Here is a 57,671-nt window from a genome sequence, read left to right on the forward strand (position 1 = left end):
TAGAAAAAGAAATAATTATTTAACTAAATGGGATTAGACTGGACTAGGTACTATCTTAAGTGAACTGCGAGAATATCCTAGATCCTGCCCGGAGAGCACAATAAAATAGCAGGCTTCGTCATAATTATTCCGTAAAAAGCGAAACAAAAGTCTGCACGCGTCTCCTGCAAGACTTCTTTAATAAGTCAAAAACCGAACGAATATACGGCGATGCTAATAGGATAGTCGTATATTCGTTCGGTTTTATATTTGGTTAGAATACTTTTGCTCAGCCTCTTTTTATTTCACGCAAATTATCTCATCGACAATGCCATATTCTTTTGCTTCTTCAGCACTCATAAAATAATCCCTTTCTGTATCATTTGCTATTTTCTCAAAAGATTGACCCGTTTTCTCGGCCATAATACGATTAATATGTTCTTTAAGTTTTAATATTCGTTTCGCAGATATTTCAATTTCAGTTGCCTGCCCTCTCGTTCCACCTAATGGTTGATGAATCATAATTTCGCTATTCGGTAAGGCATATCTTTTGCCTTTCGTACCGGCAAGAAGTAATAACGCACCAAAGGATCCAGCCATTCCTGTACAAATAGTCCGAACATCCGGCTTAATATAGTGCATCGTATCATAAATAGCAAAACCAGCAGAGGTGGAACCGCCAGGACTATTGATATATATAGAAATATCTTTCTCTGGATCTTCTGCTGCAAGAAATAGCAGCTGAGCCACGATATTGTTAGCAACTTGGTCATTGATTTCATCTCCAAGCATAATAATTCTATCCTTCAAAAGTCTTGAATATATGTCGTAGGACCTTTCTCCATTTGCTGATTGTTCAATAACATAAGGAATAGTACTCATTGTTATAAACCTCCTGTATTCGATTATTATGCGGCCATAAGCATTGGCTGTTGAGACAAATATTTTTTTTCTTCTTTAGCTAAAAGGATGTTTTTATAGATTGAATTAATTAAAATAGCGGGATCTTCTCTCTTTAGTACCTCATAGTACAGCCTTTGCATGTTTTCCTTATCTTCATCATGCTGATTTTTAACGATTATCGTTTCTTTTTTCACTTGATTCCTGGCTCGGAACAATACTGATTTCACAGCAGTTTCAGTTATATTTAATAATTCTCCAACTTCTTTTAAGCGAAATTGAAACCCCTCTACGAGCAGATAAACTATCCCTTGTTTAAAGGTCAATTTTTCAGCTAGGAATTCTGCCAGCATCAGAGAGGTTAAATTTTTTTCTTCTGCTTTTGGTTCCTTTACTTGGATACCAATAATATCTTGTTTTTTTCTTATTTTATCAATCAATTGATTATCAGCAATTTTTTTGAGTAAAGCAGGCGTAATATCTTTATCTTTATAATTTTCCATCGCTTTTAAAAGGGCTTCTTGAATTAAATCTTCTCGTTCCCATTTATCTAAAGAAAGATACCGACAATAGGAATCGAGTTTTTGATACAGAATTTTTATATTTTGCATTTCCATCCTCATTGATAAATCCCTCCTTTGACTGTTTATATATAGAACGTTTCAGATAGCGAAAAAGATACGGGGTCAAAAAAATTATTCTTCTAATCGATATTTTTTCTCCTTTTGATTTTCAGGCACTTTCTTAGCCAACTCCATTGTATTAAGCAACTTTCTTGCACGGTCTTCCACGATATTATAGCTCTGCCATTTTTGATCTGTATGCTGAAGGCGTTCCTTTTTTGCAAGCAATAATTCTTTTACCCTCTTCATATCAGGATTTTTTTCGTAATAATCTACAAGAACCGGAATAGCTGAATAAGATAGAGAATCTATATAGGTAAAATCAATTAAATTTGTTTCCTCAATCCGCTGCAAATTTTTGCTAACGATTATACGATCGATGTCCATAACATTCAGGCCACAGTAATATAACAAGGAGAGCAATAAGAAAAAACGCATAAGTTGAATTTTCTCCATCCAAATTTTTATCAATGTGAATGAGAAAAACACCGCCAATAGTAAAATAAAAGAATGAGAAAATAATCGTAAATACGTATAACCATACGCCTGTTCATATAAAGACAATCGTAAATGAGCAGACAAAAGAATGATAAAGCTAAAAGCAATTAAAAAGGATAAAATTATTTTTAAGAAAAGAGTGCGTTGTTTAGCAAAGCTATTTACTAACAAAATAATTGATATGTTAATCACTGTCACGATAATAAGTTCAAAGAATCCTCTTCTCGCATAGGTAGCATATGTAAAACCTTTCACTAATACATCATTGAAAAAATATTGAAATTGTACGATGGTATAAAATATATATAGCCCATTAATGAAAAGTAAAATAGTTAATAAAGTTGCTTGCTCCCATCTTCCTTGTTTTCCTTTTCTTTCGCTTGGAATAATAATCGACCTTTTACTAATTGTCTTCATGAATAGTAATAGAAAAATAAATATTAAACCTATTCGTAGCAATGTACTTATTCCATCTATATGAAATGAAAAAAGCCGGGTGATTATGGTTACCATCATATTATTAAAATGCTGATCTGAGGAACTAAGCAGGAAAATTAATAACATTAAAATCGGTGTTACAATAACCATTCCTAATACTATTCTTTTTATAGCGACATAATTCCTTTCATCAGCACGTCTCTTTACCGATTTCCGCACAAGAAAGGTTAAATATTTTCCTAATTTAAAAAAGGAAGATACTTTCTTTTTTAAATAAAAGAAAACATCTTTATTGCTCCAACTAAGAAAAGAAGGACTCGTTAGTAACGTTGTATGAAAGCCGATTAAACTAAAAACAACAATAAAATTTAAGGCATAAAAATACGGATTAGCAATGAAAACAAAAGACAATGTTAATAGCCATATGCACACAAATAAATATATACCAATTAAACGATGTGTATGCGTTTGTTTCCTCGTTAAATAAAAATAATAAACATAAAAAACGACAACAAAAATACTAAGCGAAATTCCAATTGTCTCTGTAAATAACGTTATTTCTGCAATAATTGCTAGTAAAAAACAGCCTATAAAATAAATAATATTTTTCTTGTTCATGCTATTTCCTCCTTTACATAGATAATCTATATAGTTGAACAAAAAAATAAATAGAACTTCGTTACACAGTAATACTAGGTAGTGTACAATAGAACAACTTATACCGATCTTGTTGTTCCATAGCGAAAGGCGAGATAACATATTGGATATAACATTATCGTAAAAGAAATACAGATAAGTACAAATTCCGGTGTTAATAATGGATCAAAGAGTGTTAACGGAATAATCTTAAAGACAATGGAACTCATAAGTAATAGATTAGGAACTAAAGAAATACAAAATGTCTTCAGTAAAAGTTTTTTTCCGCCAAGACCAAATTCCTTGCCCACTTCATATCCAAGTAAAAGCCAAAAGAATAAGTAAAGAACAATAAGAAAAAAAGGAATACTGGTTAAGAGTGACCATAATTTACTGATTGTTGGATTGGATAAGCGATGATAAATGACCGTCAAACTAATTCCGCCGACAAAGAAAAACAAATTAGCAAAAAAGAAATTCCATTGCGTTTTTTTCGCAGTCATGTTTAACTCTTCTTGATACATGGCGGCAATCTCTAGTGGTGTTCCTAATCTTTGGATTGCCAAAATTAACGCTTCTTCTTCTGAACATTGTTTTTCGAAAGCAATATCTTCCAACATGTCTACTAGATGTAGCTCATACTCCATGCATATTTCTTCTGATTGCTCATGATCTTGGAGTAAATCCCGCAGCTGTTTCATGTAGGATTCTTTTGAAGAAATCATATTCCTTTTCTCCCAATCACTTTATCAATCGTTTGCACAAAGTTTTTCCATTCTGTTGTTTTTTGCTCCAATATTTGCTGACCAGAATCGGTAATTCGGTAATATTTCCTTGCTGGTCCTTTTTCTGATTCTTTCCAGAAAGATTCTACATATTCCTGTTTTTCTAATTTATGCAGAGCAGGATATAAAGTCCCTTCTTTTACTTGCAAAGAATAATCACTTCTTTTTTCCATTTCTTTGACAAGTTCATATCCATACATTTCTTTTTCTGCTAACAGCTGTAGAAGTATTAAAGATGTACTTCCTTTTACTAGCTCTCTATTGAACATATTTTCACCTACCTAGAATTAAAATGTACTTTGTAAGTATTGTATCGTTCCTATCGCTATAATGCAATATAAAATAGGACTCTCCAATCTAATTTTTTCCTCCGTCTATGCCTTTAAAGACTAGGAATCTTAATTTAGCCACTGATTATTGTTTAGCGAAAGAATTGGTTCGCTTCCTTCGATTTCTTTTTTCAAAACGCTATTCCCTAAATACTGAATAAAAAAACCCGAATAATTATGCGAGTATCCATTATTTAGGATACTCGCATAATTTTCGGGTCTAATTTAGAATGGAGTACTTATAACCCACCTCTGATCTTTAACAGGAAAATATCCCCTGCCAATTTTACAAGAATGATTATATTAGAGATAAAATAACAGGCAATGTTATTAAACTAGCTAATGTGCTAAAAAAGGTTGCACTTGATACAAAATCAGGTTCTGTTCCATATTGGACAGCATAAAGGGTTGTGTTTGCTGCTGCTGGCATTCCGGCAAGCAGAATCATTATTTGCTTTAATATTTCATCTACTGGCAAAATAAGCGTCAGCAGCCATGCAATAACTGGCGAAACTATAAGTTTAAGTAACAATGAAATAGATAGAGGGCGATATGAAATATTTTTTATTCGGACATTAGCAAGTTGTATTCCTAAAACAAGCATGACGGTTGGAATGGCCGCATTACCAACTAGCTTAATTGCCTCAAGCATCGTTGCTCCAATCGGTAGATGAAGAGAATGCAAGACTGCTCCTAGAATTGCCCCATACATAACTGGTACTTTTAATACTTTTTTTAAAGTATCTTTCCCATTTCCATCATCAACAGAGCCTTTTGCTGCATAATAAACACCAATCGTAACCATAATTAATTGCTGAATAACCATTAAGATAACTGCATAGTGCAAGCCTGGCTCTCCGAAAACAAATAAAACGAGCGGAGTGCCATAATTACCGTTGTTCATAAATGCCGAGGATAGTATCATTCCGCATGTCTTTCTTACCGAATAACCTCTAATAAATCCAATAATGTAAACAATCGCGATAATACTTAATACTAACGTTAATGCGTACAGTGTCATATACAAATAGTCCATTGTAAAAGTTGTTTCATAAAAAACACTAAAAGACAACAATGGCGTCATCAAATAGACAGATACAGCCGAAACAGATTTTATATCAATATGAAGCATCTTTTGTCCAATGAAACCAACGGAAAAAATAAAAAAAATAGGTAATAAAATACTTAAATATTCCAATAACATCATCCAATCTTCGTGAACTATGACATACCCTGGTGTAACTGCCAGCAATTAATTTCTAACTTGACCTTCTCCATAAATAAAATATTTAAAGGATGTTAAGGCATTTAATCCCATTGGACCTCTAGCATGCAGTTTTTGCGTACTGATTCCAATCTCCGCCCCATACCCAAATTCAAATCCATCTGTAAATCTTGTACTCGCATTATGATAGACTGCTGCAGCATCTACTCCAGATAAAAAAGTTTCTGCATTTTCAATATTTTCAGTAATAATCGCTTCTGAATGCTTAGTACCATAAGTATTAATATGGTTAATTGCTTCTGTAACTCCATCTACTATTTTTATACTTACTTTCAAAGCAGAGTATTCCGTATACCAATCTTCTTCTGTCGCTTTTTTTGCAAAAGAAAAAGTAGTGCAGACAGTGTCATCTCCATAAATCTCCACACCATTTTGATGTAGTGCTTCTAAAAGAGCTAATCCATATTGAGCAAACCATTTGGTTTCGATTAAAATAGTCTCTAAGGCATTGCATACAGATGGACGCTGTATTTTACCGTTCAAACTAATCGTAAGTGCCATTTTCAACTCTGCGGTTTCATCAATAAATAAATGGCAATTGCCTGCACCTGTTTCAATAACTGGAACGGTTGCTTCTTTTACTACCGTATCAATTAACCCTTTGCCGCCACGAGGGATTAGTACATCTAAAAATTCTTTTAAATGAAATAGTTCTTTCGCTGTTTCTCTGCTTGTATCTTCAATTAGCTGGACGGCTTCTTTTGGAATTGCGGATTTCTCCAGTGCACGATGGATTGTATCAACAAGAGCCAGATTTGATTGCTTAGCAGATGAACTTCCTCTTAAGACAATACTATTCCCTGTTTTCAGAGCAAGACTTGCTGCATCAATCGTTACATTTGGTCTCGCCTCATAAATCATTCCCATTACGCCAATTGGCACAGTTTTCTTAATAATTTTTAAGCCATTTTCTTTTTCAATTTTTTCTACCACAACACCGACTGGATCATTTAGTTTAATTAACTCTTTTAGTGCTAAGGCCATATTATTAATCCGTTTTTCATCCAGCATAATTCGATCTAAAACAGAAAGAGATAGATCATTTTCTTTCCCGTTTTCAAGATCTATTTTATTAGCTTTTATAATTAAATCTTGGTCCTCTATTAATTGCTTGCTAATAAGGGATAAAGCTGCATTTTTCTGTTCTGTTGTCTTATTTAATAATTGATAACTTGCATTCTTTGCTAATTTACCTTTTTGATATACTTCGCCCATTTTCCATCTCTCCTTTTTATAATTTCACCCATTTATCACGATGAATAACTTCGATTTTTGGATGTTTTATCATTGTTTTTTCTTCTGCTCTTTGTGTAATAATAGCTTTTAGCTCTTCTGAAGAATAGAGTACTTCCCCTTTTCCGATAACTCCTTTTTCACCATAGACTTCGACAACATTTCCTTTTTCAAAGAGCCCTTCGACTTTATAAATACCAGCTGGCAGCAAGCTCCCACCTTTATTTAGCAAGGCCATTTCTGCCCCTTCATCCACATAGAGACTGCCTTCAACGGTAGAATGGAGGGATATCCATTGTCGATTATTGTTAATAGATGATAAAGCATCTGAACCAATATAGGTTCCGTCTCCTTTCCCCTCTATAATATCGATGAGCTTCTTCTCTCCCTCGTCTTTTCCAATAAAAACCTTTACTCCTAAGGAATTAGCTGTTTCTGCAGCAATCAACTTTGATTTCATGCCACCAGTTCCAATCTTTGAACCAGATCCTTTAGCAGCATTCTTCCATTCCACCGTTATTTCAGGCAAATAATCAATCCGTTTTGCTGAAGGATCTTCTTTTGGATTTTTGTCATATAAGCCATTAATATCTGTGAGAATCATTAACTGATCGGCATGGACAAGTCCACTAACAAGGGCAGACAACATATCATTGTCTCCAAACGTTAATTCTTCTACAGATACGGTGTCATTCTCATTTATAATTGGTAAGATATTTCTTTCTAATAATTCCGTTAATGTAGAATAAGCATTTCGGTAGCGATCACGTTTGGAAAAATCATTTCTTGTTAGTAATACTTGAGCGGGAACAATCCCAAACTTACTTAATTGTTCATTATAGCTTTGAATTAGCAAGCTTTGACCAACTGCTGCTGCTGCCTGTTTCCCTTTCAATGTAACCGGTCTTGAAGGATAGCCGAGTTTTCCAAAGCCCGCAGCCACTGCTCCTGAAGATACTAAAAGTACTTCATGACCATATTCTCTTAATTTTGCAATGCTTGCGATATGGTCACTTAGCTTTGATTGATCGATTGCACCTTTTGTATCTGTAAGAGAGCTGCTCCCGATTTTTACAACAATTCTTTTCTTCTCCATTTGATTTCCTCCGTACTAAGTTAATCCGAATTCACCCAATTAAAAAAGCTCATTTTCATCCTCATAAAAGGACGAAAATGAGCTTTCCGTGGTACCACCTTAATTGAACCAATATACAAATTGATTCCACTTTGTCTGATAACGCAAGAAATGCGCCTACTGCAGCAGGACTTGAAAGGCAGGTTCTGTGTTCTTTCATTATGAAGTCTTTCAGCTTATAAACTTCACTCTCTTTTATGAAAGGTTCTCACATACTAATCCTTTCGCTTCGTTCGATTTTCTTTTTTCTAATTATAAGCAGTTTTCACTATTGTTTCAATCGTTTTTTGAAATTTATAAGAATAGCCAAAAATTTTTTGTTCTATTTATCAGTAAGAGATTATTTTTTTATCCCAGCCATTTCTTTTTTTAAGGCCCATTTTCTGATAGCATAAGCGACACCATTATCATTATTCGTCAAGGTAACAACATCTGCTGTCTGTTTCACTATATCTTGTGCATTTCCCATGGCAACGCCTATTCCTGCTTCTTTAATCATGCTAATATCATTTAAACTGTCTCCAGCCGCTAATACTTGATCCATTGTAATATCTAGAAGCTCACACACTTTTTTAAGTCCTTTTGCTTTATTTATACCAAGCGCATTGACCTCAATATTTACTGGAGAAGAATTGCTGATTTCAAAGCATTTTTTCTCGTTTAAGCTAGTTAATACTTGTTCACGAACTTTATCATCTTCTATATGATAGCCAAATTTGAGCCATTCTGATTTATTGATGTCTTCCGGCATTTCATCTACCCAGACTTTCTCACAACTAGCAGCCCACATTTTCGCTTTATGCTGTTGTGCTAGTTCCCACATCCATTGGATATTGCTTGCATCAACAAGATTTCTTTCGATTAAATTACCATTCATATCCCATATTTCACTACCATTTACTGTTATTAGATAAGAGTTTAATAACAAACTTTTTGCATGATCTCTACATGTTGCAATAGTTCGACCAGTACTTAATACAACATGCAGTCCTTGTTCATGAGCCTCTTTAATCGCTTTTTTATTTTCTTCTGGAATTTCTCCTTTTTCGTCTAATAAAGTACCGTCCATATCTAGTGCGATTAATTTAATCTCTTTGTCTTCTAACCTCTTTGTCATTTTGCTGTTCCTCCTAATGATTATTTTTAGAAGTGATAGCCAAAAAACACGACTGTCAGAATTTCCGCATTCTTAAGCTGTATATTTATCTTTTTTTACCATAACTTAGATTTTTGAAACAGAACTTGTTCATTCTATGCGAAATAAACTGTTTGCAATAATCCTTAAAATTTTTTGCCAATCAACGTAATAACAAAATTCAAATCATTTCTTCTGACTAACATAATCAACTTCTAAATTTACCTTTCCTACTCATTAACATAGTATAACGAATGGGGATAAAAAAGTAAAAAATTCCGATAAGTCTAACAAAACTTCATAAAATCATTAGGATTTTAACAAAATTTTTACCTTTCCTTCAACATACGATCATAACATTTATGAAGATGCTTCCATGCTTCTATTTATGTGTATTTTTTTACTTGAATATACACTATGTAAAACCATTCCGAACATAACTAAACAGATACCAAAAAAACTTAAATGACTAGGTAAGGGGGCAGAAAGAAATAGAACTTCTCCTATTAAGGCAAATAAAACTTCTAATGATTGTGTTGCCTCTACCGCTCCTAATTTAATCAAATTGTCTTTTACTAAATCTGTTGCGGCAAAAAATAAGATGGTAGCAATTATCCCGGAAAATATGGCGACTATGGCCGACTGAAACACTTGCTGCTTACTCGGTAATCCTACTGTGTACGCGCCAACACCTGATAATAGAACCCAAAAAGGAATACTAGCTGCAGTCATACCTAATACCCTTTGAAATACATCTAATCTCCCATCACACACCTCCATCATCTTCCGGTTACCTAGTGGGTAGGCAAAGGATGCAATAAGAATTGGAATAAGGCAAAATAATGCATTCTTCAAGGAAATGGATACGGCAAATTCAAGCTGCATAATGATAATACCTAAGACAATTAACATAGAAAAGGTTAAGCTCTTAAAAGGAATTTTCCTTCTCATATTTTGAATACTGCCGTTTTTATCCATTTTTTGCTCATAAAAAAAGGGAGCAAGCAATGTTCCAGATATAATAGTCAGCTGCCATGTTCCTGCTACCAGCCAACCAGGTCCATATGCCCCTGCCAAACAAATACCTCCATAAAACAAGCCAAATCCTACTGTACTCCAAAGGATCCAAGTAACTGGATTCCTTCTTAATTCTTTCCATACTGCTGTTAAATTCCTTCTCCATCCAACTATTAGGAGCAATAACGGGACCATAAAAAAATAACGCAGAGAAGCACTCCAAATCCAGCTTCCTCCTCCTATTTCCATAGACTGATTTATTACAAAAGTAAACGCAAAAAATAAAGCTGCAAATATCCCTAAAATGATTGGCCTCAATTGTTACCCTCCCTTATTTTTGTTAATCAAAAAACTTATATCCAATATATCGCATATTGGATATTAATAACAATAATTTTTTCATTTCCTTCTAAACTATGTTTTTTGTGTTATTTAATTGTGGATGCTTCTTGTTGTGACTAAATCATAAAAAAAGGTCTGTACCTTTAAATGTACAGACCATACGATTATCGTTGATATTGAACGCGATGAAGGTTAGCAAAAATACCATTACGCTCTAATAATTCATCATGCTTTCCTTCTTCTTCTATCCCATTTTCAGTAACTACTACAATGCGATCAGCATTACGAATAGTTGCAAGCCGATGAGCAATAATTAATGTAGTTCGATTTTTAGCTAGTTCATTTAAAGAATTTTGAATAATTAATTCTGTTTCTGTATCAAGGGCAGAAGTTGCTTCATCCAATATTAAAATTGGCGGGTTCTTTAAGAACATCCGAGCGATGGCAATCCTTTGTTTTTGACCACCAGAAAGCTTTAATCCTCTTTCCCCAATTTGGGTTTCATAGCCATCTGGTAATTTAAGCACTAACTCTTCCAAATGCGCTCTTCTTACTGCCTCGTAAATTTCTTCATCTGTAGCATGTAAATTTCCATACGCTATATTTTCTTTCAGCGTACCTGTAAATAAAAAGACATCTTGCTGTACGATTCCAATTTGTGATCTTAATGAACTCATTGTCATATCACGAATATCGATACCATCAATTTTAATACTACCACTATTTACATCATAAAAACGTGGTATTAATGAACAAATAGTTGTCTTTCCGGCTCCGGATGGACCCACAAAAGCAATTGTTTCACCAGCAGCAATGGAAAGATTGATATTTTTCAAGACAGGATTTTTATCATAACTAAAGGATACATCATTTAAATGGATATTTCCTTTTAATGATTCTACTTCAATTGCATCTTCCCGATCTTGGATTTTTGGTTCAGTATCTAACAACTCCAAGAACCGTTTAAATCCTGCCATTCCTTTCGGATAGAGTTCCAAAATCGCACTAATCTTATCAATCGGTTTTTGCAGTATATTTACAAAAAGGATAAAAGATACTAATTCGCCAATTTTCATCTGATTATTAAAAGTTAACCATGCACCAAATACTAGCACGACTAATGTGAAAAATCGCATTAACATATAAACCGAAGAAGAAGTAATCGACATTACTTTATATGCACCGATTTTGGCTTTACGGAATCTTCGGTTATTCACTGTAAATCGTGAAATCTCAAATTCTTCATTTGTAAATGATTGTACAACACGCACACCAGATACACTATCTTCCACTCTTGCATTGACATCTGCAATATCTCCATACATTTGTCCCCAAGCTTTGTTCATGCTTCGGTTACAGTATGTAATTAACCAAACAAGAATTGGTACAATAAAAATAACGATAAGTGCTAGTTTAATATTAATCGTAAGCATAATCCAAAATGCTCCGACAAATGTCATAATGGCAATAAATAAATCCTCTGGTCCATGATGGGCCAGTTCTCCAATATCAAATAAATCATTGGTAATCCGACTCATAATATGTCCCGTTTTCGTATTATCAAAAAAAGAAAAGGATTGTCTTTGCACATGAGTAAATAATTGACCTCTCATATCTGTTTCAATATTAATCCCTAATTTATGTCCCCAAAAGTTAACAATGTATTGAAGAAAGGTACTTATACCATATAATAGCAGCAAACCCACACCTACAGATAAAATACTACTCCAATTTCCTTCTGGAAGAAGTTCATCAATATACCAAGAAACGGCAAGTGGAAATGCCAGCTCTAATAAAGCAACCACTATTGCACTGGAGAAGTCGAGCGTAAATAATTTTTTATGTGGCTTATAATATGTAAAAAAGCGTGTTATCATAATCTTTCTCCTTCACTCCTATCGTTTTAATTACCGTTTTACCAAATAACTAGTTTTTCTCCCCTTTTTTTATTGTTGCAAGATACTATTCTTCCTTTACTTCGATTTTTCCATAGTAAACAATGTAATCTTTTACCAGATTCGAGCGTAATGAGAATCATTATTGATTATATTAGCAATTTACTTTTTCTACAAGAAAAATATTTATCATTTCGAAATAATTAAAGAAGAATAGGAAAATAGGAGTAACGACTGATTGCATATTTTTATTTTAAAAAAAGGAAAAAATTAATTTAGTTAATATTCTTTATTTTTAGATTATTCCATTAATTACTCTTTTTTCTTTAGTAGTTTTTAGTATAATAGATAGAAAGAAGAACTGCCTTTAAATATTAGCTAATCTTGAAAAATGGTATCTTAATGTATCATGTATTCTATGTTCTATAAAGGAGCGTGTTTTTTTGGATTATCATCTCTTAACCTTTGTAACCGTTGCTGAAAAACTGAATTTTACGAGAGCCGCAGAAAGCCTACATATTACGCAATCAGCAGTAACACTTTCTATTAAAGCCTTGGAAAAAAAATATAATGTTACCTTCCTAGACAGAACGAATAAGTATGTAAAACTCACTAAAGCAGGCGAACTCTTTTATTTTCATGCTAAGAAAATTTTATCGGAGTACAAAGAAGTAAATGATTTAATAGAACACCTTTCCGAAAAAAAGAGCCGTCCTCTCACCATCGGTTCAAGCTTTACATTTGGAGAGTATTTACTGCCAAAAATAATGGCTAAAAATGTAAGAATCAACAAAAATCAAGAGAAACCAATGATAAGTATTAGAAATTCCAACCGTATTGTTGATCAACTATTACGTGGAGAAATTGATTTAGGCATCATTGATAGTCCTTTAAAAACACACCCTCACCTCTCCATTACACCTTTTAAAGAAGATGAATTAGTAATCATCGTCAGTAAAAATCATCGATTTGCAAATGAAACATTTGTGGAATTAAGCGATTTATATGAGGAAACTTGGATTTTAAGAGAAGAGGATTCCGGAACGAGGCAGATTATTAATCAGTTTTTTCATGATCAGGCATTCTCCCCGCCGGTGATTCGGTCATTTGGGAGCATACAGATTATTAAAGAATCAATCGAAGCTGATTTAGGCATTTCTATTCTCTCTAAATATGCTATTCAAAAAGAAATTTTCATGGGGAGTCTAAAAATATTACGGATAAAAAATAGACCAATCACCAGATATTTTTCCTATATTATTCCGGAATTTTCTTTTAAACAACATGCAGTTTCCCCGCTGATCAAGGCACTGACCAAAGAAAATAAACGATTATATCAAAATATAAATTTGGGGAATAATATGTAGTTGAATTCCAGATTTTATATTCGCAAACAAGATTGTCGAAATTGATAGATGCAAAAAGTAAAGAGCACTTTTAAAAATACGGAAATGAACCTTATATATTTTTAGCAACTATTCAAAAAGAATTGTAACAAGGCGAAATAGCCATTCTATTAAAATATATAATCCCTTTGTTAAGCTAAAAGCTAATTATGAGTTTTATATAGAATACTTTCTTCTAATTTTTCTCAAAAGAGTATTAAAAATCCCAAAAAATATTTATTTAATGGAAAAAAATAGAGCAGCCTGAATACACCAAGACTCCCTGTTGGATACGGTAACAGCTAGCCCAACGGAAAACGAAGTGTATTCAAGCTGCTGGTAAATAAACAGCAGCCCTCACTAAAACCTTCTTTTATATCCTAAACAAATAAAGAATTTTGCAATTTTTTTTCATATTGTTCACTATTATCACTAAATAAAACACATATGTCCCAACCTTAAAAAGCAGGTAATGTATTCCCTTTTTTACTAGCAGCTATTAACGCTTTTATTTCTTCTAATTTATTTTCTGAAAATAGTTGTACAATTTTACTTCCTACAATGACACCATCACAATATTCTATCATGCTCATAACATGTTCAGGAGAAGAAATTCCAAATCCAGCCAGAACCGGGATAGGACTAACTTCCTTAACCTTTAATAAATGGGCTCCTAAATGATCATGGAAGCTTGAGCGAGATCCCGTTATTCCGGTAACAGTTACAGCATATAAAAAGCCATTTCCTTTTTTGGCAATTTTTTCGATACGATCTAAGGGACTTGTTAAGGTTACTAATCGAATTATTTCCACACGATATTTTGCTGCTGCTTCTTCTAATAATACTTCTTCTTCAACAGGCAGATCAGGAACGATTAATCCATTAATCGCTGCTTCTTCACAATCCTGAAAAAATTTCTCTACTCCATAGGCTAAAATAGGGTTTAAATAAGTCATGATAACAAGCGGAATATTCGTTAACCCTCTAAATGACTGTATAGTTTCTAAAACACCTTTAAGCGTAGTGCCCGCTTGAAGAGAACGAATCCCTGCTGCTTGAATAATAGGTCCATCCGCAACTGGATCAGAAAATGGAATACCAAGTTCAATAGCTGTTGCACCTGCTTCTTCTAGGAAAAGTACTTTCTCCTTTAATGTTTCCAGTCCTCCATCTCCAGCCATGATATATGGAACAAACGCTTTATCCCCTTTATCAAGTACCGCTTTAAAGGCTGCTTCAATTGTTATCATCCTCTTACTCCCCCATTCTTTCCATAACTGTATTTACATCCTTATCTCCTCTACCAGATAAACAAACAATAATTCCTTCCTCTTTATTCATCTTCGCTGCCAGTTTTACTGCATAGCTGATGGCATGTGCACTTTCTAAAGCAGGGATAATCCCTTCAACCTTACAAAGTAATTGAAGTGCTTCGAAGGCTTCGTCATCTGTAACAGATTCATAGATAGCACGACCGATATCATGTAGGAAGCTATGTTCAGGACCAATCCCAGGATAATCTAAGCCAGCTGAAATAGAGTGTGCTTCTTGGATTTGACCGTCTTCGTTTTGCAATAAGTACATATAAGAACCATGCAAAACACCTGGTTTTCCTTTCGACAATGACGCAGCATGTTTATCTGTATCAAGACCATGTCCTGAAGCCTCTACTCCATATAAAGCAACATTTTCCTCCTCAATAAATGGGTAAAAGATTCCCATTGCATTACTACCGCCGCCGATACATGCCACAATCGCCTCAGGTAGCCTGCCGATTTTTTCGATGTATTGTTTTTTCGCTTCTTTACCAATAACACTTTGAAAGTCACGTACCATCATCGGAAATGGATGTGGTCCCATAACAGATCCAAGAATATAATGAGTATCTATCACATTTGTTACCCAATAACGTAAAGCTTCATTACATGCGTCCTTTAAGGTAGCACTTCCAGATGTAACACCAACAACCTTTGCGCCTAACAACTCCATTCGAAAGACATTTAATTTCTGTCTTCGAATGTCCTCTTCTCCCATGAAAATCGTACATTCTAAGTTTAATAGAGCACATGCTGTCGCTGTTGCTACTCCATGCTGGCCAGCTCCTGTTTCTGCGACAACCTTCTTTTTGCCCATTCTTTTTGCAAGGAGCGCCTGCCCAAGAGAGTTGTTGATTTTATGAGCACCAGTATGATTTAGATCCTCTCTTTTCAAATAGATTTTTGCACCGCCAGCATATTTTGTAAGATTTTCTGCATAATATAGCGGTGTTTCTCTGCCTACATAGTCCTTTAAGAGATTATTTAATTCTTCATGAAAAGCGGGATCTTCTTGTGCCTTTTTATATTCCGCTTCAAGTTCTGTTACTGCCAGCATCAGTGTTTCCGGAACATATCTTCCTCCATACATTCCAAAATGGCCGCTTTGATCTGGATAAACATAAGTTTCTGTCATAATAAGCTCCCTCTTTTCTTAAATTTGAACAGTTTTTGCTAATTCTAAAAATACTCTTATTTTTTCTAAATCTTTCTCGCCATCTGTCTCCACGCCGCTGCTTACATCGACCATGAATGGATGGGTGGTTTCTATTGCTTCCGTAAGATTATTTTCGTTTAGCCCGCCGGCAAGAATAACTTTCTTATTGCCAAAGTCATAACCCTTTATCAAATTCCAATCAAACGCTATTCCATTTCCGCCGTGATACTTTCCTCTCGGGCTATCAAGTAGTGCATAGTCACAAGGATAAGCTGCCACTTGTTTTAAATCCTCTGGCGTGGAAATACTAAATGCTTTAATGATTGGCAAGGAAAAACTTGCTGCGAATTCTGCCGTTTCATCACCATGAAGTTGAATTATATTGATTCCTGTAACATTCACAATTTTCATTATATTCTCTTTGGACTCATTGACAAAAACGCCTACCTTCATTAAGTCTTTAGGAAGAGTAGCGATAATATCCTTAGCCTGTTTTTCACTTATTTTTCTTTTACTATTTGCAAATACAAAACCAATTGCACTTGCACCATAGCTAACAGCACATGCTGCTGCTTCTATTGTCGTAATTCCGCAAATTTTTACATTCATTCTATCTCCGCCCTTATAGACACTTTCATTTCTTTCATTTTCGTTTCAAGATCCGCTGCTTTCATAAAACTTTCCCCAACTAAAATAGCATTTGCTCCGCTTGCACTAACTTTTTGGATATCTGCATATGTGGAGATGCCGCTTTCACTAATCATATACCTGCCACTTTCTTTGATTTTTCCTGCCAGCTTCTCGGTAGTATCTAATGTTACTTCAAATGTTTTTAAATTCCGATTGTTGACCCCAATTAATTCGGCCTTCGTCTTTAAAGCTCTTTCTAACTCTTCTTCATTATGAACCTCTAATAACACTTCAAGTCCAATATCTGTTGCATACGTATATAACTCATGAAGTTCTTTATCTTTTAAAGCTGCAGCAATTAATAGGATAATGTCCGCTCCATAATATTTCGCAAAATCAATTTGGATTTTATCGACGATAAAATCCTTGCAGAGAATCGGCAGATTTACTGTTTCTCTTACTTCCGCCAAATCCTCATATGTTCCTTTGAAAAATGGTGTATCCGTTAAAACAGAAATGGCATCTGCACCATATATTTCATACATTTTCGTCTGTTCCTTAGGATCTTTATCGATATTTATATCCCCTTTTGATGGGGACGCCCGTTTAAACTCAGCTATAATTGCTAAGTTTTCCGCATCCTTCAATTTCTCTATAAAGGATCTTTTTTTAAAAGAATGCTTCTTCGTATGCAGTACTTCCTTTCTCTCATAAAGATCAGCAATTGTTTCTCTTTTTTTGGTAATAATTTTATCTAATATGGTTGTCACTTAAATCCCTGCCCCTTCCAATTCTTTACTAACCTCTACTAATTGGTTTAATTTATAAAGTGCTGCTCCAGAATCAATGCTTTCCTTTGCTAAATGCACTCCCTCTCCAATACTTTCCGCTCTTCCTGCTGTATAAATGCCAATGCCTGCGTTTAACAGGATCGTATCTCGATAAGCACCTTTTTCTCCTTTTAACACTTTTAATAAAAGTGCTGCATTTTCCTTTGCATCGCCTCCACGTATTTGATCATTTGTATAATAGGGAAGATTAACATCATCTGGAGTAAGAATGGTTTTCTCTATTCTTCCATCTTGTAAAATGACAAGTTGATTACTACCTTGTAGGGAAGCTTCATCCATTCCACCTGCTCCATTTAATACTACCGCTCGTTTTCTACCAAGTTTCCGTAAGCTTTCCGCAAAAGTAAGTAATAAATCGCTTCTGTATATTCCTAACACCTGGCTTTCTAAAGAAATTGGATTAGTTAATGGACCAATCAGATTAAATATAGTTGGAAGTTTTAATTCTCGTCGAACCTTCATTATTCTGCCCATTTTCGGCTGCACATGTTGTGCGAATAAGAAAGTGATTCCTACTTCTTCTAATTGCTGCATATTTTGTTCTGGAGTAACATTTAACTTAATGCCAAGCTCTTCTAATACATCCGCACTTCCTGTCTTACTAGATATACTGCGATTTCCGTGTTTAGCGACAGGAATTCCAGCTCCAGCTAACACAAATGCCGAAGTGCTGCTAATATTAAAGCTTTGTGATTTGTCTCCACCTGTACCACAATTATCGATACACCCACTGACTGGTTCAGCAAAAGACAAGGTTTGTTTACGAACGGCTTTTACAATACCCACGATTTCTTCCACTGTTTCTCCCTTCATTTTTAAACTGGTCATAAAAGCAGCAATTTCTGTATCGGTAATGTCATCAGAAAAAAGAAGATCCGCAGCTCCTTCCATTTCTGTTTCAGTTAATGACTTATTCGCCATGATTTTCTCCACATAGTGTTTCATCTCTGCACTTCCTTTCGAGTTTCATTGATAAAATTTTGCAATAATTGCTTCCCGCTCTCAGTCCCGACCGATTCTGGATGAAATTGATAGCCATACAGGGGATAATCTTTATGTTTGATCGCCATAATTTCATGGTCATCAGTTGAACTAGCCAAAACCTCAAAGTCATTCGTTAATGTATCCTTTTTTATAACAAGAGAGTGATAACGCATCACCTCAATCGGTTCCTCCAAAGCATGGAAAAAGGGGTGACCAGTAACTTGTAATGTCGATGTTTTTCCATGCATGACATTTACTGCCTTCACTATCTCTGAACCGAAGGCATAACCAATTGCCTGATGCCCTAAGCAAATCCCTAATATGGGAAATTCCCGATAAAGGGATTGGATAAGTTCAATTAATATGCCTGCATTTTCTGGCCTGCCTGGTCCAGGAGACAAAACAATGCCATGAGGATTTAATGTCCGAATTTCCTCTATAGTTATTTCATCATTTCGAACAACCTTTATCTCTTCTCCCAACTCCCCTAAATATTGAAATAAGTTATACGTAAAAGAATCATAATTATCGACTAATAAAATCATGTTGTCCCTCCAAAAATAATTTTAATTTATGGATTGTTTCTTCATATTCCTTTTCTGGGATGGAGTCGTGAACAATTCCAGCACCAGCTTGAATGTATGCCTTTTTGTCTTTAATAACCATCGTACGGATAGCTAAAGCAAAGTCCATATTCCCATTTTGGGAAAAATAGCCAACAGCACCGGAATAAATACCTCGCTTTGTTCCTTCTAATTCATTTATAATTTGCATTGCTCTAATTTTAGGTGCACCTGACACTGTCCCTGCAGGCAAGCAAGCAATTAGGGCATCTACACATGAGTAATCCTTCTTTAAATCTCCACTAACTTCTGATACAAGGTGCATAACATGCTTAAACTTTTCTACTTTTATATACTTATCAACAGAAACACTGCCAAAATTACTCACTTTGCCAACATCATTCCTTGCTAAATCAACAAGCATTTTATGTTCCGCTAATTCTTTTTCATCTAGCAGTAAATCTTGTTCTAACTGAGCATCCTCTTCCTTCGTCTTACCTCTAGGTCTTGTACCTGCAATAGGATTGGTAATGACGTTGCCATTTATGGTTTTAATCAAGCTCTCAGGCGAACTTCCAAGCACTGCATAATCTGCAAAATCAAAGAAATACATATATGGGGACTGATTTTTGATACGCAGTTTACGATAATAAGAAAAGGGCGATCCTTCTATCTTAGCTGTCATTCTCTGCGAAGGAACTACTTGAAAGATGTCTCCTTCTAAAATATAATGCTTTGCTTTCTTCACTTTCTCCATAAATTGTTCTTTCGATATACTCGCTTGAAAGGGAGTTAACTTTACCTCAGGTGATTCTTCTTTAAATGGTGCTGTAATCTCTAACTTTCTTATCTGCAGGCGGAACTTTAACTCTTTTTCCGTTGTAGTGTCTTTTAATGGGCTAGCAATTAAATAAACTTTAAGTTCTAAATGATCAAAAATTACTAAATCTTCAAAAAACATAAGATGCACATCTGGGATTCCGATTTCATCCTTTGCTTCTGGGCCAATGTTTTCATAAAGTCTGATATTGTCATACCCAACATATCCAAAAGCACCTGCATTAACTGGCAGTTGAAAGGGAAGTGGCGCTTTTTTTTCAGGCAAAAATTCGCTGATTAAGTCAAGTGCTCTTCCTTTTCTTATTTCTCGCTTTTCCCCTTCCAGAATAGTTGTTTCCAATCCTTTCCCAATAACTTCAAAGGTTGGATCGCAGCCAATGATAGAAAACCTTCCCGAATCTTCGTGTTTTAATGAGCTTTCGAGCAAGAATTTCTTTTTTCCAGATAACCTTTGATAAATACTAATGGGTGTCAGTGTATCTCCTTGGATTTCATCGATTAACAAAATGCTTTTTTCCATCATAAATCCTCCTAGTCAGATGCTTTTGAAAAATGCTCAGCTTTAAAATTCTATAAAAAAAGTCCCCTATCTGCATGATCATTTGCAAATAGAGGACGATTCATAAACCGCGGTACCACCTCAGGTTAGAGTGAAGCTTCACTCTCTCTTATCGAGTACAATATTATACTCTATCCCGGTAACGGAGGATACCGTCAGGCCATACTTCTTGTTCAAGCCTACACTCAGAAGTCCATTCGGTATAATCAATGTATCGGTTCACACCAGCCACCGACTCTCTTTAACATCTTTCTTATACTTACTACTCTTCATCATTGTTTTTTCCATATTTTTTTGAAAATAAAAAAGGGTCTCTCTCCTATAAAAAGGACGAGAAACCCGTGGTGCCACCTTCATTAGCTTAATTAAATCAAGCTCACTTTAAGAAATCAGTCTTATAAGACAAATTTCTGTCTCTTGTAACGATGAGACATTCGCTAAAGCCTACTACAAAAGTTGGTTCGGTTTAGAAGCTCAGAAGTCCATTCTCTTTATCGTCCACACTGGTTCACACCAACCACCAGCTCTCTGATGTTTTCAATAAAGATACTACTCTTCATCATTGCCGTTCGATATGTTAATTACATAATAGTGAACTCTCACATAAAAGTCAACCATTTTCTTCAAAAATTCATGTAGTTTTTTGAAGTGCCTTTTTATAGCGATTCTTCCAATCTTCTGCTAACTCGTCAATTTGCAGGATTGATTGGATTGCTTCTTTATTTTTACGATCAAGAACCATTACTTTTGTTGCGTCCCAAACTGATATCTTGTTCTGCGGACGTTCTATAAGCTCCATCGTAGAATCTTCGCTGACTACTCCTTCTTCTAGCACCTTTAAAAAATAGCCAGTATAACAAGTTTCCACAATTCTACTTAAAAATGGATCAATCTGATTATATTTTGAAATGGTTGAACATGGTACTCTTCCTTGTGTTACCTGAACAACTGCAGATCCTAACGAAAAGATGTCCCCGATATATGTACTTTTTTCTGTAAATTCCGTTCCGCATATATTTTCCCCAAACGCAGGAGGATTTATTTTTGTTTTAAATTCTTCTTCCCATTTTTTATAATGTTCAAAAGGATAATAACAGACAGCCCTTTCCTTGCCACCATGAAATGCTGGATTAGCAACACCATCGCCTACAAAACCATCAAACGTTAGAATGACTTCACTCACTTTTTCTTTGCCAATCGCGGAAGAAACGCTTTTATTTTTCCATATAAATGTTTTTTCCTTCCCAATACTAAGTGTGATAATTTTTCCCACTTATAAACACCACCACTATTTTTATTACATCATACCATATAACTATACGATAAGTGCTAATAAACAAAATGATTAAATCCAGTTTTTGGATGATAGAAAATGCTTTATTTTTTGCCGTGGCTGTACATATTAACTATAGTTAACTATTTGAAAGCAGGGAGAATGAAAATGGATCATGTAAATGATGATAAAAACATAGTAAACCTTACAAACAAAGCACAAAAGACAGCGAAGAAGCAAAATGTCAAGGTTTCGAAAATGGCGATATTCTCACTTTCTTCCATCCCATTAGTAATGACCCTTGGAAACAGTATGCTGATTCCAGTATTGCCAGCTATTGAAAAAAAGCTAGATATATCTTCTTTTCAGGTAAGTATGATTATTACAGTCTATTCTGTTTTAGCGATCATACTAATTCCCGTGGCAGGCTATCTTTCCGATCGTATCGGCCGTAAAAGGGTGATTATTCCCAGCCTAATTATTGCTGGTATTGGCGGAGTAATTTCTGGTTTTGCCGCATGGCTGATGGATAACAGTTACTGGATTATCCTTATCGGACGCGCCCTCCAAGGCGTTGGAGCAGCTGGTGCCTTCCCAATTGTATTGCCTCTAGTAGGTGATTTGTTTAAAGATGAAGAACAAGTTAGTAGTACTTTAGGCGTTATTGAAACAGCAAACACTTTTGGGAAAGTACTTAGTCCCATCCTTGGAGCTTTTTTGGCAGGATTTATTTGGTTCATCCCATTTATGTCTATTCCTGTCTTCTGTTTGGTTTCCATCATTCTAATTTTAATCTTTGTGAAATCTCCAAAAAGTAATGAAAAACCTGTACCATTTAAGGAATTTATACAGCATACAAAAGAAACTATGCATAAAGATAAAAAATGGCTCTATGCCATTTTCTTTATTGGTGTAATCGTTATGTTTGTATTATTTGCCGAAATGTTTTACCTATCAGATATATTAGAAAAGAAATATCATATAAAAAATGTTAAAAAAGGGCTCTATCTTGCTATACCGCTAGGAGCTTTATGTCTTACTTCCTACATTACCGGGAAAAAAATTAAAAAGGACAAAAACTTAATGCGCTGGATTACTTTTATTGGATTGCTTGCAATCATTATTGGTACGATTGCACTTAACTTCTCTGACAATATGTGGTTTATCATTCTCTTTCTAACATTGGCTGGCATAGGCATTGGTGCTAGTTTACCACCTCTAGATGCCCTTATTACAGAGGGAATTGAAAAAAAAGAAAGAGGAACCATTACAAGTATATATAGTAGTATGCGGTTTATTGGAGTCGCAGCAGGACCGCCTATTATGGCGATTTTAATGAAGCATATCGACCATTTACAATTTTATTTACTAAGTGCAGTTACATTAATCGCTGCGATTGCTGCCTTCTTTCGTTTAAAATATGTCGATGGTCAAGAAGAAAATAAAATAAACCAATAGAAAATTTCTCCATCGGTTCTTTGACCATACTAAAAAAAGCTGTAAATTAACGATTATAAGTCAATTTACAGCTTTTTCAATATTTATTTTTGTTGAACAGGCTTCTTTAATAGTCCTAATAATAAGGCTGATATGATCGCACCTATTACGATAGACAATAGGTATAGCCATGGATTTCCATCAACCAATCCAACTACGAACACACCGCCGTGTGGTGCTCTTAAACCGATATGGAAGAACATTGATAGTCCACCCGTAACTGCGGCACCAATTGCAACAGATGGAATAACACGTAATGGATCACCTGCTGCAAAAGGAATAGCACCTTCTGTAATAAAGGAAAGACCCATAATAAAGTTTGTTAAACCTGCATCCTTTTCTTGCTTTGTAAATTTCTTTTTAAATAAAACAGTTGCTAAAGCAATTGCTAATGGCGGAACCATTCCACCGGCCATAATAGCAGCCATTGGCTCAAATACACCATTGGCAATAAGCCCTGTTCCAAAAACATATGCTGATTTATTGATTGGTCCACCCATATCAAATGCCATCATCGCCCCTAAGATAATTCCTAAGAAGACCGCATTACCAGTACCAATATTTGACAGCCAATTGGTCATTCCAGTGTTAATAGCTGTAACAGGTTCCATAATCACATAATTCATAATAATGCCAGTAAAGAAAATTCCTAATAATGGATAAAGCAGAATCGTTTTAATACCTTCTAATGATCTAGGAAGTACTTCTAACACTTTCTTTAGACCGACAACTAAATAACCAGCTAAGAAACCGCCGATTAAACCACCAAGAAAACCAGCACCACCTTGAGCAGCCATAAATCCTGCAACCATACCAGGAGCAAAACCAGGACGATCAGCAATACTCATTGCGATAAATCCAGCAAGAACAGGCACTAATAATGCAAAGGCATTATCGCCGCCAATATATTTAATAACCGCAGCAAAAGCATTATAACTCGGATCATTCGGATCAGCTGAGTTATAACCAAACATAAAGGAAATAGCAATTAATATTCCGCCACCAACAACAAATGGCAGCATGTTCGAAACACCGTTCATTAAGTGTCTGTAAATTTGACCACCGATTCCTTTTTTCCCTGCGTTTTCTTCGCTGGAATTAGAACCTGATCCACCATTATATACTGGTGCCTGCTGTTTAATAGCACGATTGATTAATTCTTCAGGCTTACGAATACCATCTGCAACAGGGGTTTCAAGCACATGTTTTCCATTGAAGCGTTCCATTTGCACTTTCGTATCAGCAGCAACAATTACAGCCGTTGCTTTTTCAATTTCCTCTGCTGTCAGAACATTTTTTGCTCCACCGGAACCATTTGTTTCAACCTTAATATCAACACCCATTTCAGCTGCTTTCGCCTTTAATGAATCTGCTGCCATATAGGTATGAGCAATCCCCGTTGGACAAGCAGTTACTGCCACAATAAAATTCTTTTTATCAGCAATATTTTCGTCAGCTGTTTCTTCCTCTACATCATAACTGTCAATTATTGATATTACATCTTGTTTAGAAGCCGCATTTAATAATTTCGAGCGCACTTCTTCTTTAAGCAATAATGTAGATAATCTTGATAGTGCTTCAAGATGAGTATTGTTAGCCCCATCTGGTGCAGCGATCATAAAAAATAAATTTGCCGGCTGTCCATCTAATGATTCATAGTCAACACCACTGCTTGATCGCCCAAACGCAATGGCAGCAGTTTTTACAGCACTCGTTTTTGCATGGGGAATTGCTATTCCTTCACCAATTCCCGTTGTACTTTGCTCTTCTCTTTTTAAAATCGCTTGCTTGTACGTTTCTCTATCTGTTAATTTTCCTGCTGAATGAAGAATATCCACTAACTGATTAATGGCATCAAGCTTTCCATTTCCTTCTATATTCAAAAGGATAGTCTCTTGCGTTAATAATTCTGTAATTTTCATTTTATAACGCTCCCCTTTAATTTTATTTTTATCCACTTAATATCTTTCTAATAAAATGGTGTGTGACCATTATGATTGGACTTGGACTTGCGGAAGAAGTTCTTCTACTTTTTCCTTTGTACATAATCCAATTGAAAAAGCTGTCGCACTTCCTGAGGCAATACTGTAGCGGAAGGATTCTTTTATATCCTGTGTTTCTTTATATTTAGATAAGAAGCCTGCTACCATGCTATCTCCAGCGCCAACTGAGCTTTTCACTTGCCCTTTTGGAACCGTACTAATGATTTCTTCGTGTTGAGTAATCAAGACTGCACCATCACCTGCTAATGAGACGATCACATTTTGCGCTCCCATTTCCAATAGTTTTTTTCCATACGGAATCGCTTCTTCTGGAGTCGAAATAGTTACCCCAAACAATTCACCAAGTTCATGATGATTAGGCTTGATTAAAAACGGTTGATAAGGCAAGACTGCTTTTAATAATTCACCTTCTGCATCTACGACGAAAGAAACATTGTTCGCATGACAGATCTTGACTAGCTCTTCATAAGTCGTTTTAGGAAGAGTAGATGGAACACTTCCAGCTAATACTAGTAGGTCTTCTGACGTTAAAGAAGCAATCTTCTCTTTTAACTCCTGAAACTTTTCTTCAGAAATAGTGGGTCCATTTGCGTTTAATTCTGTTTCTGTATCAGTCTTTAACTTCACATTGATACGTGTATCTTCTTCTACTTTCACAAAATCTGTTTCAATCATTTCTGACAATAGTTGTGTTTCAATAAAACTTCCAGTAAATCCGCCGACAAATCCTAACGCTTTACTTGGCACGCCCATTTTTTTTAACACTCTAGAAACATTTATTCCTTTTCCACCCGCAAATTTACTTGTTTTTTCTAACCGATTTAGTTCTCCTAAATGCACTTCTTTCACTTCGATAATATAATCGACAGAAGGATTTAACGTTAGGGTATAAATCATTCTTTCACAACCTTTATGCTAGTTTTCCTTGAATATAAATCGTTTACTTCTTCATCCAGATAATTAGTAATAATAGAAGCATTGTGCAAATCAGCTATCTTTGCAAAGTAAACTTCGGAGAATTTACTATCATCTGCGACAAAAAAAGCTTCTCTTGACAATGATATTGCTTTGCTTTTCACCATTGCTTCTTCTTGATCAGCAGTAGTATACCCATATTCAGGATGAATACCATTGACACCCATAAAGCACTTATCAAATCGATAGTTATCAAGACTTAATAATGCGCCACGACCGACTAACGCGTTTGTTTTTTCTTTTACATAACCACCTGTAATATAGGTTTGAATACGAGCTTCTAGTAAGCTTGTCATATGCGTAAGACCGTTCGTTACCACCACAATGTCTCGATTCTTTAAGAATGGAATCATTTCTTTAATGGTTGAACCAGCATCCAAATATATACTATCTCCATCTTCTACTAGCTTTGCTGCGTATGCCGCAATCATTTTTTTCTCTTGGAGGTTTTTGAACGCTTTTTCACTCATACTCTGCTCCGTTATTTTCCCTTGAAGCCTAGCTGCACCACCATGCACTCGTTTCAAGAACCCTTCTTGCTCTAATTGAGTTAAATCGCGTCTGATGGTGGATTCTGAAGTATTCAAAACATCTATCAAATCTTGAATTTTCACAACACTATGTTGTTTTAGTAATTGTAAAATAAGTTCATGCCTTTCAGGTGTTAACAAGATTATCACGCTCCCTTTTAGGGTATATCTTGGGATTATGTCATTTTCTTTGAGGTGATTAACATTAACTAAACAGATTACGATAAATAAGATTTTTACCCTCATAAAAAAAGGCTGTTTTCGTAAACTTTGTTGCTTATTAAGACAAAAATAAATATTGTGATATAATTAGATTATAGAAGGAATAAAATAGTAATTGTATAAAGAATTGAATATGATAAATTAGAAATAGAAGATAGATTAACTGATAAGAGGTGAAACATATATGGGTAAGAAAATTTTATACCTCGTTTCTCTTGTTTTGATAGTGTCAGCAGTAGCAATAATCTTTAATGGGTAATGGTAGCGATATTTGCAATTAACTTACAGGAGGTGAAACACATATGAATAATAAGGCGATAAACTTCGTTGTTCTTGCTCTGATAATGTCTGCGGTGGTGGTAAACAACTTAGAAGCACTCTACACCTTCAAGATGATATTTAATGGTGTCGTAATGGCTGTTTTAGTGTTAATTGGTTGTGAGCGTATATACAGATATACAAAGAGAAATAGAAAAGCAATTTAAACAAGATGGGTAGCATTCGCTATCCTCTTTTTTATTCCTTACTAAATTGCCCTTAAAGAATTGACAGTAGTATAGTTCGATTTTTGACACGCTGAAATAAGCATTTGCTCAACCCGATTTTCAAATGCTATGTTCTTACCAAGTTCAAGCCATCGAAACCAATAGAGGTAGTTATCAAGATATTTTGTTGCAACTCCTTGAAAACGCTCCATCCAAGTCTTTAAGCGACTATGGAAGTTATTAACGTGCTGAATATGGTATATGCCCTTCTTCACACGCTGTTTTTGTCGCTCATTGACCGTTTCGTGCTGTAATCCCTTTATCTTGGCAAACTTTTTATAATTTGTTGCGGTATCTGTACATAACAAAGCAGACGGGTGAATATACTCACCTATCACAGTATCAATTTCTTCGGCTTTAACACGACCTGTTCCAGCCTTTCGAGCAATTACACTACCATTGCGGTCTTGTGCAACGACAACGGCGATTTTAAGGTTAGAAATACCTCTTTTCTCGTCTTTTTCTCCACGCTTCTTGGGTTTTCTGTGGGTAATTTCGCTACCTTTCATAGACTCACGAAAGAAGGTTTCGTCACTCTCAATGATACCTTGCAATTGATTAAAGCCAAGACTACCTAATGCGTTCAAGATTTTATGTCTCCAATAGAATGCGGTTGATATATGAATTTTCAAGCGTTCAGCGATTTTTGGCAAAGTATAGCCTTCCACCATTAGTTCAATGTATTTCACCCATTTTTCTGGGTAGCGAGAGCCTGAAAACGGTGTGTTTGTCATATCGTTGAAGGACTTTCCACAATCATTACATAGATAGCGTTGTCTGGAACGATACTTACCGTTACGTTTTACCGATGTGCTTCCGCAATGAACACAACCCAAACCAGAAGCAAATCGAGCCTCACGAATGCTTTTGAGTAGTTTGGTAATTTTATCTGGTTCGTCAGGAAACAAGTCTTGTTTCATAGCATTGAATAACGCCATCTGCTCTGATTTGGTTAATTCGCTGAACTCTTCATAAACATCTTCCCACATACTTGAACGCCTCCTTAAACCCTATTATATCAACCCTTTAACAGTATGGTCAAGAAAGCCACAATCTATACGAAAACAGCCTAAAAAAACAACTTAATTTAAGAACATCATACTGTAAACGATTTCACATTTCAAGCATTTTCTTTCAAAAACAATCAAATATTATCATATTTTTGACGTTTTGTGAACGCTTTTAGTATTATATGAATATTTTTATTGTTCTTCCTTTTAAAACTATCATTATTTTTCCCTAAATTATCTCTTTTAATTTACCGATTTTACGAAAATTGCGGCACTAAATGTTCAACACCGACAGAATTTCCTTTATCATTTTCTCGTTGTTTATGGTATTCTGTGTTCTGGTGAGAAAATATTTACAAAAGAAAAGGAAGGAATATATGAAGAAAATTTCTTATTATTATTTAGACTTTGTTAAAATACTATTTTCTGCGGTACTTTTATTTGCCATTTTCGGAACAGTTAACGATACGATTATAAAACTTATTACTGGTTACTCCTTTCCTAATGTGGACTTTTTAAAGGAAACACAGGCTTTAACAGGATTGTTTATCTTACAATATATAGGATTTGCCCTAATTTATTTTGTGATATACAAAAACAGTCTATCTTTTATTGGATTTACTAAAGATCGAGAGCGAAAAAAGCTTTCTCCGATGTGGACTAAATACTTCATACTATTCGGCATAGGATTTATCCTCTTGTTTTATATTGTATTACTTATTGTTTCCTAGATTAATTTAATAGAAAATAATTGCGTAAAAATGAATTGTATGATACTATCAAATCAATATATAGTTATTTTTTTATAAAATTACACTATATATAGTTATCAATTCAATCTTTAATCCAATGTCTCTTTTCGCTTCTATGAAGCGACTTTTTTTTGGATCATTTTCCGCTCTCCGGCTTTAATATCCCCCTATTAATTAAACGTTTTGATAGAAATGCTTTATAATTACCAAAATTCACACACAAAAAAAGCTGCCCAAAGTTTGAGTCAGCCTATTCATTATTCACTTACTCCTATCGGGAAGCGGTCACTTAAGTGCTACTTACTTGATTTGTATGGGATACACTTGCTGAAGGTTCTTGTAACTTTTTAAAATACTCCTCTTTTGTCATACAATAATAAACGCTTGTAATTAATTGGTTATCAAAAAGTTTATAGCGGTTGGTTTTCTGGAATTTATAATGAAATCCACATTTTTCATTTACTCGTCTTGACTTCGTATTAAAATCAAAATGTCCACACCATATTAAATCCAAACACAAGTGTTCAAATCCATATTCTAACAGATAATTGACTGCTTCTGGCACGATCCCTCTTCCCCAATACCGGGGATTAAGAGCAAATCCTACTTCACGCTGTGCTAAATGAGAGAGTTTAGTATCAGGCGTTCGTTCATGAAAACCAATACTTCCAATCACCTTATTCTCTTCTTTCCACACAATCGCATATGAATTTTCATTCTGTAAAAAATAGCGGATTACTTCTTTACTTTCTTGTTCACTTTTATGGGGTGGCCAGCCAGCAAACGGACCTACCTCTTCCTTTTGCGCATATTCATATAAATCTTTATAATCCGCTTCCTTCCACCCTCTTAGCAACAGTCTTTTTGTCTCAAATACATCCATTTACTTTCACCACCAGTTAATTATTAAAACTTTGTCCTCTATTTTACCGCCATGCCAATCTTTCATATATATCCTGTAAAGTGCGACAGCCCAATTGTTCAGCCCTTTGTAAATACTGACACCATAGAACAGCGGTTAATTTAGCATCCCCTAAGGCATGATGACGATTTATGACAGGAATATCACTAAATTCACACCATTCCTCTAATGTCAATATTCTTTGTTGTGGTTCAACAATTTTAAACAAAAAAGAAGTATCAACGATTCGATGTTTAAATGGTGTTTTAAAACTTCTCCAGCATGCAGACTGCATAAAGCTTTTCTCATGGGAAGAGTGATGAGCAATCAGTGTATTATCCTTAACAAATCCAAAAAATTGCACCAGTACATCGGATAGGGGCGGGGCATCATGTAAATCTTCGGTTTTAATTCCAGTTAAACAGCTTATTTCTTCTGGTATATCTATTCCAGCGTTAACTAATGTATAAAATTGCTCATCTAAGATATCGCAGCCTTCTACCTTTATAGCACCAATTGAAATAATTTGATCGCCTTTATCAGGTAAAAATCCCGTTGTTTCAATATCAAAAACAACTGCTTTTAAATTATTTAATGGCAACCTGGAGGCAGCTTCAACCTTTAAATCTTTTTGAAGCTGTCTCATAAAAGCAATTTGCTGAGAATTACTCCCACTCGAGGTAGCGTGCAATACACTCGAATTGACTTTTCCATATAAATCTCTCATATATTGTAGAAACGATTCGACTCCCATTTTAACACCCTTTTTCAATTATCCTTTGTACTTGATGATATAATTTGATACCATGGCGCATTAATCCTTTTATTTCTTGTCTTTGTTCTTTTGTTAACTGTTTTATATTCAAATAATGAACATCTTCATATGTTTTTGCCTCTTTAAATAATTCGATGCGATAATCTAATATTCTCCTAAAAGAGCTTTCATATAGTCTTAACCAGTTGTCATATGTCTCCATCGTTCTTAATGTCTTAATACGTTCTAACGTCGATGTTTCCTGGATTTTTTCCTTAATAGCTAGAAGCCTAATCGAATTAACATACGGTAAATACATCGTATGCTTCAAATGAATGGAACCTTTATGCCTTCCCGTTCTTTCCACAAAAAATTGGCCGAATATTCCGACCCCCTTTTTTATACGCATTACATTATTCATAAATCTTTTTAGTAGCATTGGATGAAGAACGCAGTACTGATGAATATAACTTCTCAACTCTTGAACATAATTTTCCTCTCCAAACAGTTGTCTACTATCATAAAAGATTTGCAAAAATCTAATTGATTCCCAGTTTTCTTTTTCCATCCATTGCTGTAATTGGTGTTTCCATTCTTCTACGGATTTGCACCAGATAGGATTACTACTCATGACTTTCCCTTCACAATATGGATAACCTATTTCATTTAACGCATCACTTAGGCATTCTCCAAATTGGATAAAATATTGATTGCTGTTTTCGTCATTGCTTTCATAGATAATGCCATGATCTTGATCGCTAAAGATGCCTTGTTCTTTTCTGCCAGCACTTCCTGTAACAAACCAGACAAATGAACATGGAGGTTCACCGTAATTTTTTTTATATTCACAAAGGACAAATTGAAATAACTCCATAAATAGTTCATCGTAAAAATTATTTAACTGAGTGTTTTGATAGGTGGTTGTTTGTAAAAAAAGTTCCTTTTCTCTTTTCCATTCATTTAACCTATGACTTTTAAAGCACATCCATGCACTTCCTTCTTCGATAAGCGATATTTATATGAATCTGTATGTCTATCATAACATGTTCTTATTTGCAATTGATTAATGAAAACAGATAAAAGTCTCACTTTTCAGCGAGACTTCTATCCTCATTAAGTTTATAGTCTATTTTCTTAATCGCGACGATAAACGTCTGATTTTATAAGCTTTTTGTTTCGTCTTTTGACAAGAATGCTTCTGGGTAACCATATGAACCATGTTCACTAATATCTAAGCCCATGATTTCTTCTTCTTCTGTTACTCGTAGTCCGCTAACCTTCTTGATAACAAATAGAATGATATAGCTTATTGCAAAAGCGAATAATCCACAAGTTAGAACGCCAAGCGCCTGCACGCCTAATTGCCCGAAGCCGCCGCCATAAAATAGACCAGCTTTCCCTACTCCCGTATATTCCGCTAACTCTGCTGTTGCAAATAATCCATTAGATAGTGTTCCCCAAATTCCCGCAGTACCATGAACAGATAGTGCAAAAATTGGATCATCGATTTTTCTATTCTCGAAGAAGCGTACACTATAAAATACCAGTACTCCAGCAATTAAACCAATTACTACTGCTGCCCAAGGCTCAACGAATGCACAAGATGCTGTGATGGCAACGAGACCTGCTAAGGCACCATTTAGCATGGTTGTAATATCTGACTTCCCTAAAACAATCCAGGAAATTAGTAGTGCTGCTACAGCACCAGCTGCTGCTGCTAAGTTTGTATTTAATGCAACATATCCAAAGAAACCGTCCGCTACAGAAACTGTACTACCTGCATTAAATCCGAACCAACCGACCCAAAGAATTAGTACGCTTAACGCTGTATAAACTTGGTTATGACCAAATATCGGGTTAGCCGAACCATCAGCATTGTATTTTCCAATACGCGGCTTTAAAAGCATTGTAGCTGCTAGCGCCGCTGCTGCACCAGTTAAGTGAACAACAGTTGAGCCCGCAAAGTCTTGCTTTCCATGTTCTGCTAACCAGCCGCTTCCCCAAATCCAATGGGCAATGACAGGATAAACCAAAATACCAAATAATACAGAGAAAATGAGGTACACAGATAATTTCGCACGCTCCGCAAACCCACCAAGTGCAATTGTTAAGGAGATGCCTGCAAACGCTAGTTGGAAGACGAAGAAAACAGTAGTTTGTAATCCATCTCCATCTATTTGGCCAACGCTACCCCCATTGTAGAAAAACTCACTCATTCCGACAAAGAAATTAGCATTGTCTCCAAAAATAAATCCATAACCAACAGCCCAGAAAACTAATGAAGCTATCCCAAATGTAAAAATTGTTTTACCAGCAATATGGCCTGCATTTTTCATTCTTGTGGAACCTGCTTCTAATAAGATAAATCCACCAAGCATAAAAATAACTAAAATTGCAGCAATCATTGTCCACAAGCTGTTCATTAAAAACTCTAAATTTTCCATTAAGTTACCTTCCCCCTTTATGTACGTTAATTTACCATCAAGTGTCATATAATCTAACACTCTAATAACTTTATTTTACCCATATTAAATTTTCTGTCAATAAGAATTTTAAATTTAATTTTCTTAAAACTTAAAATATTATATTTATTTCCTTATACCTGTTGTTTTATTTGTTTTATTACGATAACTGTATTTATTTTCGGTGTTTTTTTGAAATCGTTACCATATATAATCTAAAAAGTACCTATTACTGAACGAAACAAAAATCCTTATATATGTAAAAAAAGCTGACACAAGGTCAGCTTTTTATCTTCTATTAGCAAATAAATGTCGCACCGACGATAATTAATAAGATAAACAATACTACTATTAATGCAAATCCGCCACCGAAGCCAACGCCGCCAACAGCTCCAGGACCATATCCGCATCCATATCCACCATAACCGTACATATATACATCTCCCTTTCTCTTTTGTAGTATAATTAACCATTTCTTTTTTCGGTTAACGAATAAGGAGCCTTTATGTTTTCTTATTCTAGCTCCTCTACAAAATCATTGTATGCAGGCAGATATGTATGGGTTGGGTAAATGTCTATTTTCCGCAAAAAAACCTAAACTCTTTCCATTTTATTTTTTAAAAGTATATAGCTTATGCTTGGTCAAAAACTGCTTTTCTTAATTCTATCGTTTGTTTATAAGGATTCTCCGCCATACTTATTTCTGAAATAACGGCGACTCCATCTGCTCCTGCTTGTATAACAGGACGTGCATTTTCAACTGTGATCCCCCCTATCCCAACAATTGGTATAGAAAAGTTCTTTTGTCTTACTATTTCAACAAGAGAGGTGCCTTGTACTGCTTTAGCATCCTTTTTCGTACTTGTAGGATAAATAGGACCTATGCCAATATAATCTGCTCCTGCATCTAGTGCTGCTTGAATCTCCTCGATGGAATGAGCAGATACCCCCAATAGTTTATTACCTAGCATTTTTCTTACTTTTATGGCATTTTCATCGTCTTGTCCAATATGTACTCCATCCGCATTAACAGACAAGGCTAATTCAATATCATCATTCACAATGAATGGAACATGATACTGCTTGCAAAGTTCTTGCATTCTCATTGCCAGTTGAATTTTGTCTTCTCCCATTAATGCTCCGTCGCCTTTTTCGCGAAATTGAAAAACGGAAATCCCGCCTTTTAATGCTTCTTCCAAAATAAATTCTGGATCAGATGTACTGTTGTTGCTTCCCATGATAAAATAAATTTTTAGCAATTGTTTTATTTGCTCTTTTGTATAAGTTGTCATATATCCCCCGTATTATCTTTTGCTTTCTTGGTAAGCCCAATGGTTGGTTGGACCATGCCCGCTGCCTATATGAAGATCATTTTTTATAGCTTGATGAATAAATTCCTTACCTAATTGAAAAGCATCATTAATCGAAAAGCCATTGGCAAGGGCTGCTGTAATCGCTGCCGAAAAAGTACAGCCTGTTCCATGCGTATTTTTTGTTGGAATCCTTTCTGCCACCAAGCTTGAAAAATCACTGCCATCAAATAATAAATCAATCGCTTCCTTCTCATCCCCATGGCCACCTTTTATAACGACATAAGTAACACCCATCGCATTTAATCTTTTGGCAGCTTCTTTTCTTTCCTCTATATTTCGAATATCTCTCCCAGTTAATACCTCTGCCTCTGGTATATTCGGTGTTAAAACAGTTGCAAGCGGGAGGAGCTTTTTTTTCATAGCTTCTGTTGCTTCCTGCTGCAGTAAATTAGCACCACCCTTAGCAATCATCACAGGATCAATCACTAAATTTTTCCAACGGTACTCTTTTATCTTATCCGCTACCAATTCAATTATTTCACTATTAAAAAGCATACCTGTTTTTAATGCATCTGGTCGTAAATCCACTGCGATAGATTCTAGTTGTTTTTCAATCGCCTCAAGGGTCATTGGGTATACCCCATCTACTCCGCGGGTATTTTGTGCGGTAATAGCGGTGATGGTACTCATTCCATATACTTTAAGTTCTTGGAAGGTTTTTAGATCTGCTTGAATTCCAGCTCCTCCGCCACTATCTGATCCCGCTATTGTTAATGCTTTCGCTGTAGCCATATAATTACCCCCTCTTAATCTCCACTCTCATCGATTCCTTTATATTTTCTTCCTTTATTTTCGCTAACTGATTTAATAATTCGATTTGAAAACTTCCTGGACTTTCTTCGCTCGTCTTTTCAAAAGCAAGTTCTGATGCAACTCCATATGTTACTAAACCCGCTATAGAAGCTAGAAAGACATCCTCTTCTACTGCAATAAATGCACCTAAAATGGAGGAAAGTAAACAACCTGTACCTGTAACCTTAGTTAACAAGGAATGACCATTATGGATAATAGAAAGTTTCCCGTCAACAGCAACTATATCTTGTTCACCTGTTATAACAACTGGTACTTGTAATAGCTTTGCAGCTTCCATTGCGATTCCTTGGCTATTATGTTCACTGACAGAGTCTACACCTCTCATTTTTGCTTTAATTCCAGCTACATTCGCTACTTCTGCTGCATTTCCGCGAAGCAAGCTTATTTTTACTTCCTTCATAATGCGGTGTACAGATTCCGTACGATAACTAGTTGCTCCTGCACCAACAGGATCTAGAATTACGGGTGTATTAGCCTGATTTGCAGCCTTCCCAGCTATAATCATACTCTCTACTTTTTCAGCTGTTAGTGTTCCAATATTTAAGACAAGAGCATCCGCTGCTGCTGCCATTTCCGCAACTTCTTCCTTTGCATATGCCATTACTGGTGACGCTCCTAATGCTAGTAACCCATTTGCCGTAAAGTTAGTAACAACAACATTAGTAATATTGTGAACCAATGGCACATGTTTTCGAAGTTTTGTTAATATCGCCGGAATTACCATGTCAACATTTTCATTCATCTCTTAAAATCAATTCCTTTCTAAAGTTCCTTATTACTCTTAAGACTTTTATCCTTTGATAGGTAAAGTGAATCCTCCCTCACATGGAAATTCCCTTTCATCACCATTGTGGATAGTATTTTCTGATGTCCAGTCTTCTCAAATTCAGTTATCCTTACAATTAAGTGCTCTAGTTATAAAAGCGAAATACATTACATACATACAAAAAGCCATAACTAACTGAATTCCTAACACGGATACGAAGGAAGCGCCGTGCGATTTTTCAGCAATTATGGCAAAAATAAAAACACTACGCCTAAGCAAAGTGTTTTGATTCCATTACACCTCCCTACGCTGGCATTATCCAACAGGTTCATTCGGTCAATGGCAGACTAGCCATACTCTCAGCCTGTTTCCACAAGCCCCCGCTTTATATTTAATTGAATTCTCTTAAATTTTAACGAAAAAATAGGAATAATGCAAGAATGGCAGCCTAATAGTCTAATGCATATAAGTAATCTTCCGCTGGTGCTATCGTTTCTTCGGCCTTTTCCAGCTTAATAATAGGCATTATTTGACCTTCATATTCTTTCTTTTCCAAGGTTCCTGTTATCACATACCATTGATTACTTTGTAATTCACCAACATCTCCCTCCATCATATAACCAAACAATCCTAAATCTGCAATACAATGGGTCATAACATATCTTGCAATAACTGCTTGATTATCGGTGAAGGCTTTTTCTCGATGAATAAAACCAGTAATCATCACTTTTTTTCCTGCCATATCGTTTAAATTTGTATGAATCATGTCCATTGTCTGCAAATAATTGTCATCTTCGATTGTAATCATATCTTCTTCCCCTAAGGTCTTGAGCTGACCTTGACTAGCAGAAAAAGTTTGTCCTTGCTCAAATTGAATATTTGGAAGTATACTTTTATCAATCGACATGTCCTGTAAGGTAAAAAACAACATCAAGGGGCTAATAAATAGAAGATAGGAAAAAGTAAGCTTCAGGAAAGAGGCATTCTCATCACATACATCACAATCACAATCGGCCCCCTTTAAATTACTATTTAACAACCGGAAAAATCCAAGAAAAAACATCAATATCATCGTTATACCTAGTAATGGCACCATTTTGGGGGCAACAAGCTGTCCTACATCTCCTGTCACCAATAACTTAAAAATAAGGAGACTGAAGCCAATCAGTACAATTCCTTGCAGTTCGTTTGCTAACTGCCAGGTTGGACTCCATTTGATTTTCACCATTTTTCCTCCTTATATGTGTCATGAAAACAAAATGAATCGTGAAGCTAGCGAAAGTAAGAAGACAACTATTGTAACTATCATAATAAATACGAATACAAATTTCATGCGAAAAGAAGCCATCATGACAAATGTATTTTTAAAATCAAGGATTGGTCCAAAAACTAAAAAACCAATAATCGCTTCAGGGGTAAACATCTTGGCAAAGGAAGCTGCTACGAAAGCATCTGCCTCTGAGCAAAGTGACAGCACATACGCTAGCCCCATCATTACTGCTGTACCTTCAATTGGTGATTCCCCCGCCTGCATGATAGAACTATCCTTTAAATATACCTGAGCAACACTTGCAAATACTGCTCCAATAATGAAATATTTCCCGATCGTAAAGAATTCATGACAAGTATGATGCAAAATTCCTTTCCATTTAGAATCTCCTTTGTTTTCATTAATAGGAACGGCTGCCATTAAATCTTCCCTTTGTGTTTTTAATACCTTTTGTTTCGAAAAAAAGAAATAAATAATGAGACTCACTATAATGGCTGCCAATATGCAAATGATAAAACGTCCGTATGCAATCGATAAATTATCTTGGAAGGCATAGTATGTACTGCCAAAAACGATAAAATTAAGAATTGGCGCTCCCATTAACAAGACAACACCAATATGGACAGGAATTCCTTTTTGAATTAATCTGCGAACAACTGGAATAATGGCACATTCACAGACTGGTGTAATCACTGCAGCAATTAAAGCAGCACCAATGGCCGCTATTGGGTTTTTCGGCATAATTCTAGCAATATACTCTTCTGAAATATAAATATTAATTATAGAGGAGGCGATGGCACCTAATAATAAAAACGGAAGTGCCTCAAGCAAAATCCCAAGAAATAACACAAAAATAGTTTTTATTTGATCTGGCAATGCGAAGCTCCATTGCTTTGCCACATAAAGATCCCCGAAAAAAAATAGATACATTAAAGCGATAAATAAGCAAAAGATAAAAATATCCTTCATACGAGTTGGGATAGACATAGCATACTCCTTTTCTTCCATCATTTATCCTTATATAGTTTATATCTATGCTTGTCCTATCCTATCTATGCAAAAATAGTGTATCTTATGATAGATTCGATAAGATACACAAAGAAAGTATTATAGAATTACTTTTTCAGGTAATTTTTCACCTATTAAAATGATCTCTCCTTTTCGATTAGGAAGATATTCCTTTACTTTTTGCCATTCTAGCAAACCAGAAGCATATTGAAAATGATACCAAGAATGATCATCACTATTTTTGATTGTTCCTTTAGCTCGCAGTAAATTATCTTGATTATTTTTTAAGAAATCTCGTAATTCGCTTTTCGTCATAGGGGTTGTTTGAACTATTTTCATTGCTTTAATATGATGATGGTGATGATGACGCGAAATAGATTGGTCTTTTATTTTAGTACCTTCCTGTTTTTCCAAATATGCTGTTACTCCATGGCCATAGTTACTATGTAATAATGGAGCATCAGGATTTATCTTTCTAATTCGCTTTTCCACCTTTTCAACAGCAAGCTTGCTTGAAAGCTGATCGATTTTATTAAGGACTAATACTGTTCCATTCTCAATTTGCTCTTTCTGCAGCTGCCTCACTTCTTTGCTGCTTGAAAAAATACTTGTGTATTCCGTAAAATGCAAGCTGTCAATTAAACAAATACTTTCAACGATCTCAAAAGTATCTTTATATTGCTGTTCCTTGAATGTCTCCATTATTTCGGAAGGATTTGCTACCCCAGTCCCTTCTAGCAACACAATTTCAATGTTCTCTTTATGCAATGTTACAGTTAATTCATCAAGTGTTGATCTCAAATCTTCTTTGATTGAACAACAGACACATCCATTTAACAATTCATAGAGTGACTCCTCTTTAAAAAGATGTTTTTCGATATTTGTTTCCCCAAGTTCATTCAATATAATGGCATACTTTTTATTTTTCCCTTTAAAATACTCCATACAGTTTAATAGAGTTGTCGTTTTTCCGCTCCCAAGGAACCCATTTATTAAATAAACTTTGATTTTTTTCATGAAAATACCTCCCGCATATAAAGCCTAACGCTACTTTATGCAAGAGGTACTTTTCATATGACGATTAATAGGTAAATAGATGAAGATTTCGTTTGAGTTGTTCCGCCATATTCAATAAATTCTTTGCAGAACCTGAAATTTCTTCGATAGCAGCCAGCTGTTCTTCCGTTAAGGATACAACCTCTTCAGAAGAAGTCGAATTATCAGAGGCAATCTTTGCTAATTCTCCTGCTGTGATGCTTACCTCTTTTAGTGTGCTTGCCATATCATTTGAAGTTTCCGTAACTTTTTGAATATGTGGTGTCATTTCCTTCATACTATGTACAATTTCTTGAAATCTTGTATGAGATTCATCCGTTACTTCTAATCCTGCTTGAACAGCTCGTGACACCTCTGCCATTCTTTGAACTGTATTCTCAGTTGTTTTTTGTACATCTGTAATTAATTGCGAAATATTACTCGCAAATTGTCCAGACTGCTCCGCAAGTTTACGTACTTCATTCGCTACAACAGCAAACCCTTTGCCTTTCTCCCCCGCCCTTGCTGCTTCTATCGCTGCGTTTAGTGCCAGAAGATTCGTTTGTTCGGAGATAGTAGTAATGCTTTCTGTTATTTTTTCGATATGCTTAGATTGTTCTACGAGTTCTTTAATCATTTTATTTGATTCAGCAACTGTCCCATTGATTACATGCATTTGTTCCAGTGTTGCTTTTATGGAGTTCCCTCCTGCATATGCTTTTTCTATCGTGCCTGTCGAAAGATCTGAAACCTCTTTGCTAAAAACAACGATTTGATTTGTTCCTTTTAAAACAGACTTAAGACTATCGACATTATTATCCAAACCTTTAGTCTGAATTTCGGCACCACCAGCGACTTGCTGAATAGTATTGGTTACATGCTCTGATGCAATAGTCACCTCATTCGCACTTGCTGTTAACTGACCAGCACTTGCCGCTACATTCTCGGAACTTTGCTCGATATTGCTAATAAGCTCTCGTAAATTATTCTGCATCGTATGAAATGCTGCTGCCACATCGCCAATTTCATCTTTAGCGGCCATGTTAATGGCCGTTGTTAAATTACCTTTACTCACTGTAATGGCTTGTTCTTTCAATTTTTTAATTGGTTTGATAATAGAGGAAACAATCACCATCATCATGATCCCTCCAATAATAATAGAGACGGCTAATATCCCTGTTATCGCATACAAAAGACCTTTTGTATGATTGACAATTTCTGATTTTTCCATCGTTCCTGCTAACTTCCATCCAGTTAACTTATTTGTCTGAAAAACCATTTTCCGACTAATCTTGTCTGCTGAATAATCCAATGTGCCAGCTTGTCGGTCATAAAGTGTTTCATAATAGGAGGCTTTCAACACACCCCCTTGTTTTTCATCGGGATGAACAATAAACCGTTTCTTTTGATCAAGTAAGATGACATAGCCTTCTTTTCCAAATGTTATTTCACCTGCGAGTTCTGCTAAGTAATCTAAATTCATGGTTACTGCCATAACGCCTGCATTATCTGCAATCGTTTTTCCAATGGTAATAACCATCTTTTTAGAAACTGGGGAAAGATAAGGATCCATGATAACTGCTTCTCCTGGTTTATTAACAGCCGCTTTATACCAATCTCTCAACCTTGGATCCATATGATCATTATTTTCCTCCATAGACTTCTGAAAAAGCTTTCCATCATTTGTTCCAATATAGATACTAGAAACTTCAGGATGGACTTGGCTATACTGCTCAATGGTTTTCTGCAGACTTTCCGGATCTTTTTCCAATAGTTCTTTCGTCATTGTTTCTGTTAATGCTGACACATCATAAATTTTTTCAGACATTAAATTGGTTATACTCTTATCCAGCATGTTTAAATTAGTACTCGCATTGCTTATAAAATCTTTTTCCATCTGCTTGTTTGCATATAAAAAAGAAAATGCACCAATTAAGATACTCGGAATTAATAGCATTGCTAAAAAGGAAATAATAAGCTTCTTTTTTAACGGAACTCCTTTTCTTTTATGAATAAGAATTTTTTTCAACGTAATCGCCCCTCTCTTTGTATACGCATACATTCTTAAAAGAAAAAAAAGGTAATTCTTTCTGCCCTCTTATTTTACAATAGATAGGCGATGATTCCTATGTCATTTGACCTGTTTTTTATTTGTTACTCGTTAACATTTTATCCTGTCATAAATGTAATCTTTATGTTTAATTGTACGTTAATGGAAACTCTTAAAATATTGGAGGAATTCATATGAAGGATGAAACGATAAAGATTGGTATTGGTGCTGGGGAATACAGGAATAATCCTGGCTGGATTCATACTCAGGAAGATGAGCTTAACTTATTATGGACGATTCAACTTGGCTACAGTTTGTAAAATGTTCCATAGACGCTATTTTAGCGGAACATGTATGGGAGCATCTCACCTTTAAGGAAGGCGTTCAAGCAGCCTCACTTTGCTATCAATATTTGAACCCAGGAAGTTATATTCGCTGTGCTGTACCAGATGACTTCTTTCCGGATGAATCGTATCAACGAATAGTGCAAATCGGAGGGCCCGGGCCTAAACACCATCCTGCCTTCACTCATAAGATTGTTCATAATTATCAAACATTGTCAAAAATGTTTGAATTAGCAGGATTCGAAGTACATTTATTGGAGTATTGTGATGAAGAAGGTATTTTTCATGAAAATGAACATAGCACGGAAAAGATGGCGTGATTTTCAGGTCCAAAAAATATGATCCAAGAAATAACGGGGAAAAGCTTTTATTTCCTTCTCTTATACTCGATGCATGGAAAAGATAATGAAAAATTAACCAGTGCATTCCCTTATAAATATCAAGCTGGGATAAAAAGCAAATTCATCGAGAAATATCCTCTGAATTTGCTTTTCATCTTATAATCTTGCATCAATCGGATCTTCTTCCAAAGCCAATGTTGCAAGGACACATTCATGAATTCTTTCCAATGACTCGAACTGAATAAAACGATTGATACCTTCTATTCCTAAAGCCAATTCCTTTAATGCATTACGCTGCTTCTTACCTGTTTTGCGGTCTTTTAATCGTCTTAATTGATCCTTTTCTAAATAATCCATGCCATATATAATTTGAAGATATTTCTGTCCTCTTACTTTAATGGCTGGTTGAAGTAATTTTCCCTTTGGATTTCTCGCAAGAAAATGATAAGGTTTAAAGATAACCCCTTCATGACCATCTGTCGTAATTTCTTCCCACCAGCTGACAGCTTTCTTTAATGATTCTTCATCATTTACAATCAGATAATCTGTTTTCATAAAAAGACTGCTAATTGTGCTGAAATATTCGTTCTGCTCCATATGCCACTGATGTGTTTGATGAAAATAACTTTCGTTGCTATGTGCAAGGATATGAAATGGAGCGATTTTTATATCCTCTAATTGTTGAATTTCCCAACAATATTGATTGTACACTTCACTAAAACTTTGCGCATTTTGTCGCTTTTGTGCAAATTCTTCTACCCAGCCATGAACAGCCATGCCATTTTGCTGCGCACAAAGAAGCTGCTCGTAAATCTTGTCTCTATCCATCACGCTCATTTCAGCCACGTGTGCGTATTGCTGAATAATTAAATCCTTTGCCTTTAAATTCCATGGAAGAATTTCAGCATCAAGCAATACCCAATCTGTCTGATTCTTATCAAAATAATTTACAGCTGCTAGATCATAATGGAGCTTTGTCAGAATTTTTTCTTCGAGCTCTTTAGAAAAAAAGGCTCTCCCTGTTCTTGTATAAATTGTGCCTATGCTTCTTTTCCCAACATACTTTTCTGCTGCTTCTGGATTTTTAAATAACAAAAGTATCCCTCTGCTGCCCATATGCTTTTTCTCGACAACCATTTGATCTATCCCATTATCTTTGTAGTAATGATAGGCATCGATCGGATGTTCCAGATATCCTTCGATTGTGGAAGTTTGCGGCGGAGGACTCATCGTTGGCGGTATATAGATTAACTCTTCCATGGGAATTGTAAAATGAGACACTTTGTCCATCGCTGCTTTCACATTATTTTGCGGACAGCTAATTTCTCCAAACGTATCTGTCCAAACACTATAACCATTAATAAATCGCTGAATATTCGGCAGGGCAAGCCTTGTTTCCTGCCATTTTTTCAATGGATTATCTTCTATTTGAGCATAATCCTTTTGAGCCTTAACCGATATAAATTCCCTTTCTGGATAACGAAAGGCCGTTAACTTTCCGCCAAAAACAACCCCTTGATCAATATTAATTGTATTATTCACAAAGAGCGGCTCTGGTTTCGGATCATGTCCCCAAATAATTAATTCTTTCGATAGATGATTTCGGTACCAGTCTCCACGGATCGGCTTCCCGTCTGTGTCCATACCTAATGTTTCTCCATATCTCGTAAAATCAGAAATCGTATTTGATTGTTTGCCAATATAATGATCTTTTATCCCTGCATGGGCAACAACTGCTGTTTTCACACCATTTCTTGTCAGGACATAATGGGAAGGTGAATGAAGAAGCATAGTTTTCCAATCTTCTCTTATTTTTTCTATCTGCTCCTCTGTATATGTAATGGAAAAGGAAGTAAACGCTTCTTTAATCCATTCATCCCCATGACTTAGTGTCACTTTTTTCCCATCAAGCCATCTTGCTATTTTCCAACCATGGTTACTATCAATCATATACGCAAGATTATGGTTAAGGTGGGCAGAGAAAAAGAAAAGTGCTTCTGCTGATTTTGGGCCGCGGCTCATAATATCCCCTACCGAAACAAATTTCCGACCTTCTGGATGGCGATATAATCCATCATCATGTTTTATATATCCTAAACGTTCTAGCAATTCGTAACATTCATCCATACATCCATGAATATCTCCGATAATATCTAAGCCATTATCAGCATTTAAATAGTACGAAGCTTCTTCTGTTTCGATATTCACTGACTCGTCCCGATCTCTAATATAATATATTGCATGATAGGTTTCCCTGTGGATTTTGCGGATTTCCTGACGCATTACTTCAAATTGCCTTCTCACCTTCCCTTTACCTCTCGGATAGGTGCGCTTTTCGTCTCTTTCAAGGAGAATAGGTAAAGAGAGATCAAAAACAATCGCTACTACAGGAACATGATATTTTTTTCCAAGAATTCGATATTTTTCCCGTTCTGCCTCTTTTAAATGGGTTGCATCGATATAGCTTCGCTTATTCAATGTCGCTCTTGCACTAATCATTTTTTCCATCATTTCAAAGGCAGCTCTTGAGATTTGGCTATATTCTTCCATCAAATTGGCAGCTACTTCTTTAGGCTGATTTGTCCAGTCTAAAAAGTCAATATTACTGACTAATTTCCGAAAATGATCGGAACTAATTACTTCTTCCGGTTGCAGAAAGCCTTTGTTTATCCAATTTTCCAATGTTGTAGATTTGCCACTATTTGATGGTCCTATTAGTAAAACAATACTGTTATGGGGTATTAGAATCGTTTTCATTTATCCACCTCTTTTCTGCGAAAATATTACCATCTGTGTAGGATAGCCGTAACCTTCTACATATTCGCCTATCCCATCGATTTGCGCCTTATAATTAGCATGACTTTCCCAATACTTGGTCCATTCTTTAAACTGTTGCTGCGTCCATTCAAAGCGATGGTCGCTGTGCCTTTTTGCCTCATTCATATCATATACAGCATTGTAATCTTGATTTGGTGTTGTCACAATTACATGATAAGGCTTGTATTTTGTAAAAATGGTGTCAAATATCTTCCATAATCGATTTTCGTCAATGTGCTCGATGACTTCACAGAGAATAAAGATATCTTTCTTTTCCAATTCACTATCATAATAAAATAAAGAGCCCCATTTAAAAGTTGGAAGAAGAAAGTCAGGCTTACCCACTAATGCCTCGATTCTTTTTTTAGCTTTTAACTGTTCTCGTTCAGAAGGTTCTAGTGCGACAAGTTCTTCTATTCCCCTTATAAAGCCTAATTGGGCCGTTAACTTTCCTTCTCCAGCCCCCATATCCACAATTCGGCTATTATGCGGAAGCCCTTTTACAGTTTCTATAATTTTCTCATAGCGCCACTGATTTAAGCTTTTCTTTTTTGTCAAAGGTGCTTGTTTTTCCTTTGAAGGCTTTGATTCTATTAACCTTGATTTTTCTATTAAATCTGAAAAAATAAGCGATTCCTTTATAATCTCATTTCTTTTCGGATGGAAGGAAAGCCATCCTTCTCCATATCGCTTCAGCTTATCCACTTCTTTTTCATCAATATAATAATGTTTATATTGGTCCATTACCGGGATCAGCACAAACAAATGGCGGAAACAGTCTTGAATCGTCTGATTTGCCTTCAGCGTAATAAATTTTGCTGAACTTTTTTTCGCGAATGACGCTGGTAAAAGTACCTTTCCATTTTCGATCGTAAGCTCGTATCCTAATGGTTCAGTGAGTCCTGCTAATTCATAATTGGTTAACTTGGTGGATAACGGTCCAAATGTAATTTCTAATGGAAAAGAATAGTTCACCCACTCTTTGAATTCATCTTTTGGCTTTCCATTCAATGCAGTTCCAACTGCTTTTCGTAAAACCGAGCAGAAAATACTGCTGACAGCACTTTCTCTATCATTAATATAATGCGTAATAGACGAAAAATTAGTTTGATTTTTCGTTAGTTCCATATTATCTACTGTAACGAAAAATAATATATGGACTTCACGCTCCTCATTTTTGGTAAAAACAATGCGCACTAACCCGCCCTTTTCTTTTCTTTCATATAGATTATGGGGATTTTTAGCAATAAGATGGGAGACCATCCTAGCATGCTCGCCATATACCTTTAGACTTATTTGCATATACTCACCTCTTTTTCTCTTAAAACCATTTGAATACTATTTTACCATATTTTTCTTTACAGAATTGTGCATATTTTATCTATAATTAAATAATGACTTTTTTTGAAAACAATACAGATTTTTAATAGGGATAATTGGCTGTTTTTCATAAAAAAGAACCACTATTACGAGTGGTTGCAGAATGAGGACAAACTCCTTGAATTAGGAGTTTTGCCTATACTCTTTTTTGTAATCCCTTCTAATAGAGATGTTGTTTTCTACTACAAGTGTTAAAAAGGGGATCAGAATGAAAACATTCTGATCCCCTTTTGTCTACCAACTGGAACCTCTATCCTCGTGATTGTCTTGCGAGAGATTTTAAGCTTCTTCTAGGCTTGCAATGTCAACTTCTGTTTGTTCTTGACTTCCGCCTACCAGATGAACGATTGCGGTTGCATCTTTTTCTTTAATATCTTCCAGCCAAACTGAAGCACCGTTATACTTTACTTCTATTTCTGCTGATGAGGAAAGTATTTGTTTTGCTCTGTTAATATCCATCATTCCACCTACTTTCTATATAAAGAAATGTTAAGTTCCCCATAGGGTTCCTTTTTTAAAATAGATCCTTTTTCATTATGTGAAAGTAGGCGGAAATCTATTCTCTCCATTTTTTTGCCTTGCTTGAAAACTATTTAAAGCTCTATCTAAGATGTTTTTCAATCACAATAAAACAGGTGCTGTCAGGAAGTTTAACCACGTTTTGAGAGGAATCCATCAATTTTACTTTCGGTAATAGATGCTCTGCATAGCCATCTTGTAAATAATGGTCAAACAATAGCACTTCCCCCTTATTGCCAATCACCCTTTTAATAACATCTTTATATTCAGCAGGGGTAAAGTACCCGAACTGCTCTTGTACTTCATGCGGATAGGCCTCTTCTCCCCATGTATAAGTATATAGAAATTCCATCGCATCATTTATCGGCAATTGAACAGTGCTCTCGTTAATTTGCTCAAACTCGATCTGTCTGCCTTTAAAATCATTTACATAGCGTTTAAAAAAATCCAAGCCATTTGGCAGCTTAAATTCAATTTGTCTCCATTCTTCTTTCGGCTCGGTCATGATACCATCTCTAATAATGATTCTGCCACCTGGTTTAAGGACTTCAAATGCACTTGTCAAGCTATCCAAAATAACCTCTGGATTAAATTTCATCCCTTTATACGGAATATAAGAATACATCTCATGAAGAATCGAAGAAAATATAATGGTATCCATACTATTCACCGCAAAAGTTTCTTTTAATTGCAGAGCATCTGCCTGTTTAACAAGCCATGTTTTCTTTTCTCTTATCTTCCTTTTTTCTAATGCCTCGATAACATTGGTAGAAATATCAATGCCGATAACAGTTGCATCGGGGTGGCAATCCGATAGAATATCTAACATAATTCCACCGCCTGCCCCTATATCCAGCAGCTTATTTCCTATTGCATAGTCAGCAATCATCTTTTTATGGTCTTCAGCATTATTCATATCAGCAAGATAGTTTTGTTCATTCTGCATTCGATCAAAGCCATCCTTTCGAAAACCAAAAAAATCATATAAAAGAATGATTGCCCGTTCATAAAGGGGTGATTTTTCTGCTTCCTGACAAAATTCAATTAATTTCTCCCCAGCCTTTGAATAAACAAATGTTACGCTAATATTTTCATTTAAAGAGTCAAGCGGAATAATCACTAATTCGACATGTTCATTTGCGCACTCTGTGCCGGCAATTAAATCATCAATCGTTTGTTCTTTCAAAAATGCCTCAATGATTCTCTTTTTGTATAAGTTAATTGTCTTTTTACCTTTATAGTCATAATAGATGTCTTTCATAAACGGTTCAAAGCTGATTTGCTTTATCGTTAATGGATCGACTTTTTGATAGATTAATAGGAAGATTTTCAAAAATTCTTCCAAGGAGAAATCATGCAGAGCAGACTCCACATACCACATATCCGTTTTATGAAAAAATAATTGAAGCAATTCAATTCTTTTCGATTCTTTTAAAAAACGACTATACTCTTCATCAAAATTTTCTCCGTTTTGGATAGCGGCTTTTCTCAGCCTCTTAATTCTTTCCTCTAATGGTAACTCTTGCTCCCTTTTCCCTTCCAAAATAGAGCTAATAACTTCTTTAACTTCCTCTTGAACTTCCTTCCATATTTGCGGTGAAACAGCTTCGATGATACATTGATTCAAGACATATAATAAACGATACCTATCCTTTTTATCTACTACGAAGTTTTTATTCATAGATAAAATTAATGGTTCTAATTGACAATAGCGAACTTCTCCTCTTATAAATTGACCAATTAATCCATGTGTATAAATAAGTGTAAAAATAAGCTCTTCTAAAACCAAGTTACGTTCGCCATTTGTTGTCTTTCTTATTTCTTCTGCATATATTTGCGCAGAACCAATATTATGAATGCCTAATTGAAATCCCCGTTCTCTCCAATATTTGCGCTGAGAAGGAGAGCCGCATTTTGCTACATCGCTCCATATTAAAACCTGTTCAATTATTTGTTTTTCAGCATCATTTAAACTTGTACAATTATCTAAGATTAATAGAGTCTTTTCCACATAGGATAAAACCGGATTGCTTTCTAACCCTTCTAACGAAGGAACTTGTTCTAAGTTCACATTCTTTTCTTTTGTTATATAAAGATATTGCAGCCATTTCTGTTGTCGCAATACCTCTTTATTTCCTTGTCTCACTTCTTGAATTGCCTGTAGAGAGGCCAGCATTTCATTTCCCTCCTGACGAAAATGATGTATACTATGTTATCACCGGACTTAAGTTAATTCTAAACAGTCTTATTATCATTTACAAAGCTTAATACTGTCTCTTTAAACGCATCTTGATTCTCTATGTATGGATGATGCCCGCCATTAATATAGTGAACGACCGCATCTTTACATGGAAAAGTTAAATGATGGTTTGGTCCAACAGCGTGATCAGATGTACCAGCTATAATTAAAGTCGGTTTTTTTATTTCTTTCATAAGTTCTGTAAAATCGTGAAAATATTCTTTTAAGGAGAAAACCTTCTTTTGGAAATAGGGGTCAGTTCTTAATTCCTTATCTATCCTATCTACTTCTTTTTTCTTGTCTATATCGGTATATTGAAAATGATTGTAACTTCCGTTCTCGATTAATTTAAAAAGAATCGAATAGAATAATTCTATATAATCCTCCTGTGGGTCAGACGGGAAGATATTTCGTTGTTCTTGTAAAATTTCAAGTCCTCTATTTATTTGATACTCAAACGATTCATACATATTCAGTGTTACATTGACTAATATTAGCCCAATGGTATGTTCCGGAAATCGAGCAGCATAGTTAACTGCAAGAATGCCGCCAAAGGAATGCCCCATAATATACCATTTATTAATTCCTAGCGAAATTCTTAATTCTTCTAAATCCATGATTAATCTATTTAATGAATAATCCTGAGATAGGCAATGTTCAGATCGGCCGCATCCCCGCTGATCTAAATATATCATTTGCAAATCTTTTTCTAAAAGCCCATGGGCAAATAGCTGGAAAGGTTTGCTCCAATATCCTGGACCTCCATGCAGATAAAGGCATGGATCTCCGTTTCCACTCATTTCATAATATACTTGTAAGCCATCACTTGTTTTTACATACATGATTGTCTTCTCCTTTTACAGCAAATTACCTTATGAAGTCTTTCGATAGCGCTTCAGCAATAAAAATGTGCTAACAAATTAAAACATAGACCTTTATACCATTTAGTTTCATGATGTTTGCTTCAATGATTTTTCCTTAATAAAAATTCCGTTACCATTTTACTAAACCATTCTGGACTTTCATTATTAGGCGTATGCCCACACTGCTCTATTATTTGAATTTCTCCTTGTCGAACATTCTTATCAAAAAAATCTATTTGCTTTTCACAGGTTACTGGATCATATTCACCTACTATTTAAAAGACTTGGTACTTGTATCTTCTTTAATAGTGGTAAAACCGATTCGAAGATCTTGCCTTCATTCCTTAATCTTGCAAAATGGATTTCAGACTTATCATAAAAACGATCCCATTGTTCGTCTGTATAAATACTTGTTTCTAGATTAATAGAATGCAAACTATATATTTCCATTCGTTTTTCTTTCAAATAAGAGCTTAGCTGCAAATAGCCTTCTACCAATTCTTTTGGTGAAACAGCTTTAGCAATTAAACGATTGACTTTCTTCTGTAAAGGAATCATGTTATATCTTGCAAATAAACTAGCCGTTCTTTTTAATAAGGATTTTGCTGTTAATTCGAAATCAAATGTAGGACACTCAAAAATTATCTTTTCGATAGCATATGGATAGCGATTTGCATATAGGACGGCTAAATATCCACCGAAAAAATGCCCTATAATCGACCATTTAGAAATACCTAGTTGGACACGTAGTTCTTCACAATCTTCTATTAAATGGTTTATTCCAAAAGACTCCTTCTTAAAAATTTCTTCAGAGCGACATACTCCTCTCTGATCTATAACAACTAAACGAAAAAAATTGTTTAGACGATGTGTTTGATTCATGGAAAAGTCAAAACACCCTTCACCTGGGCCGCCATGCAAATATAGAATAGCTTTTCCTGTGATTTTCCCATGCGTCTCCACATATAATTCTTTACTATTAATGTTCAAGTAGTTTACTGCCATCGATTTTCATCCTCCCTTTTTCCATTCTTCTTATGCCTATTGAAAAGGGAGGAGCTCGTGGAAATGGCCATAACCTTGAACGTTAATGGAAGCCTTCAATTAAATACATAAATATTCCTCCTACTCCTTATATTTTGTTTGTACAGGAAAAAGGATTTATTACTTCCCAGCCAATTCCTTCAAAAAACTTTCTTAACAGCCACAAATGGTCACTGCCAATAAGAAGCATAATACAATCTTGATCATTATCCTTTGTAATCTCTAGCACATTATTAAATATATACAATTCTCTTTTCATCCATTTTTCTAGAAATGGAATACCAATTTTAACACCCTGTTTATTTTCAACTAAGACAAAAGATAAATAAAGATCCTCAAGTCTATGGATATATGTGTTCTCATTCAATCGGCTAAATGCCGCTATTAATGAACTTGTTGCAGACAATACGGGACTATCTTTGTTTAAATCTTCCATTTTTTCAGATAGTTCTAGATGATTTTCCTTTATTTCATTAAAAAGGTTTTGAACATCTTCTTGCCCTAATTCCCCTTCCCAATTTACCCCATATACCTTATCATGGTGTAATTTATTCGCTAATCTAAAACCAATTTGTTCAATCTCATCTGTAGAATATTGATTACTTTCTAGATGAAATTTTTCAATAAGAAGCTGCTCATCTTTTTTATCCCATTCTAAGGCGATTTTGGAAGGTCTCCATTCTGCTAATAATTGAACTAATGCTTCGATCTCTTCGTTTTTCCTTTTTATCATATCAGCATTTTCCGCGAAATGAAAAGTGCCTACTAATATTATCTTCTTCCTCACATACTCACCACCATCGCTAAAAATAATTTATCGTTAATTATTGCTTTTGCCTCTTTTTTGAAATTCTATTTTCTAATTCTATTAAAAATAATTCAGCGTTCTGCGGCGATATTTTTACACTGCCAAGGCTCGCTGTCATGTAAAATATTTCGATTGCTTGTTCGCATGTTAAGTCGAAAACCAGTAAATATATCATTCGTCTTAGCAACTTTAGTAATATTTTCATAGCGGATTTTACTGTGAAAAGGTCCCCCTTTTACTAGTAAATACTCATCGGTAAACACATACTTATTCCCAAATGTAATCCATGCAAAAAAAGAAGTACATAAGATAAAAATGGTGCTCATAATAATACTAGGCAATATGGTTCGTTCCTTCTCTATAAACAATGGACCTAACGTAACAAGCCCCATACTAAAAATAACGACTAACAACATGATAATAAAGAAGAGATCTACTTTCGAACGGAAAATCATGTTTTTCCCCCCTCCTCTTACCATACGTATAAGGATAATAGTAAGTTTCAGTCAATTGTCTTTTCTTTTATGTAAGCACGTTGAAATAAAATTTCATTTTATTATTTGTTATTAATTATTGAAATTTCATTTTAGTTTTTTTATAATCATCTCAAGGAAATCGCTTTCAAATCTAAACAAACTTGGAGAAGGAGTATTTACAATGGAAGAAAAGCTTGAGCTATTAACAACAGAATCTCGAAATGAGCAAACAATGCAAATCGATACGGCTGAACCAATGGAAATATTGCGGTTAATGAATGAACAAGATCAACTAGTGGCTCTTGCAGTCAAGGAAGTCTTATCTGATATAGAGGTAGCCGTCCAATACGTTTTTGAATCCTTCCAAAAAGGCGGTCGCCTTATTTATGTGGGCGCAGGAACGAGTGGAAGATTAGGCGTTCTCGATGCTGTAGAATGTCCACCAACATTTGGTACAGATCCCGAAATGGTGCAAGGACTGATCGCTGGTGGAGAAACAGCCTTTTTTAAAGCGGTCGAAGGAGCAGAAGATCAGCCAGATCTTGGTATCAAAGATTTAAAAGCTATAAGTCTTTCAAAAAATGATACGGTGATTGGTATTGCCGCCAGTGGAAGGACTCCTTATGTTATCGGAGCATTGCAGTATGCAAGAGCAGTTGGAGCAAAAACAATTGCCTTATCCTGTAATAAAAATGCAGCCATCAGTAAAGAAGCAGAGCAAGCAATCGAAGTGATTGTCGGTCCTGAGGTGCTTACCGGTTCAACCCGGTTAAAATCAGGCACTGCACACAAAATGATTTTAAATATGATCTCCAGTTCCTCCATGATATTGCTAGGAAAAGCATACGAAAACTTAATGGTAGATGTTCATGTAAGCAATGAAAAGCTTAAGGAACGAGCAATCGCTATTATTTGCAAAATTGCAGATGTCTCCTATGAACAAGCATTAGAAACATTGGAAGAGGCAAACTTACAAGTCAAAACAGCAATCGTCATGTTAAAAACAAATTCAAGCAAGCAAGAAGCAGAGCAGCTTTTAGCAAATGCTAATGGTTATGTAAAAAAAGCAATTCAAAAGTAATCTGAAAAGGTGGTTTAGAATGTGGTAGCAGGTGGTTTAAAAATTATTCAAAGCATGTTGGAGCAGCTCCCCGCTTCCGAGCGAAAGATTGCTGCGTTTATACTAGAAAATCCAAATATGCTCTTAAACAGTACCGTTCATGAAATTGGCGCACATGCAGGTACAAGCGGAGCCGCAGTTATTCGACTCTGTAAATCCTTAGGCTTAAATGGCTTTCAAGATTTAAAAGTTAGAATTGCTGGCGATTTAGTGAAGCCCCTTGAACAAGGATATCGCGATATTGAACCTGATGAATCCTTCTACTCTATTGTTCAAAAAACAACTAGTAACAGCATTCAGAGTATCCGTGATTCTGAAGAAATAATTAATTATGAAGAATTGGAGCGCGCTGTCCACACTATATCTGCTGCAAAAAATGTTCATTTTTTTGGGATTGGCGCTTCCAATATTATCGCTAAAGATGCTCAGCAAAAGCTTCTGCGAATTCATAAAAACGCTACTGCCTTTACTGATATACATCTTGTCGCTACATTAATCGGAAATGCTGGCAAGGATGATATTGTTTTTGGAATCTCCCATTCAGGCGAAACTCCTGAAGTAATTAAAGTCATGTCACTTGCCAAAAAACATGGTGTAAAAACAATCAGTCTAACAAAATACGGTCAATCCTCTGTTGCTTCATTATCAGATATTAAGCTGTTTACTTCCTATTCAGCGGAAGCTCCCTTTCGAAGTGCAGCCACATCGTCACGTCTAGCTCAGCTATATATCATGGATATTTTGTTTCTTTCAATGGCAACAGCTCAATATGAGGACACTATTACCTCTATTGATAAAACAAGAGAAGCTATTCAATTTATTAAAGAAGGAAAGTAGCATTCGCTTAAATGTGTCTTCCCTATCTAGAAACAACATGGTGCCTGGACACATTTGATGGGATTGCAAAAATAAATAATAGTGGAGAGAAGGGAATTTAAGATGGCTGGTGAAAACAACAAAATTTTAGCAGAAAAGATTCTCAAACAATTAGGTGGTCCTGAAAATATTGTTAGCTACACACATTGTATGACAAGACTTCGTGTCACACCGAAAGATTCTTCCTTAATCAATAAAGAAGAATTAAAAAAAGTGGATGGAGTATTAGGAGTTGTAGTAGAAGAAACACTGCAAATTATTCTTGGCCCTGGAAAAGTAAATAAAGTTACAGAAGCCTTTAGTAGATTAATCGATGATGCTGGCGGGATTAATTTAAAAGAAAAGGCAGCAAACAAAAAAGCTGAGATTAACAAAAAGAATGCAACACCTTTCAAATTATTTTTGCGCAAAATTGCTAGTATCTTCATTCCTTTAATTCCTGCTCTTGTAGCTTCGGGATTGATAACAGGAATTACAAAAGCCATTGTCCAGGCCGGTGTGCTGGCAGAAGAATCACAACTTGCCATCATTTTATCTGTGATTGGCAGTGGATTATTCGGATACCTCGGCATATTAGTCGGCTCAAATGCAGCAAAAGAGTTTGGCGGTTCGCCAGCGCTTGGAGCTATTGCCGGTATTTTGATAATAAACCCCGCTGTTGCTGGCATTCATTTATTTGGCACAGATTTACTGCCTGGTCGAGGCGGATTAATTGGCGTGCTATTCGCAGCTATCTTTATCGCATTAATTGAAAAACAAGTTCGTAAATATGTGCCAACCTCACTAGATCTTTTTATTACACCGACTGTCGCTTTATTGCTTACTGGTATTTTGACTTATCTTATATTTATGCCGCTTGGTGGTCTTATTTCCGATATTATTACAAAAGGATTAACCTCCTTACTGGATATTGGGGGCGTAGTTGCAGGATTTGTTCTTGGAGCAACCTTCCTTCCCCTTGTTGTCACTGGGTTACATCAAGGGTTAACACCAATTCATCTAGAGTTAATTAATACAATTGGTGATGATCCTCTTCTGCCAATTCTTGCAATGGGTGGTGCTGCCCAAGTAGGTGCGGCGTTTGCGATTTACTTTAAAACAAAGAAAAAACGATTAAAAAGAGCTATTGCTGGTGGTCTTCCTGCAGGGATTCTTGGGATTGGAGAGCCATTGATATTCGGTGTTACCCTTCCGTTAGGGCGTCCCTTCTTAACGGCATGTTTGGGAGCTGGAGTCGGCGGAGCATTTCAGGCTGCATTCGGAGTTGCTACTGTAGCTGTCGGCGTATCTGGTATACCACTTGCATTCCTAGTTGTTACTGGTCAAGTGTTTCTATATTTAGCAGGGGTATTAATTGCTTATGCCGCTGGATTTGTTTTTACGTATTTATTTGGCTTCAAAGATGAAATGGCTGGTGAGTTTGAATGATTGGCATATCCTTTTATTTAAAGGATCCTTTTGCGGAAGAACGAATTATCCGCGCTGGAAAATTAGGAGTAAAGCGGGCATTCACCTCTCTCCATATTCCGGAAGAGTCTGGGGAATTAGCGACTAGAGCCAAAGCGCTTATGACTCTGGCTGCTGAAGCAGGAATAGAGGTTTTTGCCGATGTTTCCTTAAAAACGCCTAGTCATTTAGGATTAAACAGTTTAATGGAGTTAAAAAAGCTAGGGGTTATTGGCCTTCGATTAGATGATGGTTTTGATAATGAAATGATTTTTTCCCTTTCCAAAGCTTTTAAACTGGCTCTTAATGCTAGTACTTTCCAAGAGGAGGACTTGTCTACACTTATAAAAGCTGGTCTGAACGCCAATCAATTGATAGCATGGCATAATTTCTACCCAAGACAAGAAACAGGATTATCCATTTCCTTTTTTCAATCACAAAATGAAATCTTCCAGCGTTTTGGAATACCTATTAGTGCATATATTCCAGGTGATAAAGAAAAACGCGGCCCCCTATTTGACGGTCTGCCGACATTGGAAAATCATCGGCACTTAGAGCCATATCATGCTGCATTAGAGTTATTTCTAGCAGGGGTTGAGGATGTTTACATTGGTGATTATGGAGTCAGTGAAGCACTACTTCATAAATTAATCGATTTTGACCAGCATCATTATGTCTCCATCCGCATCCAAGGTTACCAAGAAGGCGAGTTCCAGCTTCGTCCTGATCTTTCCCGAGATGTTCTCCGCTTCCTAGATACGAGAAGTCTAGAAAATATCTACCCGGAGAACACAGAAGCACGTCCAGCCGGCACAATCACAAGAGATAATGACCTTTATGGACGCTATCGCGGAGAAATACAAATCACCCTGTGTGATCTTCCAGCAGATGAGCGAGTCAACGTTATCGGAAAGGTGGTTGATACAGATATACCGCTTCTATCCTTACTAAAACCTAGTCAAAAAATAAAACTTGTTCCTGTTTACTCCTAATTAGAGCAAAATTGTAAAGAGGCAAGATACAAAATATAAAAACATCCCAAATGCTTGCTTGGGGTGACAGTTTGTCGACAAAAGGGAATCAGAATGTTTTCATTCTGAACCCTTTTGTAATTTAGGGTCTTTTTCGTTATTTTATTGTATTTTGATTTATTCTTTATGCTCTTCTTAAGCTGTTACCAGACTCACCCAAGTCCAGTTGGCGTTCATGGATGCAAAAATAAGCATCGCCTGCATAGACAATTTTTTAAGCCCCCTTAAAGTTGTCCATCGCATACCATGCTTTTCTTTTCCATCTGCGAAAACACATTCAATCGTTTCTTTTTGCATAAATTTTTCTGATAACTTGTTTATGTCGAAGGTGATCTAAAGCAAGATTTCTTTGAATAGAAGAATGTTTGGAAAGCATGACTTCACCTCTAAAAATTATCTACCTATATTTTAAAACCAGAACTCGCCCCATGAAAAGCGAACCCCTGTAGAAGAAATCAATACCCTATTAGAAGAGGTCACAAAAAAGACCATAGGCAAAACCTCAAATTTCAAGGAGTTTGTCTACAGTCTGACATCCCAAAATGCTTGTTTGAGATGTTTTAAGAACAACTTGTTTATACAGTAGTTCTTTCAATAAAACGAAAAAACATTTC

51 protein-coding genes, 3 pseudogenes and 2 other annotated features (1 of these 56 only partly in view) are annotated in these 57,671 nt (G+C 35.6%); of the genes and pseudogenes, 9 read left to right on the forward strand and 45 right to left on the reverse strand.

The annotated features are described in order from the left end of the window. Nucleotides 1-279 precede the first annotated feature (279 nt). From clpP to NSQ89_RS10235, 11 genes are all read right to left on the reverse strand, one after another. Nucleotides 280-861, reverse strand: a complete 582-nt coding sequence (gene clpP / locus NSQ89_RS10185) for an ATP-dependent Clp endopeptidase proteolytic subunit ClpP (protein WP_047940603.1) — start codon at nt 859-861, stop codon at nt 280-282. A gap of 26 nt (nt 862-887) precedes the next feature. Continuing rightward, complete coding sequence (locus NSQ89_RS10190; protein ID WP_144579968.1) at nt 888-1,502, reverse strand: sigma factor; 615 nt, start codon at nt 1,500-1,502, stop codon at nt 888-890. Nucleotides 1,503-1,574: 72 nt separating this feature from the next. Next, nucleotides 1,575-3,056: a DUF4153 domain-containing protein gene (locus tag NSQ89_RS10195; RefSeq protein ID WP_341132580.1), complete on the reverse strand. Its 1,482-nt coding sequence runs from the start codon at nt 3,054-3,056 to the stop codon at nt 1,575-1,577. A gap of 98 nt (nt 3,057-3,154) precedes the next feature. Continuing rightward, on the reverse strand, nt 3,155-3,799 hold the full coding sequence (locus tag NSQ89_RS10200) for a hypothetical protein (RefSeq protein ID WP_047940600.1): 645 nt from the start codon (nt 3,797-3,799) through the stop codon (nt 3,155-3,157). After that, nucleotides 3,796-4,128: a PadR family transcriptional regulator gene (locus NSQ89_RS10205; RefSeq protein ID WP_047940599.1), complete on the reverse strand. Its 333-nt coding sequence runs from the start codon at nt 4,126-4,128 to the stop codon at nt 3,796-3,798. The genes NSQ89_RS10200 and NSQ89_RS10205 overlap by 4 nt, the downstream gene beginning before the upstream one ends. Before the next feature lie 358 nt (nt 4,129-4,486). Further along, complete coding sequence (locus NSQ89_RS10210) at nt 4,487-5,386, reverse strand: AEC family transporter (protein WP_341132581.1); 900 nt, start codon at nt 5,384-5,386, stop codon at nt 4,487-4,489. 54 nt (nt 5,387-5,440) lie between these two features. After that, the gene (locus NSQ89_RS10215) at nt 5,441-6,688 is read right to left on the reverse strand and encodes a glutamate-5-semialdehyde dehydrogenase (protein ID WP_251687357.1); all 1,248 of its coding nucleotides are present in this window, start codon (nt 6,686-6,688) and stop codon (nt 5,441-5,443) included. A 16-nt stretch (nt 6,689-6,704) separates the two neighbouring features. After that, a complete protein-coding gene (gene proB, locus NSQ89_RS10220) occupies nt 6,705-7,802 on the reverse strand; it encodes a glutamate 5-kinase (protein WP_341132582.1) in 1,098 nt (365 codons plus the stop codon). A gap of 379 nt (nt 7,803-8,181) precedes the next feature. Next, nucleotides 8,182-8,958, reverse strand: a complete 777-nt coding sequence (locus NSQ89_RS10225) for a Cof-type HAD-IIB family hydrolase (protein ID WP_095320905.1) — start codon at nt 8,956-8,958, stop codon at nt 8,182-8,184. 378 nt (nt 8,959-9,336) lie between these two features. Then, nucleotides 9,337-10,311 carry a DMT family transporter gene (locus tag NSQ89_RS10230; protein ID WP_341132583.1) on the reverse strand — a complete coding sequence of 325 codons (975 nt, stop codon included), beginning with the start codon at nt 10,309-10,311 and terminating at the stop codon, nt 9,337-9,339. 188 nt (nt 10,312-10,499) lie between these two features. Beyond that, nucleotides 10,500-12,212, reverse strand: coding sequence for an ABC transporter ATP-binding protein (locus tag NSQ89_RS10235; protein WP_095257227.1), 1,713 nt, complete (start codon nt 12,210-12,212; stop codon nt 10,500-10,502). A 461-nt stretch (nt 12,213-12,673) separates the two neighbouring features. On the opposite strand from NSQ89_RS10235, the gene NSQ89_RS10240 reads away from it, so the two are divergent. Then, nucleotides 12,674-13,597 (forward strand): LysR family transcriptional regulator, encoded by a 924-nt coding sequence (locus NSQ89_RS10240; protein WP_047940593.1) that lies wholly within the window; start codon nt 12,674-12,676, stop codon nt 13,595-13,597. A 476-nt stretch (nt 13,598-14,073) separates the two neighbouring features. On the opposite strand, the gene trpA is transcribed toward NSQ89_RS10240, so the two are convergent. The 8 genes from trpA to NSQ89_RS10280 form a co-directional block, all read right to left on the reverse strand. After that, complete coding sequence (gene trpA, locus NSQ89_RS10245) at nt 14,074-14,865, reverse strand: tryptophan synthase subunit alpha (RefSeq protein WP_047940592.1); 792 nt, start codon at nt 14,863-14,865, stop codon at nt 14,074-14,076. Between the two features lie 4 nt (nt 14,866-14,869). Continuing rightward, on the reverse strand, nt 14,870-16,066 hold the full coding sequence (trpB, locus tag NSQ89_RS10250; RefSeq protein ID WP_095257224.1) for a tryptophan synthase subunit beta: 1,197 nt from the start codon (nt 16,064-16,066) through the stop codon (nt 14,870-14,872). A gap of 18 nt (nt 16,067-16,084) precedes the next feature. After that, the gene (locus NSQ89_RS10255) at nt 16,085-16,696 is read right to left on the reverse strand and encodes a phosphoribosylanthranilate isomerase (protein WP_341117844.1); all 612 of its coding nucleotides are present in this window, start codon (nt 16,694-16,696) and stop codon (nt 16,085-16,087) included. Further along, nucleotides 16,693-17,487 carry an indole-3-glycerol phosphate synthase TrpC gene (gene trpC, locus NSQ89_RS10260; RefSeq protein ID WP_341132584.1) on the reverse strand — a complete coding sequence of 265 codons (795 nt, stop codon included), beginning with the start codon at nt 17,485-17,487 and terminating at the stop codon, nt 16,693-16,695. Before trpC ends, NSQ89_RS10255 begins: the two co-directional genes overlap by 4 nt. Next, nucleotides 17,488-18,513, reverse strand: coding sequence for an anthranilate phosphoribosyltransferase (trpD, locus tag NSQ89_RS10265; protein WP_095320908.1), 1,026 nt, complete (start codon nt 18,511-18,513; stop codon nt 17,488-17,490). It abuts the gene before it with no gap. Beyond that, nucleotides 18,510-19,097: an anthranilate synthase component II gene (locus NSQ89_RS10270; protein WP_095257220.1), complete on the reverse strand. Its 588-nt coding sequence runs from the start codon at nt 19,095-19,097 to the stop codon at nt 18,510-18,512. The genes trpD and NSQ89_RS10270 overlap by 4 nt, the downstream gene beginning before the upstream one ends. Continuing rightward, nucleotides 19,078-20,475: an anthranilate synthase component I gene (gene trpE, locus NSQ89_RS10275; RefSeq protein ID WP_095320909.1), complete on the reverse strand. Its 1,398-nt coding sequence runs from the start codon at nt 20,473-20,475 to the stop codon at nt 19,078-19,080. Before trpE ends, NSQ89_RS10270 begins: the two co-directional genes overlap by 20 nt. 88 nt (nt 20,476-20,563) lie before the next feature. Continuing rightward, nucleotides 20,564-20,799, reverse strand: a binding site (T-box leader). Between the two features lie 38 nt (nt 20,800-20,837). After that, nucleotides 20,838-21,086 (reverse strand) — a binding site (T-box leader). A gap of 59 nt (nt 21,087-21,145) precedes the next feature. Further along, nucleotides 21,146-21,787, reverse strand: coding sequence for an MOSC domain-containing protein (locus NSQ89_RS10280; RefSeq protein WP_341132585.1), 642 nt, complete (start codon nt 21,785-21,787; stop codon nt 21,146-21,148). A gap of 168 nt (nt 21,788-21,955) precedes the next feature. Here NSQ89_RS10280 and NSQ89_RS10285 point away from each other — a divergent pair, with 168 nt between their 5' ends. Beyond that, nucleotides 21,956-23,245 (forward strand): MFS transporter, encoded by a 1,290-nt coding sequence (locus tag NSQ89_RS10285; protein WP_095257218.1) that lies wholly within the window; start codon nt 21,956-21,958, stop codon nt 23,243-23,245. 83 nt (nt 23,246-23,328) lie between these two features. On the opposite strand, the gene NSQ89_RS10290 is transcribed toward NSQ89_RS10285, so the two are convergent. The 3 genes from NSQ89_RS10290 to NSQ89_RS10300 form a co-directional block, all read right to left on the reverse strand. Beyond that, the gene (locus tag NSQ89_RS10290; RefSeq protein WP_095257217.1) at nt 23,329-25,206 is read right to left on the reverse strand and encodes a PTS fructose transporter subunit IIABC; all 1,878 of its coding nucleotides are present in this window, start codon (nt 25,204-25,206) and stop codon (nt 23,329-23,331) included. A 69-nt stretch (nt 25,207-25,275) separates the two neighbouring features. Further along, on the reverse strand, nt 25,276-26,184 hold the full coding sequence (pfkB, locus tag NSQ89_RS10295) for a 1-phosphofructokinase (protein ID WP_047940582.1): 909 nt from the start codon (nt 26,182-26,184) through the stop codon (nt 25,276-25,278). Continuing rightward, entirely contained in the window at nt 26,181-26,933 is a 753-nt protein-coding gene (locus NSQ89_RS10300) for a DeoR/GlpR family DNA-binding transcription regulator (protein WP_047940581.1), read from the reverse strand. The genes pfkB and NSQ89_RS10300 overlap by 4 nt, the downstream gene beginning before the upstream one ends. A gap of 383 nt (nt 26,934-27,316) precedes the next feature. On the opposite strand from NSQ89_RS10300, the gene NSQ89_RS10305 reads away from it, so the two are divergent. Then, a complete protein-coding gene (locus tag NSQ89_RS10305; protein WP_341132099.1) occupies nt 27,317-27,499 on the forward strand; it encodes a hypothetical protein in 183 nt (60 codons plus the stop codon). 41 nt (nt 27,500-27,540) lie between these two features. Here NSQ89_RS10305 and NSQ89_RS10310 read toward each other — a convergent pair whose 3' ends face one another. After that, on the reverse strand, nt 27,541-28,548 hold the full coding sequence (locus NSQ89_RS10310; protein ID WP_341132098.1) for an IS1595 family transposase: 1,008 nt from the start codon (nt 28,546-28,548) through the stop codon (nt 27,541-27,543). A gap of 398 nt (nt 28,549-28,946) precedes the next feature. Between NSQ89_RS10310 and NSQ89_RS10315 the strand changes: the two genes are divergently transcribed. Next, the gene (locus tag NSQ89_RS10315; protein WP_047940580.1) at nt 28,947-29,300 is read left to right on the forward strand and encodes a hypothetical protein; all 354 of its coding nucleotides are present in this window, start codon (nt 28,947-28,949) and stop codon (nt 29,298-29,300) included. A 310-nt stretch (nt 29,301-29,610) separates the two neighbouring features. Here NSQ89_RS10315 and NSQ89_RS10320 read toward each other — a convergent pair whose 3' ends face one another. From NSQ89_RS10320 to NSQ89_RS10375, 12 genes are all read right to left on the reverse strand, one after another. Then, nucleotides 29,611-30,204: a GNAT family N-acetyltransferase gene (locus NSQ89_RS10320; protein WP_047940578.1), complete on the reverse strand. Its 594-nt coding sequence runs from the start codon at nt 30,202-30,204 to the stop codon at nt 29,611-29,613. 43 nt (nt 30,205-30,247) lie between these two features. Then, nucleotides 30,248-30,976 (reverse strand): exonuclease domain-containing protein, encoded by a 729-nt coding sequence (locus NSQ89_RS10325; RefSeq protein WP_047940577.1) that lies wholly within the window; start codon nt 30,974-30,976, stop codon nt 30,248-30,250. A 1-nt stretch (nt 30,977) separates the two neighbouring features. Beyond that, on the reverse strand, nt 30,978-31,961 hold the full coding sequence (locus tag NSQ89_RS10330) for a DUF294 nucleotidyltransferase-like domain-containing protein (protein ID WP_341132586.1): 984 nt from the start codon (nt 31,959-31,961) through the stop codon (nt 30,978-30,980). Between the two features lie 175 nt (nt 31,962-32,136). Continuing rightward, complete coding sequence (locus NSQ89_RS10335; protein WP_251687368.1) at nt 32,137-33,420, reverse strand: ammonium transporter; 1,284 nt, start codon at nt 33,418-33,420, stop codon at nt 32,137-32,139. 316 nt (nt 33,421-33,736) lie between these two features. Then, nucleotides 33,737-33,871, reverse strand: coding sequence for a YjcZ family sporulation protein (locus tag NSQ89_RS10340; protein WP_082138229.1), 135 nt, complete (start codon nt 33,869-33,871; stop codon nt 33,737-33,739). A gap of 199 nt (nt 33,872-34,070) precedes the next feature. After that, nucleotides 34,071-34,730 carry a thiamine phosphate synthase gene (gene thiE, locus NSQ89_RS10345; RefSeq protein WP_095257213.1) on the reverse strand — a complete coding sequence of 220 codons (660 nt, stop codon included), beginning with the start codon at nt 34,728-34,730 and terminating at the stop codon, nt 34,071-34,073. Between the two features lie 12 nt (nt 34,731-34,742). Beyond that, nucleotides 34,743-35,543 (reverse strand): bifunctional hydroxymethylpyrimidine kinase/phosphomethylpyrimidine kinase, encoded by an 801-nt coding sequence (thiD, locus tag NSQ89_RS10350; protein WP_061796266.1) that lies wholly within the window; start codon nt 35,541-35,543, stop codon nt 34,743-34,745. Between the two features lie 4 nt (nt 35,544-35,547). Continuing rightward, nucleotides 35,548-36,366, reverse strand: a complete 819-nt coding sequence (gene thiM / locus NSQ89_RS10355) for a hydroxyethylthiazole kinase (protein WP_047940572.1) — start codon at nt 36,364-36,366, stop codon at nt 35,548-35,550. A gap of 472 nt (nt 36,367-36,838) precedes the next feature. Beyond that, nucleotides 36,839-37,618, reverse strand: a complete 780-nt coding sequence (locus NSQ89_RS10360; protein ID WP_061796268.1) for a TIGR03943 family putative permease subunit — start codon at nt 37,616-37,618, stop codon at nt 36,839-36,841. An 18-nt stretch (nt 37,619-37,636) separates the two neighbouring features. Then, nucleotides 37,637-38,560, reverse strand: coding sequence for a permease (locus NSQ89_RS10365; RefSeq protein ID WP_341132587.1), 924 nt, complete (start codon nt 38,558-38,560; stop codon nt 37,637-37,639). Nucleotides 38,561-38,767: 207 nt separating this feature from the next. Next, on the reverse strand, nt 38,768-39,685 hold the full coding sequence (locus NSQ89_RS10370) for a CobW family GTP-binding protein (RefSeq protein ID WP_341132588.1): 918 nt from the start codon (nt 39,683-39,685) through the stop codon (nt 38,768-38,770). Between the two features lie 64 nt (nt 39,686-39,749). Beyond that, the gene (locus NSQ89_RS10375) at nt 39,750-41,732 is read right to left on the reverse strand and encodes a methyl-accepting chemotaxis protein (RefSeq protein WP_341132589.1); all 1,983 of its coding nucleotides are present in this window, start codon (nt 41,730-41,732) and stop codon (nt 39,750-39,752) included. Between the two features lie 209 nt (nt 41,733-41,941). Between NSQ89_RS10375 and NSQ89_RS10380 the strand changes: the two are divergent. Further along, nucleotides 41,942-42,503, forward strand: a pseudogene (locus NSQ89_RS10380) (class I SAM-dependent methyltransferase). A 91-nt stretch (nt 42,504-42,594) separates the two neighbouring features. Here NSQ89_RS10380 and NSQ89_RS10385 read toward each other — a convergent pair. From NSQ89_RS10385 to NSQ89_RS10420, 8 genes and pseudogenes are all read right to left on the reverse strand, one after another. After that, nucleotides 42,595-45,195 carry a polynucleotide kinase-phosphatase gene (locus NSQ89_RS10385; protein ID WP_341132590.1) on the reverse strand — a complete coding sequence of 867 codons (2,601 nt, stop codon included), beginning with the start codon at nt 45,193-45,195 and terminating at the stop codon, nt 42,595-42,597. Continuing rightward, a complete protein-coding gene (locus NSQ89_RS10390; protein WP_341132591.1) occupies nt 45,196-46,557 on the reverse strand; it encodes a 3' terminal RNA ribose 2'-O-methyltransferase Hen1 in 1,362 nt (453 codons plus the stop codon). 357 nt (nt 46,558-46,914) lie between these two features. Next, the gene (locus NSQ89_RS10395) at nt 46,915-47,097 is read right to left on the reverse strand and encodes an H-type small acid-soluble spore protein (protein ID WP_371000768.1); all 183 of its coding nucleotides are present in this window, start codon (nt 47,095-47,097) and stop codon (nt 46,915-46,917) included. Between the two features lie 139 nt (nt 47,098-47,236). Further along, complete coding sequence (locus NSQ89_RS10400) at nt 47,237-49,330, reverse strand: class I SAM-dependent methyltransferase (protein ID WP_341132592.1); 2,094 nt, start codon at nt 49,328-49,330, stop codon at nt 47,237-47,239. A 59-nt stretch (nt 49,331-49,389) separates the two neighbouring features. Beyond that, complete coding sequence (locus NSQ89_RS10405; protein ID WP_047940565.1) at nt 49,390-50,235, reverse strand: alpha/beta fold hydrolase; 846 nt, start codon at nt 50,233-50,235, stop codon at nt 49,390-49,392. A gap of 122 nt (nt 50,236-50,357) precedes the next feature. Beyond that, nucleotides 50,358-51,261 (reverse strand): annotated as a pseudogene (locus tag NSQ89_RS10410) (alpha/beta fold hydrolase). A 127-nt stretch (nt 51,262-51,388) separates the two neighbouring features. Further along, nucleotides 51,389-52,087 (reverse strand): DUF5694 domain-containing protein, encoded by a 699-nt coding sequence (locus NSQ89_RS10415; RefSeq protein ID WP_341132593.1) that lies wholly within the window; start codon nt 52,085-52,087, stop codon nt 51,389-51,391. Between the two features lie 92 nt (nt 52,088-52,179). After that, nucleotides 52,180-52,563: a PH domain-containing protein gene (locus NSQ89_RS10420; protein ID WP_341132594.1), complete on the reverse strand. Its 384-nt coding sequence runs from the start codon at nt 52,561-52,563 to the stop codon at nt 52,180-52,182. A 202-nt stretch (nt 52,564-52,765) separates the two neighbouring features. Here NSQ89_RS10420 and murQ point away from each other — a divergent pair, with 202 nt between their 5' ends. The 4 genes from murQ (at nt 52,766) to NSQ89_RS10440 (ending at nt 57,018) form a co-directional block, all read left to right on the forward strand. Beyond that, nucleotides 52,766-53,665 carry an N-acetylmuramic acid 6-phosphate etherase gene (gene murQ / locus NSQ89_RS10425; protein WP_341132595.1) on the forward strand — a complete coding sequence of 300 codons (900 nt, stop codon included), beginning with the start codon at nt 52,766-52,768 and terminating at the stop codon, nt 53,663-53,665. A 21-nt stretch (nt 53,666-53,686) separates the two neighbouring features. After that, on the forward strand, nt 53,687-54,541 hold the full coding sequence (locus NSQ89_RS10430; RefSeq protein WP_047940562.1) for a MurR/RpiR family transcriptional regulator: 855 nt from the start codon (nt 53,687-53,689) through the stop codon (nt 54,539-54,541). Nucleotides 54,542-54,643: 102 nt separating this feature from the next. Beyond that, nucleotides 54,644-56,008: a PTS transporter subunit EIIC gene (locus NSQ89_RS10435; RefSeq protein ID WP_144546345.1), complete on the forward strand. Its 1,365-nt coding sequence runs from the start codon at nt 54,644-54,646 to the stop codon at nt 56,006-56,008. Next, entirely contained in the window at nt 56,005-57,018 is a 1,014-nt protein-coding gene (locus tag NSQ89_RS10440) for a MupG family TIM beta-alpha barrel fold protein (RefSeq protein WP_341132596.1), read from the forward strand. The genes NSQ89_RS10435 and NSQ89_RS10440 overlap by 4 nt, the downstream gene beginning before the upstream one ends. A gap of 174 nt (nt 57,019-57,192) precedes the next feature. Here the strand turns inward: NSQ89_RS10440 and NSQ89_RS10445 are convergent. Next, a pseudogene (locus NSQ89_RS10445) lies at nt 57,193-57,391 on the reverse strand (transposase); the annotation flags it as partial. A 241-nt stretch (nt 57,392-57,632) separates the two neighbouring features. Continuing rightward, nucleotides 57,633-57,671, reverse strand: the end of a protein-coding gene (locus NSQ89_RS10450) for a LacI family DNA-binding transcriptional regulator (protein ID WP_047940558.1). Its footprint extends 921 nt past the window's final position; only the last 39 of its 960 coding nucleotides appear in the window; the start codon falls outside the window, past its right edge; its stop codon occupies nt 57,633-57,635.

This window comes from Niallia sp. FSL R7-0648 (genome assembly GCF_038007005.1).
GTDB classification, from domain to species: Bacteria; Bacillota; Bacilli; order Bacillales; family Cytobacillaceae; genus Niallia; species Niallia circulans.

Bases quoted from the DNA above. Each gene is read 5' to 3' on its own strand.
- clpP (WP_047940603.1), bottom strand. From the start codon at position 861: ATGAGTACTATTCCTTATGTTATTGAACAATCAGCAAATGGAGAAAGG.
- NSQ89_RS10190 (WP_144579968.1), bottom strand. From the start codon at position 1,502: ATGAGGATGGAAATGCAAAATATAAAAATTCTGTATCAAAAACTCGAT.
- NSQ89_RS10195 (WP_341132580.1), bottom strand. From the start codon at position 3,056: ATGAACAAGAAAAATATTATTTATTTTATAGGCTGTTTTTTACTAGCA.
- NSQ89_RS10200 (WP_047940600.1), bottom strand. From the start codon at position 3,799: ATGATTTCTTCAAAAGAATCCTACATGAAACAGCTGCGGGATTTACTC.
- NSQ89_RS10205 (WP_047940599.1), bottom strand. From the start codon at position 4,128: ATGTTCAATAGAGAGCTAGTAAAAGGAAGTACATCTTTAATACTTCTA.
- NSQ89_RS10215 (WP_251687357.1), bottom strand. From the start codon at position 6,688: ATGGGCGAAGTATATCAAAAAGGTAAATTAGCAAAGAATGCAAGTTAT.
- proB (WP_341132582.1), bottom strand. From the start codon at position 7,802: ATGGAGAAGAAAAGAATTGTTGTAAAAATCGGGAGCAGCTCTCTTACA.
- NSQ89_RS10225 (WP_095320905.1), bottom strand. From the start codon at position 8,958: ATGACAAAGAGGTTAGAAGACAAAGAGATTAAATTAATCGCACTAGAT.
- NSQ89_RS10235 (WP_095257227.1), bottom strand. From the start codon at position 12,212: ATGATAACACGCTTTTTTACATATTATAAGCCACATAAAAAATTATTT.
- trpA (WP_047940592.1), bottom strand. From the start codon at position 14,865: ATGATAACAATTGAAGCAGCCTTTAAAGCGGTACTTGATAAAGGGGAT.
- trpB (WP_095257224.1), bottom strand. From the start codon at position 16,066: ATGACAGAAACTTATGTTTATCCAGATCAAAGCGGCCATTTTGGAATG.
- NSQ89_RS10255 (WP_341117844.1), bottom strand. From the start codon at position 16,696: ATGAATGTAAAAATTTGCGGAATTACGACAATAGAAGCAGCAGCATGT.
- trpD (WP_095320908.1), bottom strand. From the start codon at position 18,513: ATGAAACACTATGTGGAGAAAATCATGGCGAATAAGTCATTAACTGAA.
- NSQ89_RS10270 (WP_095257220.1), bottom strand. From the start codon at position 19,097: ATGATTTTATTAGTCGATAATTATGATTCTTTTACGTATAACTTATTT.
- trpE (WP_095320909.1), bottom strand. From the start codon at position 20,475: ATGGAAAAAAGCATTTTGTTAATCGATGAAATCCAAGGAGATACACTG.
- NSQ89_RS10285 (WP_095257218.1), top strand. From the start codon at position 21,956: ATGGATCATGTAAATGATGATAAAAACATAGTAAACCTTACAAACAAA.
- NSQ89_RS10290 (WP_095257217.1), bottom strand. From the start codon at position 25,206: ATGAAAATTACAGAATTATTAACGCAAGAGACTATCCTTTTGAATATA.
- pfkB (WP_047940582.1), bottom strand. From the start codon at position 26,184: ATGATTTATACCCTAACGTTAAATCCTTCTGTCGATTATATTATCGAA.
- NSQ89_RS10305 (WP_341132099.1), top strand. From the start codon at position 27,317: ATGAATAATAAGGCGATAAACTTCGTTGTTCTTGCTCTGATAATGTCT.
- NSQ89_RS10310 (WP_341132098.1), bottom strand. From the start codon at position 28,548: ATGTGGGAAGATGTTTATGAAGAGTTCAGCGAATTAACCAAATCAGAG.
- NSQ89_RS10315 (WP_047940580.1), top strand. From the start codon at position 28,947: ATGAAGAAAATTTCTTATTATTATTTAGACTTTGTTAAAATACTATTT.
- NSQ89_RS10320 (WP_047940578.1), bottom strand. From the start codon at position 30,204: ATGGATGTATTTGAGACAAAAAGACTGTTGCTAAGAGGGTGGAAGGAA.
- NSQ89_RS10325 (WP_047940577.1), bottom strand. From the start codon at position 30,976: ATGGGAGTCGAATCGTTTCTACAATATATGAGAGATTTATATGGAAAA.
- NSQ89_RS10330 (WP_341132586.1), bottom strand. From the start codon at position 31,961: ATGTGCTTTAAAAGTCATAGGTTAAATGAATGGAAAAGAGAAAAGGAA.
- NSQ89_RS10335 (WP_251687368.1), bottom strand. From the start codon at position 33,420: ATGGAAAATTTAGAGTTTTTAATGAACAGCTTGTGGACAATGATTGCT.
- NSQ89_RS10340 (WP_082138229.1), bottom strand. From the start codon at position 33,871: ATGTACGGTTATGGTGGATATGGATGCGGATATGGTCCTGGAGCTGTT.
- thiE (WP_095257213.1), bottom strand. From the start codon at position 34,730: ATGACAACTTATACAAAAGAGCAAATAAAACAATTGCTAAAAATTTAT.
- thiD (WP_061796266.1), bottom strand. From the start codon at position 35,543: ATGGCTACAGCGAAAGCATTAACAATAGCGGGATCAGATAGTGGCGGA.
- thiM (WP_047940572.1), bottom strand. From the start codon at position 36,366: ATGAATGAAAATGTTGACATGGTAATTCCGGCGATATTAACAAAACTT.
- NSQ89_RS10360 (WP_061796268.1), bottom strand. From the start codon at position 37,618: ATGGTGAAAATCAAATGGAGTCCAACCTGGCAGTTAGCAAACGAACTG.
- NSQ89_RS10370 (WP_341132588.1), bottom strand. From the start codon at position 39,685: ATGAAAAAAATCAAAGTTTATTTAATAAATGGGTTCCTTGGGAGCGGA.
- NSQ89_RS10385 (WP_341132590.1), bottom strand. From the start codon at position 45,195: ATGAAAACGATTCTAATACCCCATAACAGTATTGTTTTACTAATAGGA.
- NSQ89_RS10390 (WP_341132591.1), bottom strand. From the start codon at position 46,557: ATGCAAATAAGTCTAAAGGTATATGGCGAGCATGCTAGGATGGTCTCC.
- NSQ89_RS10395 (WP_371000768.1), bottom strand. From the start codon at position 47,097: ATGATGGATATTAACAGAGCAAAACAAATACTTTCCTCATCAGCAGAA.
- NSQ89_RS10400 (WP_341132592.1), bottom strand. From the start codon at position 49,330: ATGCTGGCCTCTCTACAGGCAATTCAAGAAGTGAGACAAGGAAATAAA.
- NSQ89_RS10405 (WP_047940565.1), bottom strand. From the start codon at position 50,235: ATGTATGTAAAAACAAGTGATGGCTTACAAGTATATTATGAAATGAGT.
- NSQ89_RS10420 (WP_341132594.1), bottom strand. From the start codon at position 52,563: ATGATTTTCCGTTCGAAAGTAGATCTCTTCTTTATTATCATGTTGTTA.
- murQ (WP_341132595.1), top strand. From the start codon at position 52,766: ATGGAAGAAAAGCTTGAGCTATTAACAACAGAATCTCGAAATGAGCAA.
- NSQ89_RS10435 (WP_144546345.1), top strand. From the start codon at position 54,644: ATGGCTGGTGAAAACAACAAAATTTTAGCAGAAAAGATTCTCAAACAA.
- NSQ89_RS10440 (WP_341132596.1), top strand. From the start codon at position 56,005: ATGATTGGCATATCCTTTTATTTAAAGGATCCTTTTGCGGAAGAACGA.